Below are 57,671 nucleotides of genomic sequence, written 5' to 3'. Positions count from 1 at the left end.
AATACCAAATGTAATAAGCAATCCTTTTAATACAGTTACTACACTATAATAAATAGATGCTGCATATGGAACGCTTCGACTCATAGAAGATAATAGACGGTATGGCCCTGCTTGAATACACATACCAACAAACGTAAATAATACAGCAAATAGAATGCCGTACAATAAACTAACAATATGAGAATAACCAATGTTGATTGTCATCGTTTTATAAAATTGAGAAATTGTCGTAGAAGAACTTGCAATAAAGCTTACGATACACAAGAAAATTCCATATACAATACCAATAACACTTGATGTTAGTAACTTCTCACGCCAAACAGTAGAAGGATTGCTTCTTTCTACAAAGAATCCAATTCCACCTAATATAAGTGCTGGAATAGTTAACAAGATGAACAATGGGAAATGAAGGATAAATGACATCGCATATTCCCCGCTCCCATTAACTTCAAGGCCTATTAAATGATACATTAAGATTAATGGTGCTATGCCAATGAAAGATTGATTAATAGTAGCCATATTCAGCACACCATTCATATTTGTAAGCATCGTTCTCACTAGGTCATTAATCGCTGCATCGACAACTAAGCTACCAATCCAACCGGCTATAAACATACATATGATTGCAAGCCCACCACCAAGTAAACCTTTTTTCAAAGTGCTTCCAGATGAACTTACATGTAATTGTAAACCTTCGTCTTGTAATCTTGTTTTCATTTCTTTTTTCATAATACCTAATAAAGAATCCCCGCATTTCTCACAATACGTAGCAATCCCTTTACTTTCCACTCCACAAGTTCGGCAATACTTTGAGTCTTTCGGCGCTAACGTAACTTCACTCTCTACACTACCTGTACTAGATCCATCGTGTGTACAATAATTCGCTACATCCGATTGTTCTAAACCACAAGTTTTACAATACATGTTCCTCACTCCTTACTTTGCTTCATACCACAAACTGGACAGAATGTAGCCTCTGTTGCAATTTGTTCACCACATGAAGTACATGATTCATTTTCAACATTTTTTGATTGAAGGAGTAACTCGTTTTCTTTCCCGCACTGTCCACAAAATTTATCATTTAATGATAATGGGCCTCCACAGCTACACTGCCCTTTCTGTCCTTGTTTCTGTAAATTAGCAATTTGCTTACGCGTGTTATAAATAGCAACATCCAGCTCTTGTACTGGTTCTATCATATTTTTCAACACATCTATTCGAACTTCATCATTGCGGAGTTGCATATATGCCGTTTGGCCCAGTTCAAGCAAAATTTCAGTTTTCGCTTGTAATTTCTCTTGCGTAATTTTCTTTAATTGCGCAACCTCCTGAGCTACTTGCAACTTCATCTTTCCTTGCTCAATCCCCTCTTGCAATTTGTTCATACCGTTACCAAACTTCGCTTGTAAATCTGACAATTTTTTCCCTCCTATAAAGAATATAGTAATATACGAAATTAACTTTTTATATATTACCATGATTTTCAAGTTATGTAATCCAAATTTTGTAATCAAAATTTCATTTTTTCTGTTTTGAGCATTTTTTGTTTATAATGGTAGAGGAAAGAAATATGTGTACGGAGGAATATTATGCTGCAACACTCAATTACGAAAGATGAAATTATGATGATTGCGAATGAGTTCGTTCAAGGACTAGATCCACAGCAAACAGCTGATCAGGAACATGTCGCTACAGCTCGGCACCTATATCGTAGTGGTGTTGTCTACAACGTTGACTTTGATGGTTATACGCTATCAGGAACTGTAGATGCTGAAGGCAGCGTATATAGTGTCCATATCCCGATTCGTAACGTGGCTGAAAGCTATTGCGATTGCTTCGCACCAACGCAATGTGAGCATATGCTCGCTGTTTTACTATCTGCAGCGTCTAGTTTCGGGCAAGTAGGAGATGTATTAAATTTATTTAAAAATAATACGAAACCTTCTCTTCCTCCTATTCGAACTGCAAGACAAGTATTGCAATCATCAGCTTTTGAAGACACGGATTATAAAAGTTGGCAATCCTATTTTGATAATGAATATGAATCATTTAAAAAAGAACAAGCTCGGCTTACTTATAAACAAATGTATTTTCTTATGAGTATTTTTACGGACTTCTATACGAAACTTGAGCGGAAGGCTCCGCGTATCGTTGTGATACATGAATTGTTCAGGTTACATGCAGCGCTTTATTGCTTTCAAAAATTATTAGAAGAAATTCAGGACTTCGAAGCAAATAAAACGTATTCTTATCATCAGCCTGTTAACGTCGTTCGCCTATTTGTAGATAAGGTAGAATCCATCGTTCGGGACTTACAATCAGAAGCGATTCCTTCAGAGTCCGAAGCAATTTTGCAAGAAACAGCTCGTCTCGTTCACGAAGTATTCTTCTCCACCGATGCCTATACGCAAGAGAGGTTCTTTATTTATCGCCACATATGGAGTGAACTGTTACACAATAAAGAGCAACTACATGAAGAAGAAAAACGAATCGATACGAAAATCAATCCACTTTCCAAAGCGTTAGCATCTTCTCATCTACTGTTTTTAAATGATGAAGACCTATTAGCGATGGACTTACTAAAGAAACAACCTGCTTCTGTTGTAAGTCTGTACTTCTATTGGTTAGAAGAGTTGTTAAATGCAATGAAATGGGATCGTGCGAAAAACTGGCTTTCCTTTACGTATAAACAAGTGAAGAAAACGATACATGAGCACGAAAATACAATTTTCATAAAAGATATCGTTCGCTTATTCGTCATCATGTATGAAACGTATGCAACTCATACAAATGAACAAGCTGGATTCGAAATGATTTTGCAAGAGCTATTACCATATAGTTTCGCAAACTATGAACAATACGTACTCGCGAAAAAGCAGTATCGAACATGGGCAGAACTTCAGCTCTTACATGGATTTGAAGCAATTGAACTTTTGAAAGAGCCACTGAAAGATATTGAAAAGGAAGCACCAGAAGCGGCACTTCCTCTTTATCACCTTGCTGCCGTAGAGGCCATTGAAGAGCGAAATCGCAAATCATATAGACGTGCAGTTCGTTACTTAAAGAAATTACGTACATTGTATAAACGATTAAAGCGTACCGATGAATTTGATGCCTTCATTATTCACATCGCAAACTTACATTCACGTTTGCGTGCACTACAAGAGGAATTACGGAAAGGAAAATTAATCGATGATCAATCAAACTGAAGTAACAATTAGGCTCCAGCATGTTAGTCAAGGTTGGTTCCTTTGGGGAGAAGATGATAGCGGTACTCCATTATCCGTAACCAGTTGGAAACGAAATGCATTTACATGGCACTCCACTTCCTTCTACGGCACGTTTCTAAAAGAAGCAACCTTTGAAGGAAAACAAGGTGTTATGCTGACAAACGCACAAGCATTTGAATACATCGCTAATAAACCGATGAACTCCTTTTCCCATGTTCAAATGAACGGCCCTATTACAGCACTTACGGAAGATGCAAACGAATTATGGGATGCCTTCATCAGCGGTAGCTTCGTTCCTGATATGGAGCGTTGGCCTAAACAACCATCTTGGAAAGTTCAAAATACTCCAATCGAAGATGACACATTGGCATCTCTTTTCTCGGCTGCAGTAAATGAAAGCATATTACAAGATAACCGTTCAAATGACGGATGGGAAGATGCAAAGAGACTTTATGAACATTACGACTTTACGAAAAGACAATTGGATGCAGCACTACATGAAGAAGATTGGCTTCGAAAAATTGGTTACATTGAAGATGACCTTCCCTTTACAATCGGACTACGGCTACAAGAGCCGCAAGAAGAATTTGAAATGTGGAAGCTTGAAACAATTGTTACACCAAAGCGTGGTGCTCATCGCATATATGTATATGAAAACATCGATTCCTTACCAAAACGCTGGCACGATTATGAAGAACGTATTCTGGAAACACAAGAAGGTTTCAGTAGGCTCGTGCCATGGTTAAAAGAAGGAGATACATTCCGAAGCGAGCTCTTTGAAACAGAAGCGTGGAACTTCTTAACAGAAGCAAGTAACGAATTACTCGCTGCAGGTATTACGATTTTACTACCATCATGGTGGCAAAATTTAAAAGCGACAAAACCAAAATTACGTGTGCAACTGAAGCAAAATGCGACGCAAACGCAATCTTTCTTCGGTATGAATACGCTCGTTAATTTTGACTGGCGCATTTCAACGAACGGCATTGATTTATCAGAAAGCGAATTTTTCGAACTCGTTGAACAAAACAAACGATTATTCAATATAAATGGTCAATGGATGAGACTGGACCCAGCCTTTATTGAAGAAGTACGAAAGCTCATGAACCGTGCCGATAAATATGGACTCGAAATGAAAGATGTCCTTCAGCAACATTTATCCAACACGGCTGAAACAGAAATTGTAGAAGAAGATAGTCCATTTACCGATATTGAAATTGAACTAGATGGATATTATGAAGAGCTATTCCAAAAACTATTGCACATTGGAGATATTCCAAAAGTAGATGTCCCTTCTTCACTACATGCTACACTCCGCCCGTATCAACAACATGGCATTGAGTGGTTATTATATTTAAGAAAACTTGGATTCGGCGCACTGTTAGCTGACGACATGGGACTTGGGAAAAGCATTCAAACGATCACTTACTTACTATATATAAAAGAGAACAATCTCCAAACAGGACCTGCCTTAATCGTGGCACCAACATCTGTTCTTGGAAATTGGCAAAAAGAATTTGAACGTTTCGCACCAAATTTACGTGTTCAGTTACATTATGGAAGTAATAGGGCGAAAGGCGAATCATTTAAAGATTTCCTTCAATCAGCAGATGTTGTATTAACATCTTATGCATTAGCTCAGCTTGATGAGGAAGAACTTAGTACGTTATGCTGGGATGCTGTTATTTTGGATGAAGCACAAAATATTAAAAACCCACATACGAAACAATCAAAAGCAGTACGAAACTTGCAAGCAAATCACAAAATTGCTTTAACCGGTACACCGATGGAAAACCGCCTTGCCGAGCTTTGGTCTATTTTCGATTTCATTAATCATGGATATCTTGGCAGCTTAGGACAATTCCAGCGCCGCTTCGTCTCACCAATTGAAAAGGACCGTGACGAAGGAAAAATCCAACAAGTTCAACGATTTATCTCGCCGTTTTTACTGCGTCGTACGAAAAAAGATCAAACAGTCGCATTAAACTTACCAGATAAACAAGAACAAAAAGCTTACTGTCCACTTACTGGAGAACAGGCTTCCTTATATGAACAACTTGTTCAAGATACGTTGCAAAATGTAGAAGGATTAAGCGGGATTGAAAGACGCGGATTTATATTACTCATGCTGAACAAACTTAAACAAATTTGTAATCACCCTGCTCTTTATTTAAAAGAAACAGAACCAAAAGATGTCATCGAACGTTCCATGAAAACGAGCACGTTAATGGAACTCATTGAAAATATAAAAGATCAAAATGAAAGTTGTTTAATCTTCACGCAATACATCGGTATGGGGAACATGCTAAAAAGTGTATTAGAAGAACATTTCGGTCAGCGCGTCCTTTTCTTAAATGGTAGTGTACCGAAGAAAGAACGTGACAAAATGATCGAGCAGTTCCAAAACGGAACGTATGACATTTTCATCTTATCGTTAAAAGCAGGTGGAACTGGCTTAAACTTAACCGCTGCCAACCATGTCATTCACTACGACCGTTGGTGGAATCCAGCTGTAGAAAACCAAGCAACAGACCGCGCATATCGTATTGGTCAAAAACGCTTCGTTCATGTTCATAAACTTATTACAACGGGGACACTCGAAGAAAAAATTGATGAAATGTTAGAAAGAAAACAATCACTAAACAACGCCGTCATTACAAGCGATAGTTGGATGACCGAACTATCTACAGACGAGCTAAAAGAATTACTTGGTGTATAAAGTGAAACTTTAATCAGTGAGGGTTTTCTTCATCCCACACTGATTATCAGCCCTCACCAATCGGACTTTTATGGGCAGCCCGCCCCCCACCTAACTTCTTTGCTCTCGCTGAATTTTGAGGTGGGGGTCTTACTGCCCATTAAAGCGGGATAAACAAAAGGAGCTAATCTCAAAAGATTAGCTCCTTTTTCTATTCCAAAACCAATTACTTATTATAATCCCTGTTAATCCGCCGCACGTATCCAGTAATGAATCTTGCCACATCGGTGTACGATCTCCCGTAAACCATTGATGAATTTCATCAAATGTTGCATATCCCGCAACGAAAAGAAGAGCGTATAGGAAACACCTTTTTCTCGAATAACCCGATCGATGAAAAGCATAATATATCAATGACCCGAGCATAAAGAACACCATAAAATGAGCACCTTTACGAAGGAAAAACTCAATAAATCCGCCTACACCTTTATTTGCAATGCTAACAGGTGTACCACCGCCATAATCGATAGATACCCACGAGAAATGCTCTTTTACAAACTCCACATTTACATATTGTTCAATATCTGAGCGCATATCCTGCTTTTTATACGGTTGTGCTGAGGAATAGAAAATCAACCCCATCCATAGTAAAACAGGAATCCAAAATAACCATTTACGATTCATTCTTCCGAAACCCCTCTCTTAGTCTTTTAAGAGTACCAAAAAAAAGAATAAATTTCACGCCAAAACATGACATTTGAACCCTATTTATATAGTGAAAGGGGGTGATAAACATGGCAGTCGAAACAATCGTAATGGACTTAACTTTACGTCTTGTCCTAAACAATGGATTAGATAAGAACGGAAAAACAGTTTTCAAGAACAAACAATTTAAGCGCGTTAAAACAAACGCAAACTTAGAACAAGTACAAAACGTAGCACGTGCTCTTGCTTCCTTACAAGCATCACCACTTCACGCTATACAACTTGTTAGCACATCAGATCTTTCTAACCTATAAGGTAGAACTGTAATCAGTGGGGCATCCCCCGCTGATTATACGATAAATAAAAAGGAGGAAACAACGTATGCAAGTACTAGAATTAATTTTCGCGAAAGAAGATGGAAAAACAGTTGTCTTTTCTATCGAGAAACCAATCACACCCGTTGATGCACAAGTCGTAAATCAAGTAATGGATACGATCCTTGCCTCATCTGTATTTTCATCAATCAATGATAATACCCGAAAAAAAGGAGCACGTCTCGTAGAAAGGAATGTATCTGAAGTTTCCATTACCCTATAAACAAAAAGACGAATCTGCATCATTTTGCAGATTCGTCTTTTTTCTTCGGCATTTCAATCGGAATAAAGATTTTAGAAAAGCCGACACATACATATTTATAGTGTTCTCCACCTATATCGAACTCAGTCTTATATGTTGAGAAGAATATATAATCATCTCGCTTCGTATAATGATCGATTAATAGTCCAACTTGTGGCTCAACATATTTTTTCGCCAACTTCTTACCAGCCGATGCTAAATCGCCAAGGAGACCCTCTTCATTCTCTTTTTGAACTTCGTCTAGCTTCTTACTTACATCATTACGTTTCATAAACTGCTTCGCTGCCCAGTCCGTATATTCACCTTTACTCGGATTACTATTTGCTAAATATACTAGAAGAACAACAACTAGAGCCATAATAATATACCTTTTCTTCATACTATATCACCGCCTACTCTTTTCTATTTTCATATATATGTACAAGCGATGCAAATTAGAAAGACTAACATCTATTGATTGTAAACGAATAATCAAAATTTACAATATGAAACGGAATATTAACAATTATTTTACTTAATTCGTATATAATAATATCGATAATATTATTTTAAAGGGGAGGACTCGAAGTTATGAACAATGAAAATGATATCTTTATTTCCAATGCAACAATGATGTTAGAGCCTTACAAGCACCCTTATTACCAAACAAAAATAATAGAAAGTAGTGGGAATCATCTTTACTCCTGTCAAACTGCTCTCCAGCTCATCAAACAATCTTGTCTAACCAATGTTCACTCTACTTATCAAGGCAGGCGTAAAGCAGTTCAGACAAACTTTCATTTCAAACAAAATGTCCCAATTCCAATTAATCATCGAGAATATATTTGTACTTTCCCGACAGAATCTCCTTCTTCTCCAAACTGTATATGGCTGTTTTATAATCATATAGAGGACATAGAGTTTTTCAAACAGGGCAAAAAAGCTACCATTCATTTTTCAAATGGCACTACTACAACCATACATATCAGTCCTCATAAGCTAAAACAACAATTATTAAAAGCTGGATACGTATTAGCACGTATGAACATGCAAGATTCACTACAATTCAAAAACCTCTTATTACATTTACTACCTTAACAAAAATAAATAGAATGGAAAGCAATATACTTTGCCTTCCATTCTTATAATACTATTTATCCTCTTAAGCTATTTCGCATTTTATCAAGTGCTTGCCGATACACCCATCTCACTTGATAATAAGTCATTTCCATCTCACTAGCGATCTCCCCCATCGTCTTCCCTACAAAAAAGCGTTCAAAAATAATGTACTTCTCCTTCTCATCTAACACACTCATAAAATCTTTCGCTTTCATTTCAATATCTTCAAAATGAAAGATATCCTCATACTCTCCTACATATACGCACTTTTTTTGCACTGCAAACTCTTTCTTCAATCTTTCTAATATATAACCACGCACTGTTATAACTGCATATGCAGGAAAGCTTCCTTTCTCCGCATCATACCTTTCATATGCATACCAAAGACCAATTAAACCACATTGATAATACTCTTCATGATCTTGATAAATACCTAACTTCTTTATTTGATTCACAATCATACCTTCATACAAAACAACTGCCTCTTTAAAAGTTGCTGGTTTCACACAGTACCCACTTCTAAAAGGTATACCTCTTTGTTATTCCGCCGGTACCTCCACAATATAAAAATAAAGAAGTGATTTCACTGTGAGTAATTTCAAATACGTCCGCCGAAATTTGAAATTACACTAAACCGTATTTGAAATTCTGCTGGTGGTATTTGAAGTAGGAGTAAAAATAAAAAAGAGTGACTCCCTTGAAGAGTCACCCTTTAAAAATCATATTATACAGGCAAACCAGGTAAGAACTTTGCAATCAATACAACAATCGCAGCTAGGAATCCCGCTTTAATAATGAATAAAACAATAATTGGGATAGCTGCTTTCACTTTACTTAATCCCGCTGTAACTTGTAATCCTAACCAAATTAAAACTAAATTCCATAAATAGAACAATTCAACTGTATTACCAATTCCATATGCAAGTGAACCCTGATCGAATAGTGGTCCTAAACTTGTATACGCAGTTGGTCCAGCACCTAAAATTAAAGCTATAACACCATTAATAAGTCCACCAATAATAACAATAATATCCGCGTATACAATAATCATTACTATTTTTTTATAAGAAGTATCATTCCCATAGAACATCATAAACACCTTATAAATAGCTGCAATAACAAGTGTTGCAATCATAACGCCTACTGTTCCCCATATCGTACCAGAAATTACATCTGATACAAGCGAACCCTGCTTTGCAAATTCGCCTCCTAATTTCTTTTGCATTTCAATCATCTCAGGTGATGTATACGTAATATACGAATTTAAGCCACCTACAAGCCCTTGTAATAGCGCTACTATGAAGAACATGCCCCAAACTTTCTCAGTCGTCTTCATTCTCTCAAACTGTAAACCAGGAGAAGTAATCATTCCAAACAATGATGGCTTTTCTCCGCCAACTTTTTGTGTATTCAAATTCGCTTCCATTATAACGCCTCCTTCTATGTATATAACCCGTTCTAACGGGCGGTTCACTTCCTCACATGTAGGCTACGAACCGCCCACTAGAACGGTAATATGTAGTAGAGAGCCTCCTCTCTACTACACTACTAACTTACTCATAACGTAATGCTTCAATTGGATCTAATTTCGCAGCTTTATTCGCTGGAATTAATCCGAAAATAATACCAAGTGTCATAGAGAACAGTACGCCTCCGACGACAACTTCCCATGAAACGAGTGGTGGCCATTTCGCAAATGTGGAAACGATATAGGCCCCGCCATATCCAAGACCAATTCCAATTAAACCACCTAGAAGTGTTAACATAACTGCTTCAATTAAAAACTGTAATAAAATTTTACTACGCGTTGCTCCAAGTGCTTTACGTATTCCAATTTCGCGCGTACGTTCTGTTACAGATACGAGCATAATATTCATAACACCAATACCACCAACGACTAATGAAATACCCGCGATACCACCGATAATCATCGTCATGATGTTAGTTACTTTAGAAACATTTTCTTGGAATTCTTTTAAGTTCACCAGTTCATATTTACCTGGAATTTCACTTGGCTTACGACTATTTAATACATCAACAGCTTGTTTCCCAGCCTTTTCTAAATCATCTACATTTTTAGCTTGAATTGCGATATTTTGAATATCATCTGTTCCGAATAAAATAGGCCATAACGTAAGGGGGATTAATCCTTCTTCCATTTCAAATCCCATAAACTCATTATCAGATGTATACACACCAACAATTTGCATTGGCTGCCCCTTCATCTCAATAATTTGTCCAACTGGGTTTACGTCCTTAAATAACGTTTCTTCTGTTTTTGTACTAATCATCATAACGTTATTTGCATGAGTAATATCTGATTCACTTAAAGTACGTCCCTTTACGACCTTTACTTTATTAACTGCAAAATATTCATTATCAAGACCAATAACATTCAGATTTGCTTTTTTATCATTTACATCAAGTATCTCCATCCCTTGATTTGTTGTAATAACGTGGGATACATCCTTTACTTGTTTTACTTCCATAATATCTTCTTCTGTTAATTTCGGTATTTCATGCCCACCCATATTAAACTCATCATTAATATCTGCTTTAAATTGAATTGGCATCAGGTTATTACCACCAGAACCTGCGAATTTCGACTTCAGCATCGCTTCCCCGCCTTGCCCAATTGCAACGACAGTAATAATAGAACCTACCCCGATAATAATACCGAGCATCGTAAGAGCTGAACGCAGTTTATGAGCTAAAATAGAAGATAGGGCAATTTTTATACTATCTAGTAAACTCATACCGCACACCTTCTATCTTCTGTAATTTTCCCATCTCGCAATACAATACGGCGGGAAGAATACGCTGCTACTTCCTCTTCATGTGTAACCATAACAATCGTTGTACCTTCTGCATTAAGCTTCGTGAAAATATCCATAACTTGCTCACCAGACTTCGTATCAAGCGCACCAGTCGGCTCATCGGCCATAATGAACGTTGGATTATTGGCAATAGCTCTTGCAATTGCTACACGCTGCTTCTGTCCACCTGATAACTCATTCGGTAAATGATGCACGCGATCCGCTAATCCAACTTTACCTAACGCCTCTAAAGCACGCTTACGACGCTCTGCCTTCTTCACGCCGCCATATACGAGCGGAAGCTCAACATTTTCCACTGCTGAAAGGCGCGGCAGCAAATTAAAGTGCTGAAACACAAAACCAATATATTCATTACGAATTAATGCAAGCTTTGACTCATCTGCTGTTAAGATATTCACATCATTCAGCATATATTCGCCTTCTGTTGGACGATCTAAACAACCGATAATATTCATAAGCGTTGATTTACCAGAACCAGACGGTCCCATAATCGAAACGAATTCACCGCCCTGAATCGTTAAACTAATACCGTGCAAAATCGGCACTGCCAATTTTCCTTGATAATACGTTTTAGCAATATGATTTAACGTAATCATTTCTCTTTCACTTCCATTCCGTCATACACATCGTCGGAAGGATTTTTAACCACCTTTTGCCCCACTGTTACGCCTTCTACAACCTCTGTCCAGTCTCCATCAGTAGAACCTTTTTTCACATTTTGTTTACGAAGCTTTCCTTTATCCTCAACATAAACAAATGCATCATCGTCTTTTTCTACAATACTCTTAGTCGGAACAGCAATCATCTTCTTATTCTCTAAATTTACTTGCAGAGAAACGTGATAACCTGGAGATAAACCATCTTGACTATCAAGGCTTGCCTTATATGTATATTGGGACATATTTTGAGTCGCTTCACCCATACCACCAGCTTGCGCCATCTCTGCACTCGTTGGGAATTCACTTACCTCTGTAATCTTACCTGTCCACTTTTTCTTATTATTTGCTTTCGCAGTTACAGTAAATGTTTGATCCTTTTGAATTTGTGACTTTTGAAGCTCAGTTAACGTCCCTTGAATTTGGAACGGATCTTTAGAAGCTACTTGTAAAAATGCTTTCCCTTGACCACCTAACGCTTGAGATGAACTTTGCGCCGCATCCTTATCTAACTTTTGAACGACACCAGCAAAATTACTATAAATCGTAAGTTCTTTCTGCTTTTTACTTAACTCTTCTTTTTGTAACTTCCCTTTTTCTTTCTCAAGATCAGTTGTCTTTTGCGCTATCTCCAGCTCACTTACTTGCTCTTCCATCGGATCTGTTACTTCTTTCCCAGCTCCGCTATCTTTCGCTTTCTTAATTTCTTTCTTCAGCGAATCAATCTTCTTCTTCCCTTGATCATAACGCATATCAGCCATCTTCTGATCAAGCTCAGCTTGCTTCATTTGCAAATTAATCTCTTCATTATCATAAGAGAATAACTTCGCGCCTTTCTCTACCTCTTGTCCTTCTTTTACTTCAATATCTTTCACTTTTCCTTTAGTTGGATCCGCATAGAAACTTTCAATATTCCCAGGCTTCACCTGACCAGAAATCAGCTTCGTATTATTAAGCTTTCGCTCCGTTACCTTCTCAAAGCTTACAGCATCAGCCGTTGTTGCTGCGCCTTTCTTCTTACCTTGCATTACAAAAATATTAACTGCTGCTACAATAACAATTAGTGCAATAACCCCAATAATAATCCACTTCTTCTTCTTGTTTGGAGTACGAACCGTATTTGGTACCATATTCTCTCTCCTTTTATAACTTAATAGTTTAATATAAAAATTGTATAAAACTTTCTGAAAACAAATTACATATTATTACATTCTTTTTACAAAGTTTTACACATCCATTTATATTGTAACAAAAATTCCAATGATTAGAAATATGACATATTATCTTTTAAGATAGATTTAAGGAAAGATTATATTCATATAAAAAAAGCTATCCAAAATAATAATTGGATAGCTTTTCGAACAAAATATTAAGCTGCTTTAGGAGCTTTGCTCTCATGTCCACGTTGAACGATGAACAAGAAGACTGTCGATAAAATTGCACCTGTTAATAGTAAAATGAAACAACCATCCCAGCCAGAACGATCAACAATAACACCGATTGCTGCGTTTGCTACAAGACTTCCGCCTACATAACCGAACAGACCACACATACCAACCGTTGTACCTACTGCAAATTTCGGTACTAATTCCATCGCACTTAAACCGATTAAGAACTGTGGTACATAAATTAAACAACCGATAATAGAAACAGCAATACTTACAACAAGTACGCTAGTTGCTTGCCAATATACAAACGTACCAATAACAACTCCGACCATACTAATGATACATAATGGCATACGTTTTCCTTTAAATAGTTTATCACTTAAAAAACCAACGATTAATGAACTTGGAATTGCCATACCTTCAAAGATTGCGTACGCCGCGTGTGCTTCATTTTTTGAGAACCCTTTAACTGTCGTTAAATAAAGTGGAACCCAGTTAATAACACCGAAACGAATTAAATAAACAAATGCATTCGCAATACATAAGAACCATACAAATTTATTTTTCACTACATACTTCATTAAAATTTCTTTTGGTGACATCTTGTTAGCATTATCTGCTTTTTCAAGATTTTCATAGTCATTACGATACTCATCAATTGGAGGAAGACCTTCTGATTCTGGCGTATCCTTCGCATTAATCCAAACAAGAACTGCAATTACCATTGCGATAATCGCTGGGAAAATAAACACGCCGCCTTGCCAGTGGTTTTCACCGAAAATACCTACACCAATTCCGACAAGTGGTGGTACAAGCATTCCGCCAACGTTATGTGAAATATTCCAAAGACCTGTTTTCGTACCACGTTCTTTCTTCGAGAACCATTTCGTCATAACGATACTACAAGGGGGTGCTCCCATACCTTGTACAATACCATTTAGAACAAGTAATGTAACAATCATTCCAAATGACGATGCAAAACCGAAACAAATATTTACAAGCCCTGATAAGAATAAACCGACTGCGATAAAGCGCTGGGCGAAAGCTTTATCTGATAAATTCCCCATAAAGAACTTACTAAATCCATAAACAATTGCCATTACTGAACCTAGTAGACCAATTTCAGCCGTACTAAAGCCATATTCTTGTACTAAATACGTACTTGATAACGTAAAGTTACTACGAACTAAATAATAAGCAGCATATCCAACTGAAATCCCGATTAACACACGAATACGTAGTAATCGATATACACGATCGATCATATCCGCTGGCAATCTTTCAATTGCAGGTGCTGGCTTGAGCCATTTAAACATATTCTTTCGTCTCCTTTTCTCACTTCTGAGAGAGACGTTGTCTATTCCATATCTCGATTATTCCGCTATTTGATATATTTTGGTTCGTTCTTCTAACCGGCTGTCCTTCTATTTCTTTCTCATTCTTCGCAAACATTGTTGGTACGCCAAACGAAACTTTTTCTAAAATGTGACCCGCTTCTTCCGATAAACAATAATCAATAAATAAATCCGCAATAATACCATTCGGTGCACGCTTTAGTTTCGAAATCGCATTAACAGATAACCCTGTTTGCTCAGGTACGATACTTACAACTGGAAAGCCTTGTTTTTGAAGCATTCTCTGATCTCCCATGAAATTGATGCCTATCATATACTCACCGCTCGCAACAAGCTCTACTGGTATGTAACCATTCACCGTTACTTCACCAACTTGTCCTGCGAGTTTCTTAACATATTCCTTCGCTTCCTCTTCACCTACAGTATCAATAAGTGATTGAAAAAACGTATATGCTGTTCCTGACACATTTGGATCTGGCATCACAATCTTTCCCTTATACACTGGATTTAATAAATCTTGCCACCTTGATGGATAAGGAAGTCCGAGCGGTGCTATTTCTTCATTCCACCGCTCTTTATTGATCGCAATTGCTAGCTTCTCCACTTCATAACCGTACCAATAACCGTCTTTATCTGTAACAGTTTTTGGAATACGGTTCGCGTGCTGACTCGTAACAGGAATAGATAGATTTTTTTGTTTCATCATTTGATGTGCATCTACCGTACCGCCAATAATAATATCCGCTTTCGGATTTCCAGCTTCCTCTTCTACCCTTCGAAGAAGCTCCTCTGTCGAAAGACGAATAAACTCATACGTACAGCCGCGTGGTTTACAAAATGACGAAAGCAAAGCTTCACCAACTTCCTCACGAGCTGCCACATACGCAACAAGATGACGATCATCCAAAAGAGGGAGACCACTTTTATTATATTTAATAGAGGTTGTATCTCGAGAGCAACTAGACATCGCTCCTCCAATTACTAGCAAAAAGAAGAAAAAGGCTATCTTTCTCATGACACATTCTCCTTTACAAATACATTTGCGAGGGAGCTTTTCATATACATGACATTCCCATTATTATCACCGAGATATTGCACAACAAAATACGATGGATATACAGAAATAGTAAGAACGTCTTCTCGCTCATTCTTTATACGCTTCCCTGTTTTATAAGCGGTAATATAAGCAATCGGTTCATTCTGTGATTGTAATAATTTCTGTATTTCTCCGTAATCTGTAATTTGCTTTGCGTACCGAATCGAATCAAGTATGTGCGTAAGATTCATCGTACGTTCTACATCACCTTGACGTACTATGACATCCTGTGCTAACGCAAAAAAGTCATGAATACGTTCTGGCGTGTAATACAGGCTTAACAAATACGTTTGAAATGCTGAGATCATTGGATCCGTACCATTCTTTCCGTACATATCAGCCCCGTACTGGAACAAGTCACCTACTGCAAAAGTACGTTTCTGTCCATTCAAGTACGTTACTTCTCCAGTAAATACTTGTTCTTGACTCTTAGCTTCTCTCGGTTCTATTTGAATTCGGTCAAAGAATGAAACAATCGTATGCAAACGAACTTCATCCGTTATAACAATTTCTCCCCACTTTTCATGCCTAACCTTCATTTCGGTAGGCAGGGATTCATTCACTCTTTGTAAAACAGTTTGTTTGTCATTCACTATTGTGATTCGATTGTATATTTGCTTCTCCATTACATAAAACAACATAAGAGAAAAGATTATACAAAGAACAAACATAAGAATTTGAAATGATAGCCTTTTCATTTCTGCCTACCTCCAAGATAAAAAAACGTTGTTTCGAAAATACCGCATAATTGTTTCATAAATGTATCATTTAACCGCTTTCAAGTGTTTTATGTCTTCCATCCGTCTCGGGAGCAAGAATGTAATAAATATTGTAGTACCAACTGCTTCACTACTCTCAATCCGCATACTTCCGCCCTGCTTATTCATAATCTCCTGACAAATATACAAACCGTAACCATTTCCGTAACTAGAAGGAAGTACCTTCCCTTCTGGTGATTCATTCCACTCTGCAAGCACACCTTCATCTATACCAATGCCATCATCATGAACAAACACCTTTGCCTCACGTTCATTTACAATTACATTCATCCGAATTTGCGTAGCATCGCTATATTTTATCGCATTATCGAGCACGTTTAAGAATATCTGCTTCGTTTTATCAAAATCCGCAACAACGTGTACATCTGTTAACTCATTTATCACTTCAATCTCGAACTTCTGCAGGCGAGGTTTCACAATTGAAACTGCTTCTTCAGCTAATTCCTTTATATTCACAACTGTAGGTGACACTTCAAAAGTACTCGTCCCGTACTTTGAAGATTTAAGCAATTCCTCTACAAGTGATAATAAACGCTCACTTTCTACAGCTACATAACGCAGGCTATCCTGTACATCTTCCTTCGCCTTTAACTTCGGAATTAAATCTACATAGCCAATAATCGCCGTTAGCGGTGTTTTCAGCTCATGTGTAATACGGTCTAAGAAATCTTTCTGCTTCTCTTTCTCCTCCTTCAATTGCTTAATATGCAGTTCAATTCCATCAGCCATCGCATTAAAAGATGCTGAAAGCTGAGCAATTTCCACATATTCATTTAGCTCAATCTTACTTTTATAATCACCATTCGCAAGTCGGTGCGCCATTTGTCTTAACTGATCAATCGGCTTATGGAGAGACTTTGCCAAACGAATCGCAAAGAAAATACCCGCAGCTACTAAACAAAGAGACGTCATTAAGAACGTCCAACCGACATTTGTTAAAACTTCCTTCTCACCCGTTAACTCATTTATAAAACGAACACTTCCAATGACATCGTTTCCATAATATACCGGGCTTGAAAATAAAAGAATTGGAGCTGGGTCTCCCTCTTCAAAAACATACGATTTCTTCCCCTTCAAAGAACTCTCAATATCAATATTCCGGTGAAGAAGTGCTCCCTTTTGCGTATCCGCAACAACATCTCCATTCTTCCCAATCATCTGTACACGGACATCCATACGCTTCGCTAAATACGAAGCAATTAAAAGTGAATTCGGACCGAGCGTCTCGACCTCTGCTTCCTTCTCTAAATAATTCATCGTATAAATTTGTGCTTCTACACTTAACTTCTCCAAAGAATTGGCAGCATTATGATACATATTCTTTTCTAACGTAATATAAACAACTGCATACAAAAGAACAAAAATTGGGATTAACAGTCCAACTATTCCAAACACCATATTTCGTTTTAAAGACATACCATCACCACTTAACAATCCAGTTTATAGCCGACGCCATAAATTGTCTTAATATATTCCCCGCTATTCCCTAACTTCTTCCGCAGTCTTTGCACCATAATATCAACCGCTCTCGTATTTCCGATATACTCAAACCCCCATACCTTCTCAAGTAACTCATCTCGCATAAATACACGCTGCGGATTTGAAACAAACAACTGACATAAATTAAACTCTCGGTACGTCAACTGAATTTCTTGTCCACTAACATGCACCTTTCTTTCCTTAGGACAGATTGTTATCTCTCCCGCTCCGATTACTTCATGACTTACCGTTACCTCTTTCTTCTTCACACGCCGCGTCATATTCTTAACCCGAAGAATAAGCTCTGCATAATTAAATGGCTTCGTCACATAATCATCAGCACCAAGCTGCAACCCAAGCAATTTATCATTCATCTGACTCTTCGCAGTTAACATGAGTACTGGAATATCTCGATCCTTCTCACGGAACAAACGAAGCAACTCATAGCCATCTGTATCTGGAAGCATAACATCCAAAATCAAAACATCCGGCCCTTCATTCCATCTCTCTAAAGCTTCTCTTCCATCGGCCGCCGTAAGTACTTCATACCCTTCCATCTCAAGCTGCATCCGAATCAAATTACGAATACTCGATTCATCATCAACTACAAGTATTTTCATTATTTTCCTCCTTCCATTCCGTATTATAAGTACATTTTAGTATAGCAAAAATCCTATAAAAAAAGAGAGGGTATTGTCGAACAAATGTTGAACGACAGTACCCTCTCCCCTTTTATTATTTAGCTACAAAATAATCCGTTACATATTGTGCCCAAACTTCATGACCTTTAGCAGTTGGGAAACCGAATTCTGTCTAAAGAAGTTGGGTCATTACTTATTATTTATTACTTAGTTACTTCAAGATGCGCTCTTAATTTATTCGTTAAATCTTGTTTTGCTGCATCTGGAACATAGTAGTACCAAATGCCATCAGCAGCCTTGTGACCGTCACCTGGGATTTGGATATCCTCACTATTTTTCAAGCAATCTTTATAATTCTTTTGCATATCAAACATTTGATCTTGCGTTAAGTTAGTTTTCACATTCTTTTGAATTGCTGCTAATACATCTCCATAACCTGTTAAAGAAGAGAAGCTTGCACCTTTTTTGATAACACCTTGCATCACTTGACGCTGGCGCATCTGACGACCAAAGTCACCACGTGGATCTTGTTTACGCATACGTGTGAATGCTAGAGCTTGGTCACCTGTTAAATGAATATTTCCTTTCGCAAAATGATGTCCATCCTGCGTAAATTCTAAATCATTATTTACATCTACCCCACCAACAGCATCAACGATATCTTTAAAGCCTTCCATGTTCACTTCAATATAATAATTAATAGGAACATTCAAGAAGTTTTCTACTGTCGCTACAGACATATCTACTCCACCGAATGCATAAGCATGATTGATTTTATCGCTTTTACCTTTTCCAACAATTTCTGTATAAGTATCACGAGGAATACTTACTGTTTTCATAGAGTTATTTTTAGGATTTAATGTAATCACCATTAAAGAGTCTGAACGCCCTTTATCATCACCGCGCTCATCTGCTCCTAGTAATAAAATTGACACTGGTTCACTCTTACTAACTTTTTCTCCAACTTTATTGTTGTTTTGATCACGTTTTAAAGGTTGATGAACTTCCTTTAATGTATTAGATACAGAAGAATAGACATTATAAGCATAAATTCCTCCACCTATGATTAGTACTCCGAGAATACCGAGTACCCAAAATAAAATTTTCTTTTTCATACCTTTACCCTCTTTATTAAAATTTTAAAATAATATATCTATTTTTATACTCCTCACTATATTACATTATTCTTGATTAAAAATAAAAGATAAATTAAACAAAGCAATTAGTATTTGCCAACAAAACAAGGAAAACTCCATCAATTAAATGATGAAGTTTTTTATTAGCTTCTACATTCATATGAATGTAACTTCTTTATAAAATAATAAGATTCAATCTTTTTATTTCTAATTCTTTTAAAGTTCGGCCATCCTCTCGCATTAATATGGATTTCTTCTATAATTATAAAATCCCTTGTTTCATGCATACCAAACACGAGTGATTTAATATTCGGATAATTAACCCTATACATCGTACCCTTTTCACTACTTTTCTTTGATGTACCAAATATCTTTTGAAATATCTTTGCAACTAACAGCTACATAGTCATCGCTCCAAACAAAATTACCGGATTTAAAAATTGCAATCATCCTTGGATTATTTTGATATAAAAACATATCGCCATCTTTAAACTTTCCATTCTCATAATCATGTAAAACCTCGTATAGCTTCACATTCATCATCTCTTTTTCTCTATTTTGATAAAATCATTTTATATTCCTTTTACTAAAAAGTTGTGATTTTCTTATGAAATCGCTGCGAACTTTTGTAATTTTTTTAAATCTTGTCCTTATATGCTTAACAATTTAATTTATAAATTCTTACCTTTGCTTTATTCTTTCATCAAACTATAAATACCTGCAAATTTATATAAATTCCCTTCTTATTATTCCAATTTCTCCATAACTTATTTAATAAAAACTCTTACTCATATTCTAAAGTTTTCCTACTACTAAACTTATTTGTTAAACAAATCATATATTACTACTTGCAAATAAAATAGGTGGACACAAGGCTAAAAATTCAACCCGGTATCCACCCATCTGTATCAAAAACATTTTACGTTTACTATTCTTTTTTATCTCCAAGGGCGAACGTTATTTCTGTCTCACAAGCAATTTCACCATCTACAGTAGCAACTGCTTTTCCTTTTCCAATTGCTCCACGTACACGCGTCATTTCAACTTCTAAACGAAGTTGGTCACCTGGACGGACTTGTCGTTTAAAGCGGCAATTATCAATGCCTGCGAAGAATGCTAAGCGACCACGATTCTCTTCTTTCTTCAACATAGCAACAGCGCCAACTTGTGCTAACGCCTCTACAATTAAAACACCTGGCATTACAGGATAATCTGGAAAATGCCCATTAAAAAATTCTTCATTAGCTGTAACATTCTTTATCCCAATAGCACGCTTTCCTTCTTCTACTTCTAAAACTTTATCCACTAGTAGAAATGGATAGCGATGAGGAATTATTTCTTTAATTTGTTGAATATCTAGCATACACTTCTCTCCTTACACAAGATTGGTCATACCACCAGAAGTTATACTATCATTATCCCATTTTAAATCTCATTTGTCATTATAAAAAAGGATTTCAAAATTTCTCTTCTAAATAAAAAAATGTATACACTCTTTTCAATATGTATTATCACTGACACGGAGGTTGAAAAGAGTGTATACCCAAGCTAGGGAAAGGCAAATTATATCAAATATATTAAGCCTTAATGTCGTATTCAAGATTCATTATATATGACAAAAATAAGAAATTAAAACCTAATTTTCGACCTTTTTCGTATTAATTTCCTAATATTACTCATGATTTCTCTATTTTCCTTACATTCTCTTAAATGTGATATTTAGAAATATGAATTTTAATAAAAAATTATTAAAATAAAAGCAAAAACGCTTGTAATAGAATTTACATAACTATATCATAATAAAATGAATATGAGATTTTAACCTAATTATTCAAATACCTTTATTTTTAGAAAGGGATCAAAAAATGGCAAAAGGTATACATACTATAGAGTTAAATACTTCACCAGATCAAATTTGGAAATTTATTAGTGATATAAACAATTGGGCTCCACTAGTAACAGGCTATGTTAAACATAAAGTTATTGATGACAAACATTCGACTTGGCGTTTGCACGGTGATTTAGGATTTATTAAACGAGACGTTAGTCTAAATGTTGAAATTATTGAGTGGAAAATGCCTCATAAAATTAGCTTTACGATGGCTTCTCCAACAAAAAAATTAATTGGTAGCGGCTCTTTTCATGCTGAATCACTCTCTCCTTCTACTACGAAAATAACAAGTCAGTTAGAATTGCGAACAACTGGTAAAGGAGCCTTTGTTTTTAACGGTGCCATAAAACCATTTGTTCCTAAAGTGACAAAGCAACTTTCTAAAAAAGTGGCAGATAAATTAATGAAACAGTTATAAAAAAACATCTCAGAAATTTATTGTACAATAAATTTCCGAGATGTTTTTTATGAAAGTTAATTATTAACCATATCTTTTTTTAATAATTTCTCCATATAGCTTAATAATTCATTCTTTAACCCATCATGCTGTAATGCCATTTCAATTGTTGTTTGAATGAATCCAAGCTTCTCTCCAACGTCGTATCGCTTTCCTTCGAAATCATAAGCAAATACTCTTTGTATCTCATTTAAGCGCTGAATAGCATCCGTCAACTGAATCTCGCCACCTGCTCCTGTTTGTTGATTCTCTAAGAACGTAAAAATCTCAGGTGTTAATACATAGCGCCCCATAATTGCTAAGTTAGATGGTGCTGTTCCTTGATCTGGTTTCTCTACAAACCTGCTAACCTGATAACTACGACCTTTTTGTACTAGTGGATCAATAATACCATAGCGATGTGTCTCCGTTTCCGGAACAGTTTGAACACCGATTACCGATGATTGTGTTGCCGCATATTGATCCATTAATTGGCGTAAGCATGGCGTTTCAGCTTGTACAATATCATCACCAAGTAAAACAGCAAATGGCTCATTACCAATAAACTTACGAGCACACCATACAGCATGACCTAAACCTTTTGGTTCTTTTTGACGAATATAGTGGATATTAATTTTAGAAGACTCTTGCACCTTCTTAAGGATTTCATGTTTACCCTTTTCTAGTAAGTTCTGTTCCAACTCAAAAGAATGATCAAAGTGATCTTCGATAGCACGCTTTCCTTTTCCAGTTACAATAATAATATCTTCAATTCCGGATTAAAACGCTTCTTCTAAAATTTATTGCTTTAGTTGCTGGTAAAATTACTTTTTACTGTTTTCATTCCTACTCCATTCGTAGTTAATAACACGTATTTTTAATCATATTACTGCAAGTTATAATCTATATTTCAACTATTCTATGTTAAAAATTAAATATTCAAACAAAAAATCTCAATATGCATTCAACATTTTAAGTTCCTTAGTTTTTATCAGCTACTTAACCATTCAAAATAAGAGCTATCTTTATAAAAAGATAACTCTCCAACAAAGCCTGTTACTATTGTTTTTTTACTATTGATATTGACTGAACCTCTTTATGTGTTTCATCGGAACGTGCGGAAATATAATAACTTTTAGTTTCATAAAAATAATTTTTTTCATTATCATTGTTCATCATTTCGGTACCTAATACTTCATGTAATTTTGCAAATGACATTGAAATATCTTGAAACACAACTTCAACAACTTTATCTTGTGAAATAACAAATTGAATATTTCCATCTTTAATAATTTTTTTTCCAACTTGATTCGGCAATGTAATTAAAGGGCTAGGGTATTCTACTTTTAGTTCATCAATTCCTTTCCCTAAATATCCTGAAGCAATTGCAACATTTGCACCGTATACACGCTTCAATAAATCGGTTAAATTTGTTAATTTTATATCTTCAGCCATTTCAGTTCCTAATTTAAATGGTTTCATATACTTTTTATTGATCCATCCACTTTCACCATTTAATAGCTTAACTTCTAGCCATTCTTCATTTTTTTCTACGCTCTTATCCTTATTATCTACACTAAAAATCTCACCAAAATTTGCTATACCTATTTTATCACTATTTATCTTCGCTTCTTTACGAATACTAATCCCATTACTCATTACAATGTACTTCTGTATCTTTTCTTTTTCGCTTATCTTATTTTCAGATACAGTCTTACTTGAAACAATTTTTTCTGCAGTTGTTTCTGCCTTATTAGAAACTAACAACATATCCTTATAATAAATGCCTGCAGTAATTCCTGCTACTATCATTGTTAAAACAATAGCAGGTATAACAAATTTTTTTCTCTTTGCTTTGACTTTACGGTAAGGCTTCCTTTTAATACTTGTAGAATTTGCTTGTAATAATCCGTGTTGACAATTCGATAACTCTTCTTCTTTTTGTTTTTCTCGTTCTTCTGCTGTCATTTGATTATATCTTTTTAGAAATCCTTCGTAATGCCCAACTACTTCATGTACATCCCCATACTCTTTAAATTGACCATAATGTAGCCAAAGAGCTTTTGTACAGAAGTTTTTCACTTGAGAAAGTGAATGACTAATAAAAAAGATAGTCTTCCCTTGTTCCTTAAATTCATTCATTTTATCTAAACATTTTTTAGTAAACGTTTGATCTCCAACAGATAAAGCCTCATCAATTACCAAAATATCGGGATTAATATGAACTGAGATCGCAAATCCAATTCTAGACTTCATCCCACTTGAATAAGTCTTCACTGGTTGCTGCATAAATTTTCCTATATCAGCAAACTCAATAACTTTTGGTGTAATCTCTTTAATTTGTTCTTTCGTAAGCCCCATCATTAAGCCTTTTAGCTCAATATTCTCAAGCCCCGTTAACTGTCCATTTAATCCTGAAGATATTGCAATTAATGTTGCTGATCCTTTAATAGTGACTTTCCCTTTATTAGGGATTGTCACCCCAGCAATTAAATTAGATAGGGTACTTTTCCCCGAACCGTTTAGCCCAACAATACCAACTATCTCCCCTTCTGGTACTTCAAAGGATACATTATTTAAAGCGTAATGGTATTCACCATCTTTACTTTTAAAAAATAAATCTTTTAGCTTATCAGAGGGTTTTTTATACATTTTATACCTTTTTGTTACATGTTCGAATTTCACTTTATAATTCATTGAATCATTCACCTTTTATAAGTAGTCAACAAACTGCTTGCGGAACCTTATATGAAACATTGATCCAATCACAAACAAAATAATTGCGATTCCCCAGAAATATAATGTATATAATGACCATATAAAACTAATATCACCATGTAATAATGAAAGTCTATAACCTTCTATCACATAATAAAATGGGTTTGCTTTCATTAAAAACGCAAAAGCACCACTCATATGTTCACTTGGTTTCCACAATACTGGTGTTAAATAAAATAACATTCTTGTAATTGATTGAATAAACAAATGTATATCTCTTGATATGGTAGAGATTGTAGAAGTAATAAAAGCTAACGCAATTAAGAAACAAAAAGTACAAAATATGCAATATATCAAACCAATTATACTAAGAAAACTTAATCCTTTAATACATACTATAATAATTAATAGCACACCTAGCAAAATCATGTGTGTATATAATTGCGATAATATAACATATGTTGGAATAACACTCAGCGGAAAATTCATTTTAGATACTGCATTAAGCTTAGCGTAAATAGAATTAGAGCCCTGAATGATTGAACTGTTAATAAAGAACCATGGAATAATACCACATATCATCCAAACAAAGAAAGGAACCCCTTCTACAGGTGCCCCGCCCCTTATGCCTAGACCAAATACTAACCAATAAACTAAAATTTGTGTTAATGGATTTAAAAATACCCATATAACTCCTAACGTACTTGCTGCATATTGTTGCTTGAGTTCATACAAAGAAAGCCTTCCCATCAAATAGATGCTATCTAATTGTTCACGAATAACACTTTTTATTGCTTTCATACAACAACCTCATTTTCCTTTAACAATTTATATATATTCCCAAAGTTAATAATCTCCATATTACTATCAGGATTTTCTACTATAAAGTTACGAGTATCAAAAAGAAGTGGTTGTCTCATTTTGGAAGCTAATTTATTATAGTCCATACTACTAAACTCACTATGATCAGCTAATACAAGAAGTAAATCCGCTGCCTCCAAGGCCTCTTCTGCTGGTAGTGTTTTAAAGAAATTTGTTTGAATGTATGGGTCATGAATTGTAACTTCGTATCCTTGTTCATGAAGCAAGTTTATAACTTCTAGCGCCGGACTCTCCCTCATATCATCTGTATTTCCCTTATAAGTTACACCAAATACGGCAACTTTTGGTTTTTCAATTCCTTTAAGTAATTTCCTAACATTCTCCATAACATATGAAGGCATAGAAGTATTTGTATCTCGGGACATTCGAATAATATTTGTCAGTTCTGGTGCTTTTGCTACAATAAAATATGGATCAATAGCTAAACAATGTCCTCCTACTCCAGGGCCTGGTCGATGTAAATTTACACGTGGATGCTTATTCGCCATTTCAATAACATCTAATACATTTATCTCTAAATTATTACATACCTTAGCCAACTCATTTGACAATGCAATATTAACATCACGGAATGTATTTTCCATTAACTTAGACATCTCTGCTGTTTTTGCATCTGTCTCTACTATTTCTCCTTTTACAAATATACCGTATACTTGAGCAGCTCTCCTAGCACAAGCTGGGGTTACTCCGCCTACAATTCTATTATTATAAACAATTTCATGCATAATTTTCCCTGGTAACACACGCTCTGGACAATGTACTAAAAAGATATCTTTGCCTACTTCAAATCCAGCTTCTTCAACCAAAGGTTTTACATAATCATCCATACTACGCGGGGCAATTGTTGACTCCACAATTAATATATTCCCTTTTTTAATGTAAGGAATAATTTTTTTTACTGCCGTTAAAACTCCCGTCAAATCACATGATTTATGTTCATCTTTTTGATTAGGCGTTGGGACAGCAACAATAAAAACATCTGCTACTTCCGGTGTAGAGGAGGCGCGCAACATCTCTGTATTTACCGCCTCTTTTACAACCTTCTCGAGTTCTGGCTCTTCAATATGAACTTCTCCTCGATTTAATTTATCTACAACATCTGAATTAATATCAACCCCCACTACTTCAACGCCATGTTTCGCAAACATGGCGGAAGTAGGGAGCCCAATATACCCTAATCCTATTACACAAATCTTCACAAATTATCGACTCCCACTAACAAAATTCACAAGTCTATCACAGTTACGTCCATCATCATATTTAATATATTTCTTCTTATTAATTCTCTTGAGTTTTCTCTGTTTAACCAGATATGATTCCACGGCATAAATTACATCATCTTCTGAATAAGATACATATCCTGGTAATAATTTCTCAATATTTTCTTGAGAGATTGGTGTGTTATTTTGAAACAAGTAATTAATGATTGGTTTCTCTAAATATACAAAGTCAAAGGAAATACTTGAATAATCTGTAAGCATCATAGAACTTCTCTCAATTAATTGTCTTACATTCACCTTATTGAAGTCATGGATTTCAACATTTGGTGAGGATTTTAACTTCTCTACTATACCTGAGTTGTCTTTTTCTAAAAGTTGGCATGTTCTTGGATGTAAACATACATCTAGTATGATATTGTTTCTTTCCAGGACCTCTATAAATTTATTATTATTCAATAAAGATTGGATGGTCTTGAAATACTTACTTTCCATTAATTGATCTAAACTTTGTATATTTTTACGCCAAGTAAATGTCATCATAATACGTTTTTCTTTTTCTTTATTTTTTAACGTATCAAATCTAGGAAGCCCATAATTCAAAATTTCCTCATTATTGTAACCAAAATGATTCTTAATAATTTGTTCCTCTAAATTACTACTTGTCAAGATATAGTCTGCTAAGTCTTTATTAGAATGATATACATTCTCCACTCGTCCAGGAAGAATAATACCATGTTGAATAAATACACGTTTGGCTTTCCTTAAATGCTTAATATTTGATGGTAACAATATATTTACATTATCACTACTAAATATATACTTAGCATTCATTGAATAGATAATATGCTTTAGACTATAGAATGGGATAACATGCCCAAGTTTTTTAACTTTATCATAGTCAGGAGATTTTTTATCAATTAAATAATATACATCCTTATTAGGGTATTTTTCTCTACAATGTTTAAAGAACCAATATCCAGTGTCATTTGCAGAATTACCCAGTTTTTCTCCAACTAACCAAATTTCTTTTTTATGAAGCAATAAATTTGAAATATCCTCTGTTATTACTCCTAATAGCAATTTTAATTTCTTAGACTTACTAATATAATTATTATTTTTAATTTGCTTTATCGAATATTGTTTTTTCCTTATATTAGACGCCAATTTCCTTTTTAAGTACTCCCACTTACTATTAAACTTCTTGTAATTTAAAGCCAGCTTACTCCTAGTTTTCACAATAGGAATAATTTCAAATCTATTCTTTTCATTTTCTACAAAATGATTATTTGCCTTATAAATAAAATTATTATTCATTCCTCCAAGTGCGACGCTTTTTAATTCCCCTAGAAATTCAGTCTCAATAAAGAAGTCATATCCACCTGGTTCGATACTTTCATCAAATTTAATTATAACTTCATAACCACTATGACCGTATTTAAAACGTGCTGAAGAAAATTTATTGTTATATGAATAAGTTGGTGTAAAGCGATATTCCTTCTTACTCTCTCTATGCTTCATTAGAATAGTGTGTTTAATATCTTTTTTATTTGTGATTGAAATATTTTTAAGATATGCTAATCCTTTTAAAACCAATTCATTATCGACAAATTTAATATCAATTAATCGATTCACTAACTTAGTAGACTTAAAGAGATGTGTAATATCAATTAAAATTTCTTTCTTTTTATACATAAAGGAAAAATATACATTATTGTTACGTTTTAGGGTCTTAAAAGGAAATTGATCTATATAGTCATACATCATAACTTTATTAAGTAATTGTGATAAAGTTATTAACTCCCCATACTTTTCACTTATCAGAAGCGATAATTTAACATAATTTATTATAGAAAAAATTTTTATTCTTTCTTGATCAAAGTTCTTGCTAAATAAAGTATTCTTTACTATCTTTAGTGCTTGAATTTGTTCATTTTCAGGATAATCTAGAATATTAGCAATATGTTGATTCGCTTCCAACATTCTATAGTATTGAATATCATCATGAAATCTCCCTAACCTAGCAATAGAAAAACGATTCTTATCGATAATCGAATCGACAGTTGTTAAAGCTATTTGTAGATCTAGTAGGTTTTTTATTGTCTTCTGTTGTGTAGTAGATTCATTATCAGCTTCACGCCTACCACGGTAATAATATACAAAATCCTCAATTAAAATAGTTTTTCTAGAATCAAAAAAGCTTTCAATAGCAAATAGGAAATCTTCTCCATACCTAATGTGTTTATTAAATTTAGTTCTTTGGATTAACTCTGCTCTATAAAATTTAGCACATGAACTTGGGAATAAATATAAAATTGGATTATGCTTAATATGTGTTTCTTTATACCCTTCAATACTATTTTCATATTTATACCTCTCGGCAAATCTTGGATTCACTTTGGAAGATTCAAAGAATGAATCACCTACAAAGGACATCATTTTACCCACCACTAAATCTGCTTTTTGTTCTTCAGCATATGAGTACATTTTCTCACAAGCATCCTTTGCTAAATAATCATCTCCATCTAAAAATGTAATATATTTTGCCTCAGCTAAACTAATACCTATATTTCTTGGTTCTGATGGACTCCCCGTATTCTCTAAAAAATACCACTTGATATTTTTATATTTATTTGCCAAATCTCTAATGATATTTTGTGTGTTGTCTGTTGATCCATCATCAACTACCACAACCTGTACATTTTCAAGTGTCTGTTTTAGTACGGATTGAATAGCTTGTCCAATATAATTTTCAACATTATAACTAGCGATAACAACCGCAGCATTATATTTATACTCTCTTTCTTGGTATAAACATTGAATTTCTTTTACAAGCCTTTGAATATACTTCTCATTTTTTTTTGCAGGATTTAAAACCTTGATTAAAGACATGTCAGAATAATTTTCTTCTTTAATACTAATTACTTTAGCATTATGAATATTTTCTTTTAAATATTTGTAATACCCCTTTAGTTTCTCATTCCACGCTCTAATTTCATTGATATTTTTAAATTCCTTAAATTCTCCATCCTTTAAATATCGTTCTGATAGATACATTTCATGAATAATTACCTTATTAGTAAAATGACTATTTAAAAGCTTTACAAATTTATCACAATATTTTTGCCAAATACTAAACTCAACATTTGAAATCACACTAGAAGCCGGTTGTATTTTCGAATATAAATTGCTGTCCCTTAATAACCAACTATCCACAATCATGGTATCTTTATATTTCAGTAAGTTATATCGCTCATCTAATAAGTCAATAACAATATAATCGTTTTTTCTGCCTAACTGTTCTATATCCTCTATAATCTTCTTATTAAGTTCATTGGCTAGAATAACCTGTTTGTTATATACTGCTGGTTGTATTTTTTTAGAATCAATGTTTAACGATGGAGACATTATATCTATAATAGAACCTAGTGTATAATCAATATCAACATATAACTTTTCATTTGATACCATACTTAATATTGTTCCTGTTTCATAACCAAGAGAAATAATATTCATTCTGCTCACCTTCCAACCGTTTCTAATCTGTAATTTTCCCTATTTGTCTTTCTAACTCTAAGTAATATTTATCATTAAAGTGATATGGGAAGCATCCCCATAAATGTTTTGAGTCGCAGTAGAAATAGTTCTCTTCCCTCGGCTTAATTACATTTATCCCCTCAAAATTTTCTTTGAAATATTGATAATAATGGGCTAATAGCTTATTGAATTTACCAATATAATCCTGATTTTCAAATAAATACATCTGATTATCTTTTAAATAGGAATTTACCATTTGTACTTCATTTAAAATAATTTGCTCTGGACGGAAGTATTTTTTTAATTCCTCAATAAAATTGAAACAATTTTCTTCCCAAATCTTTGTTACCTCCGCTTCAAATCTATCTAATATAGTCACATTAAGTTCCTTTTGTAAATTCGATTCTCTATATTCCCAACTTCTTGTAAAATATGTATTTTGATACCTTAAAATATCAAAACGTTCTTCCATAAAGTCTATTACCAAATAATCTGTCTTCTTAGCAATATCTTTTAAATTTTTTATAAAAGTTTTGTCTAGGTCCCTATGTAATGCTTTTCTTCTAAAAGCACTAACCAAAGATATTTGGTCCTCGTTATATGATATTGGTTTTGCTGTTACACTAGCCAAACTACTCCGAGCATAGTAATCTATTATTTCATATTTCAGGTGACCATTATGCTCTTCATATACTCTAAAAATATCCCTGGAATCACAGCTACCAAATATCAATATTTTATTTTTTAAACTTTCATTTCTATATTCCGGTTTTTTTATAGCAAATTCATTCCATAAAGCCTCATACAGACATTCATAATAACTGGCACTTAATAAATGTGGTCTTAATAAATACTTATGATTAGCATCCGCATAGTTCTGATCTATTTTTATAATATTAATCCCTTCAAAATTCTTTTTAAAAAATTCATACTTCCCCTTTAAAACCCCGTTAATTTTTTTAATCTCTTCCGAATTAGAAAACTCTAATAATTCCCCATCCTTTATATATTTTTCCGCCAAATACAGTTCATGAAGAATAACCTTTTCATTAGAAATTAACTTTTTTAATCTATCTATTAGTAATAAGCATGCGCTATACCACGCTTCATTAAGTTCGTTTTGATAAACTTCATTATCCTTTAAAAGATTCATTAATAAACTACCTTGAACATCATAATTTAGAGTAATAAAACTACTATCTTTTTTTACTGAACTATACGTTTCATCCAAAAAGTCTATAATAATATATTCACTCTCTTTCGCCTTCTCAGATAAACGTTTTAAATAATCCTTTTTTAATTGTTCTAAGGTATAATGATTTAAATTTATTGTATCTTGTCGCTCTAATCCTTTAATGGGTTTAGACATTAAACTCATTATATTTGTTTTACATATGCTATCAATTAAAGATATACCTGGTTTTTTATATAGATCGAACAACAACCTGCTTCCTGTTCCAATAGTGATGACTTTCATATTTTTTTTTCCTCTAATCTAGATATTTTTTTTAATATTGCCTCGCAATGCAAGGTTTTATCCCTCACTAAAAATTTGTTCTCTTTACTTTGAAAATTGTAAAACAATCTGCTTCCTTTAAAGCAATACAATATACTTTGAAGAATTGCATCTAAATCCGTTACCACAGGACCAAATAAATCTTCTTTATGGTTAATTGGTCCTTCGTTATAATGTCTAGAATAAAATTCATCATAATCAAATTGAAAAAAAATAACAGGCTTATTCATATAAGCAAAATCAAATGAAACTGTAGAATAATCTGTAATTAGTAAACGATGTCGCTTTAATAGACTTTGTACTGTTTCTTCACCCTGTTTTAGGACCTTGATTCGTTCATGAAATACAGGCGTTTCTGCGCCTAATTTTTGAGTCTGGTAATGAGGAAAGAAAGTCAATGTCATGTCTTTCTCTTCTAACATCCGATGAAGCTCTTTGCTTTTTAAAAATGACATATATGTCTGCCAGTACTTAGATTCCATTAATTGGTCTTTCGTTTTAATCCAACTTCTCCAAGTTGGCATAAGTAAAATTTCATTCCCTTTACTTTCATCCTTTAAGGCATCCCAACGTGCAAGCCCTGTTACGATTACCTCATCTTCCTCATATCCAAATTCTTTGACGATATGCTCCTTTTCAAACTGTGAGGACACAACAAATAGAGAATAGCCCATTCGATTTTTATTTAACACATGATTTACGCGACTTACACCTATAACCCCATGTTGAATAAAAATCTTCTTATTTTGCTGCCATTCGGGATAGTACTTTAAAATGTGTTTATAGTCATCTGTATACATATTGGCTGTTTCTGAATAACTGTTAATTGTTTTATTACAAATCAACAAATAGAATGTATGTTTAAAACTTCCGTATTGAATTACATTACCTAATCCTTCAATATTTTTATAATCATTACTTTTCTTATTAATAATATAAAAAACTGGAACATCCGGGTGTTTCTTTCGAATATACGTAAATAAGTGATAGGAATTATCTTGTGCTGTATCTTCTCTTTCACCAATTAACCATATATTCTTTCTACGAAAATATGATCCAAATAATTTATAGAATATAATTGCAAGTAATGCTTTATAATTTTTTCTTTTAAATAACCCTAAATCATAACGAATTGCTCGCTTAACTTCACTATATGTATTCATCATTCTCTTCACATAGTTAGACTTACAAATTTGAATTGTAGCTTCACTATTTTTATATAGTACCTTAATATCCAATGAATTTTCATTTTGATACTTTGTATTATTGCGTAACTGTGCTAACAGAACTCTTAACGGTTCTTCAATAACAGTTTTCCCTATGCTGAGGCGTATTGATATTTTCCATTCTCCCTCTTCTAACAAATCTCTTACATTGACTTCTATTGTTTCAAATCCCGCATCATTATAGTCAATGGTATTGTTAGAAAATAAGTATGATATATCCGTACGTAAGGAGTTTTTTAGTTGAATTGTTTTAGTGGTTCCATCTTTATAAAATACTAATTCTTTTTTTATTTTCTTAGTTGATACATTTTCAACGAATGCATATCCACTAATTGTAAGAATCTCTTTACGAAGTTTTATTCCTTCTATTTTATGAACTACAGTTAAATTATTAACTTGTAATAATTCTTTATATCGAGGGAAAAATTGATAATAAAAATAGTAATATTTTCCATTCTCATGTACATGTTCTTTTGAAATTAATTCATTCTGAAAGATATTTAATAATTTCTCTAAACCTTTATAATCATTTTCTTTTATCATTTCAGTTATTAATTTGTCCCGCACATTAAAATCTTCTACATGCTTAAAGCTAATTAAGCTTGATAGAAACTCATTTCCTAGTTGAATGACTTCTAAAAGCTTTTCATTTGAAAAATCTTTTCCCTTTAAAACAATAGAATCCACAAAGAATTTCCACTGTCTTGCCTCTATAGTATGGATTAATGCAAGCCTTTTTCTCTCTATATACATGGCTGTTAATTTCATTTGTAATATAACTAACTGATTAAAAAACATAATCGTTGCATTTTTAGATAGGTTATTATTATCGTTATCTACTATCCTATAATAAAGCAAGGGTATCTCGCGTACGATTACCCTTTCTGCAACCAACAAACATTGTTGGGTAAATAGCAAGTCTTCCCCTACCCAAAGATCTTCATCAAAATGAATATTATTAAGGACACACATTTCTCTTTTAAATATCTTATTGCTCGTGGATGGAGTGAGATGTAATTCTAAGTTCTCCGCAATATTTCTAATCAATGGGAATTCCTTATTAAATAATTTTTTCATATATGAAAGTGGCCAATTTTTATATTCATTAAAACAAATAATATTGGCAATAACCATATCTGCATTATTTTCGCTCGCAACCTCATACATTTTCTCGTATCCAGCTAAATGCACATAATCATCTGCATCTAAAAATGTAACGTATTCCCCGTTTGCTTTTTGTAATCCAGCATTACGAGCGGCACTCACACCAGCATTCTGTTGTCTATAAACTTTCAAATTATTATGTTGCTTTTCATACTGCTCCAATACTTTCATACTATTATCGGTTGAGCCATCATCAACAACAATAATTTCAATCCCCTTTAATGTCTGTTCAACAACAGATTGTAAACACTGAGCTAAATATTGCTCTTTGTTATAATTTGTAATTACTACACTTAGCTTTACTTTCTTCAAGAAACCCTCATTCCCATCTTTTAGTTCATATGGTAACGTAGAAATCAAAAATATTTTTCCCTATATTATTCCAAATCCTTATATATTTTTATAAAGAGTTCTTTTTCATTTTCCCAATTATAATTATTACGGGCAATGAAGCTATTTTCTCTCATTTTCTCTCTCTCTTCTGGATGTTCTAGTATGTAGTTTACTCCTTCAGCAATGGAAGCCGGATTATGAGAATCTATACAAATCCCAACATATTCATTTTCCACCACACGTTGTATCTCTGGAAAACTACAAGCAACAACTGGAACCCCGCTCATCATATATTCAAATAGTTTATTAGATGAAGCTGAATAATGGTTAAAACAAACGTTATTTAAAACTTGAAAACCTAAATAAGCGTTCTTCGTATAGTGTAATAATTCATTCACAGGTACTTTCGGAATGAATTTTACTTTATTTTCTAAACCTAAATCCAATACCATCTTCTGTAACTCAGGTTTAATACGTCCATCACCAATAAATACAAGTGTGCCCTTTTTAAACATTGGAACTGCTTGTACTAGCTTTTCTAGACCTCTACCCACTTGAATTCCGCCTTGATATAATAAGATAGGCTCTTCCTGTGAAATCTCTAACACTTCATGCAAATTAATCGAATTACTGTCCTCTGGTTGTGTTACAAAAGGATAATTATGAATGACCTTAGGGTAGAAGCCATATAAATCTTCCGCATATTTTGCACGAGTATGATTTTCCATAATCATCACATCTGTATATTTCAGGAAGAATTTCTCCATAATCCCATAAATTTTACTATTGTATCCAGTGCGGCTAGTCTGTACCTCATGTGAATCATAGATTAATTTCTTCTTTCTAAATACTTTCGCACAAAGCCATCCTTGTGGTAGTGTATTTAAATCATTGGAATGATAGAAATCATATTCTTTTTTCAGACCAACCTTAACCATTTGAATCAATATATAAGAGCGTACAATTAATGTCCGTAGCTTTCTCATAGAAAATAATGCACCAAATAACAATATCAAACATGTTATCATTGGGAATTTCCACAAACAAATTGCTGCAATTACTCCAAATAAAAACATTGTAACTATATTTTTCGTTATTAATTGCTTTACTCGTTTTGCTGCACCCAAGCCTTTTTGTAAAAGAGATAGTCGATTATTTACACGTGTTACTGTAAATCCTTCTTTTCGCATCTCCCATTTAGGTAAATCATTTTGTTTCCAATCATGAATACAAATCAAGTCTACTTCATAATCCTCTTCAGCTAAAGCCGTGCATTCTCTTAATACACGAGCGTCATTTGTGAAGTGGTTCCATACGAACATACATACTTTCTTCTGTGGCATCATTTTCCTCCATTAAACTTGTTAATACTTTAATATTATTTTTCCACCTCAAATATTGGAAAGCAAATTCATGCCCATTGTTTCCCATTTTTCTACGCAATATCTCATTTTCAGCTAGTTTGATAATGTGTTCTCCTAATTCTTTAACTGTTCGATCATTTGAAATCAAACCACATTGAGCTTCATTAATAACTTTCTCGGCATATCCAGACACATCTCCAATAATAGGCTTTTTCATACACATATAATCAATAACCTTTCCTGGCAAAACGGTTTGAAATACTTTTTCATCTACTAAACTAACATATGCAATATGTGCCTTTGCAACTTCTTTTAGGGTTTTATTACGACTTTTCGCTTTAATAATTTCTATATTAGAAAGTTTTTTTTCTTTAATAACCTCAGCCACCTGATAACTTTTAAACCCATAACCAATTATTTTAAATTTAATATTTTCCTTTTCTCGTAAATATTCAGCCACCTCGATCAACTTTAATACATCTTGAGCTAACCCGATATTTCCTGTATAAATTACTTCAACTGTTTTAGTACTCGAATCAGTTATAGCTTGTTTAGTTTCTATCATATGTAATTCTTCTTCTGTTAAAGAGTTTGGCATAAATGATACTTTTTCACGTCTAACCCCTTTTAACTCCAGGTATGGAATAAACCCTGCACTATTTACAATAATTTGATCAGCTACACGATATAACATCTTTTCTAAAGCATATGCTATCGATAATACAAACCGATTTGCAAAAACTCCAACTCCTAACAATGATTCCGGCCATAAATCTCGTACATCTAATAATAATTCAGCTTTCAACTTTTTTTTAGCAAAAAAGCCTGCTATACCAATAAAAATAGGTGGAGTTGAAACGAATACATAATCATATTTTTTATCCATACGGAATATAGCCATAATAAAAAGCATTGTGATTTCTAAATACAAAAATAATCTTCTTAGCATATTATTTGTGTATTTTTTCACTCTTGGTTTTACTCTTATAACATCTTCACTATTTATCGATTCTTCATCCCAAAATTCCTTCTTCTTATATAAATTCTCATTTGGATATCTTGGATCAGTAGTCAAGATTGTAACATCGTATCCTCTTTCACTTAATTCTAAATAAATATTCTTTATTCTATTTGCCGCACTTCCAATTTCCGGATAAAAATTTTGTGCTATTACTAACACCTTCTTCATTTATCTATGTCCCTTCTTCCTCCCATATCAAATAATACCCCATTCTATTTCACCTAATTACTTACTATTTTTTAACAAAGTTCGCTTTAAATTTACAAAGTTCGCTTTAAATTTACAAATACAAGGATATCACTAAATCTGACAAAATTGAACCTTTCTAATTAATAATTTACCTTTTTACATCCTATATAAATACAACACAATATATAAATATAAACAAAATACGTTGCATTCTTGATATTTACTATTAAGTGCCCCAATACAAATAAACCTTGAGCAATAGATAATAAATCCAACTGTTCAAGGTTTACAGTATTCCAAATAATATTAATTCAATATTTATCGTAAAGCGCGACGTGGTAATTTATCGATATTCTCTAACATAATGCCTGTACCAACCGCAACGCAGTGCATTGGATTTTCAGCAATTAATACTGGTACTTTTAGTTCTTCTGCTAGAAGCATGTCGATACCGTGTAGTAAAGCTCCACCGCCTGTTAGAATTACACCGCGGTCGATGATGTCCGCTGATAATTCTGGTGGTGTACGTTCTAGTACGCCTTTTGCAGCTTGTACAATAACTGCTGCATTTTCTTTTAATGCTTCTGTAATTTCTTCAGAGCATACTGTAATTGTGCGTGGTAAACCTGTTACCATGTCACGTCCGCGAATTTCAAGCTCTTCGCTACGTGCACCTGGGAATACTGTACCAACTTTAATTTTAATATCTTCTGAAGTACGTTCTCCGATTAATAGCTTATACTTACGTTTAATGTAGTTTAAGATCTCCATATCAAACTTATCGCCAGCCATTTTGATAGAGGAAGAGGTAACAATATCACCCATAGATAGTACAGCGATATCTGTTGTACCTCCACCAATATCAACAACCATGTTACCGCTTGGTTGGAAGATTTCCATACCAGCACCAACTGCGGCTACTTTTGGTTCTTCTTCTAAGAATACTGTTTTACCGCCTGAACGTTCAGCAGCCTCACGAATTGCTTTTTGTTCTACTGATGTGATATTTGTTGGACAACAAATTAAAATGCGAGGTTTTGAAAAGAAGCTCTTTACGTCCAATTTGTTAATGAAATACTTTAACATTGCTTCTGTAATTTCGAAATCTGCGATTACACCATCTTTAAGTGGACGAATTGCTACAATATTACCAGGCGTACGCCCCACCATACTTCTTGCTTCTTCACCTACTGCTAATACTTTCCCTGTGTTGCGATCAATAGCAACAACAGATGGCTCATTTAATACAATACCTTTACCTTTAACATGGATTAATACGTTAGCCGTACCTAGGTCAATTCCGATATCTCGCGCAAACATTCCCGTTTTTTCCTCCTCGATATTCAAAATCAGGTTACACCCGAATTCTTTTACACCTAATTTCTGATTTTATCATAAATTTAACAGAAACGTAATATTCACAAAAAGAATTCTTCTGAAAAATATTACCGAATTGAAACGGGATGTTTACGATCGCATATTTATTGACGTACCGGCTTTTCTACATCTTCTTTTCTATACTTTTGCTTTGTTGCTTCTCCGCCTCTTAAATGACGAATAGACTTATGATAATCAAGAATTTCTTTCACTTCATTTGCGAGCTCTGGATTAATCTCTGGTAGACGTTCCGTTAAATCTTTATGGACTGTACTCTTTGATACCCCAAATTCCTTTGCAATGACACGCACTGTCTTTCTTGTCTCCACGATATACTTACCAATCTTGATAGTTCTCTCTTTGATGTAATCGTGCACACCACTCGCCTCCCTAATTTGGATGTGAGAAGGGTGAAATGAGCCTCGCTGCATACGACTAAGAAGTAAGTGTGAGTGCTGTTTGTAAGCGTTAAACATTCTTGGATTTATAATGAAATGATTCACGATTTCTCACCTCAAACACTCTCTTTGCTTTGGTTTATACCATTGTATTGCCCGCACTACTGATATATGCTACATGTTCACTATTTTTACGGACTAAGTACAAAAATATTTTAACTTCAGAAAAAATACAGGTTAAAACAAAAAAGCCTATTAGAATTTGAATACAATTCTAATAGGCTTGAACTTTACTTACTTGAAATCTCATATTTACCTGAAACTATTTTCTCAAAAATATCCATTTTAGTATCCGCTGAAATAAACCAACGTTTAATCTCTAGCGGTTTACTGTTCTCTGTAGCATACCCTGCCGAACTAGTAAAAGCTAATACTACTCCCAATTCATTTAATGCTTCTACCGAAGCATTATTATATTTTCCAAATGGATAAGAGAAATAGTTTGTTTGCAACAATTTATTACTTTGCAAAATATCTTTCTTAACATCATCTTTGGCTGCTTTAATTAATGCTGGTTTATTATCTATTACTTTATTAAGATCGTGTGTATGACTCCCAAATTCAAATACATCTTTCATTTTTTCTAACTCAATTTTACTCAACGTTTGAATATTCTTAGAATCAAACTTTTGAACTTTTTCAGTCAGTTTAGATGATACCGCAAATGAAACGGCATGCATTTTATATTTTTTTAGAATTGGGTATGCATAAACATAATTTGATTTTGAAGAATTATCAAATGTAATTAGTACACTTTTTTCAGGAAGTGACTTCTTATCTTTTATAAAGCCCTCAAATTCCTTTAGCGTTAACGCATGATACTTATTGTCTGCTAAATATTTAATTTGTTTTTCAAATTCACTTACAGATAAAATATTTTTCTTATCCTTAAATTCTGGATTACTCTTCTTATCTTTATCTTTAGCTAAATAGTAATACTGTAAAACAGGTACCTTCTTCTGGTTACTTTCAGCATTCATTTTATTATAAATGAAAAATCCAATCCCCGCGATTAATGCCACTACAACCGCTATTACAATAAATAATTTTTTCGAACTTTTGCTTCCTCTAGCTTTCAATTTAAAACTTCCCCCTCAACCACAACAAAAAAACACAGTATTTTAGAGTCCTACTGCATTCAAATATCGTTTTCTTATGTAAAAAATCACAATTAGTATTATACGGTCTAACCTTAAAAATTCCAATAGTTGTACAAAAAGAAAAAGACACTCTTTCTTAGAGTGTCATTCTTCCCGTTCAAACTCTTCTTCTAATAACTGATGGTGGGGAACCTCTTTTTTACCAGCAATGTAATAATATAAAGTAAATAAAACAAACAATAAAATAATAGCAGTCGACAGAACAAACAAAAATGACACAGTATCCCCTCCCTTTTGTAATATATATTCGAGAATCTCGTCATTTTTCCTTGTTATTGCAATTTTTTCTCGAAATTGAGTATTTTTATATGAAAATAAAAAAATCAGCTCTCTAGTGAGAACTGATTTTTTCACTTTCTTATTCTTGTGAAGAAGAACTGTTAGATGATTCTGTAGAACCATTTGTTGATTTTTCTTCTTTCTTCGGTTCTTCTTTTTTGTCACTAGTCGAACCGCTTGTTGATTTCTCTTCTTTTTGAGACTTGTCTTCTGTTTTATTTTCTGGTTTCGTGCTCGTTGACTTTTCTTCTTTTTGAGATTTGTCTTCAGCTTTTTTACCAGAAGCGTTCGTTGCCTTTGCAGCACCTGCATCAGCTTTAACTTCTGCTACTGACTTATTTAAGTAGCGCTCAGGGTTCACAGCCACATTGTCTTTACGTACTTCAAAGTGAACGTGAGAACCTGCTTCTTTATTCATTGCACTTAGACCGGATTTTCCTAATACTTCACCTTGTACAACTCGTGCACCTTTTTCTACTTTTACACTGCCTAAGCTTTGATAAGAAGCTGCTACACCATTTCCGCTATCAACTGTTACAACATAACCAAGAAGTGAATCTTTTTCAGCTTTCGTTACTGTACCACTTAAAGCAGCTGTAACATTGAATTCTTTTCCATTCTTCGCAGCAATGTCAATTCCTTTGTTCGGGGAATATGTGTTGTTATAAAAGACAAGTGCTTTTTCTTGTTCCGCCTCAGTTGCTGCATCTTCATAGAATTTCTTCTGTACGACTACTTCCACACTCGCGGCAGCTGGCATTTTCACTACTTCTGAAGATTTCGTTACTGGTACTGCTGGATCTTCCGATTGTGTATACGGTGTTGCTTGATCTTGGTTCGGAGTCTTCTTCGGATTAGCTCCTTGGAACCATAACGCAACCATTAAGATTACCGCTGCACAAGCAATGTATAGTGCCGGAAACACCCATCTTTTTTGAAATAAATGTACTACCTTTTGCGACTTTTTATTATTTCTTCCTCGCATTCCATCATCACCTCAGCAATCATTTTGAACAATATTCACGCATCCTATACAACCTATAACTAATTACTTTTCGACAAAATATGTAAAAATATGTATAGGAATTGTAAAATTTCCGAGGAAATGATTGAAAAAAGAAAAAACTGAGCATTTCAGCTCAGTTTTTAGTCCATTTGTTTCTTTCTATACACGAAGAGTGTAATAGCAAGTACCGCAACTAACCAAATTATTATGTTCAATAAATTACTAGTAATTGCACTAAACCCCTCCCCTTTTATAATACTGCTAACTGCCAAACCGATATGACGAGTTGGTAAATAATTGATTATTTTTGTAACGACTTCATTCTTCACAAACATTCCAATTAAATCACCGAAAAGAAATATCATTAATATTGGCAATCCAATTGTTGATGTTTGTGGTACATTTTGAGCTAATAATCCAATACAAGTACCAATAAGGTTAAATATTAGCATCCCGAGAACAAAGATAAGTAATAATAATGCAAAATTACCTTCTAATTTACCTAAAATAAGTAGATTAATAAAACAGATTGCAACTGTAATCAGACCTGTTAATGAACTTTTACCAATTAATACTTCAATTGATGATGCTGGTGATAGCATAAGAACACGAAGAGTATTTTTTTCCTTTTCTTCAGCAATGAGCATTGCCTGTACAAAACCTCCGACCATAACTAACGTCATCGCAGTTAATGAATTCGCTCCAATTTCTCTCATATTATCGGAGCGACTAAATAATACCGAAAAGACAAGTGGCATTAACAACATAATTAAAGTTTGTGAATTCGTTTTAAAATCTTGTAACTCTTTTCGAAAAATAGCTGAAAATCGTCTCATTGAAAATGTCATTATAATCCCCTCCCAGTAACTTCAATAAAGATATCACCTAACGTTGGCTCATAAGAATGAATGGATAATAGTTCTCCTCTTTTCATCCACTCTGAAATGCGTTTTGCACCTAATTCATCTTTTTGTACCGTTTCTTTCTTCTTATCCTTTAAAACGACTTGTATTTGATCTTTCGCGTATTGTAAGCGAAGGTTCTCCGGTGTATCAAGCGCTACAATTTCTCCGCCACACAGAAAGGCAATGCGGTTACAAAGCGTTTCTGCTTCGTCCATGTTGTGCGTCGTTAAGAAAATTGTCGTTCCTTCTTTATTTAAGTCTTTTAAGATTTTATGAATGTTTTGTACGTTAACTGGGTCGAGTGCCGATGTTGGTTCGTCTAAGAAGAGGATATCTGGTTTATGAAGGATTGCTCTTGCTAGTGTGACGCGTTGCTTCATTCCTTTTGATAGTCTCTTTACCAATGTTTTTTTATCATCTAATAGATTCACTTGCGCTAGTACTTCATCGATTCGTTCTTTTTTACAATCGTATAAGTCACAAAATAATAGTAAATTATCATAAATGCTAAGCCTCTCATATAAACCGCTGTTGTCTGTTAAAATACCAATTCGTTTGTAATCGATGCTGCTTGGCCCTGTAATATCTTTTCCTAGTACTCTTACCGTTCCAACACTATGAAGTAGTTGAGAAGTTAAAATCTTTACTGTAGTTGTTTTTCCGGATCCACTCGGTCCGAGGAATCCAAAAATTTCTCCTTGCTTCACTTCAATATTTACATTTCGAAGTGCTGTTTTTTCGTTGAAACTTTTCATTACATCTTTCATTTCAATTGCTAATGTCATCTCGTCATCCCCTTTATTTTTTCTTTTATAGATGAAAGTCGCTTTAGCGCTTTTCGTTTGTTTGTTTCGCTTTTCTTGACTCAATCATATGAAAAACAAAGAGTAGGCGCAGTAAAATAACGGTAAAAGGAGTATTTTTACCGGTGAATGAATCGTTTTTTGAGCTTATTAGAGCAATTTTTATAGCCCAATCACACCTTTTAATTCATCCATTCGTCCTTTTGAAAGCGGGATTGAACTTTTTCTTTCGTCGTCTAAAATTAAACTAAAACTATTACGAGTCCACGTAATCACTTCTCGTACTCTTTGTAAATTCACAAGGTACGAGCGATGACATCTAAAGAACCCGAACCCTGTTAATCTCGCTTCTAGTTCAGTTAATGTTAATGCACATACGAAATCACCTTCGCGCACATGAATATGTGTCACTCCGTTTTGCGTTTCAATAAAATGAATTTCCATCGGATCAAGTAAAATGATTTTATCGTTTACTTTCGCTGGAATTCTTTCAAGTTTCATTTGCGGAATCATTTGAACAACCTTTTCTTCATCCAACTCTGCAATTTCTTCTTGTTCAATTTCTACTTTTTTCACACCATCATTGTTTAATATGTATACATCTTCTGTTAATGAAAGAGCGTCTGATAAGAAAGAAGATGTGATAAAAATTGCCTTTCCTTGCTCTTTCATTTTCATAATTGCTTTCCTGATAATAATCGTACTCTCTGTATCTACATTTTGCTCCGGCTCTTCCAAAATAACTAAGTCTGGATTATGAATCATAACTCGCCCAATATGAAGGCGACGTTTCTCTGAAAATGATAACTTTTCTATTTTAACGTTTAATTTATCTAAGAGGCCGACATATTGTACAACTTCCTCCGTGCTCATATTTGATTCATAAAGTCCTATTAAAAATTTAAAGTATTCCTTTACCTTCAAACGTTCGTATGCTTCATCTTTCAAAAAACAAAAACCGATGCGGGAATACATTTTCTTTCCAATTGCTTCCCCTTCAAACAGTACATTGCCAGTTGAAGCTTCTTCTTCACCAATAATAATGCGGTGTAACACTTTAGCTGTATGATTATTGCATTGCAAAACAATACATTGTCCCTTCTCTACCTCTAGCTCAATTGTCGGTAACTGGTTCGTCTTTCCTAACTGTTTCAACTCCAGTAGCGCCATTTCGTCTCCCCCAAATACTTTTTATCCTATTATACCAAACAATTAATGGAAAATTATGATATTTCATACAGCATTTTAATAAAACTATGAAAACATAAAAAGAGTGGAAACGAGGTAACACACCCCCTATATCTTCTCACCACTGAACATTGAGGATTTGTCAAATATACTTATCGTACTTTAAGATATATTTACGATTCGACAAAAATAACTTATCTACCAGCAAAAGAAAAAAACCGTCCCAATATACATCCCGGGACGGTCTATTCTGCACCTATTTCTTCACCATCAATTTTCCTTCATAATCATTCATCGTCTTTATTTCAACGCCTTTGTAGTAATGAGCGACGATATCTGTATATTTCTTGCCTTCCGCTGCCATACCGTTCGCTCCGTATTGGCTCATGCCGACGCCGTGGCCGAAGCCTTTCGTTGTAACAACGATTTTATCTCCCTCTTGTTTCCAAGTGAAGTCAGAAGAGCGTAAGTCTAACTTTTCACGAACTTCTTTCCCTGTTAATGTTTTCCCTTGAAATGCTACGTCTTTTACTCGCTTTCCTTCCGTAAGATCTTTAATATTTCCAACCTTCCCGTCTGCTAGCACTTTCACACCGAGACGTTTTTGAAAGTCAGCTACCGTAAAGGTTTGCTCGCTCGTAAATTTCGGAGAAGCTTGATCCCACGGACTATCTACGCTCTTTAAGTACGGATAATCATTTCCCCAGTAATCAGCCGCATTTTCTGTCCGGCCATTACTCGTTGAGAAGAAGGATGCTGAAATTGGTTTTCCATCATACGTTAAAACTTGTCCTGCGGTTTTCGAAACAGCTTCTTCGATTTTCTTCAAATTATTTTCGTAGTTATTGCCCCATTGTTTCTTCAATTCTTCTTTACTTTTGTACACTTGATCTTTCACCGTATCTGTCACGTCCGCATTGTTTTTCTTACCTCCGCTTAGCATACGCTGGACTACAAATGTTCTCGCTGCTAATGCCTGCGCCTTTAGCGCCTCTATTTCAAAACTGGCATTCATCTCAGAAGCTACTACACCGGTCACATACTCCTCCATAGGTAATGTCTCTACCTTTTTCTGTTTCTCGCGATATACAGCTACTTGAACCGCTGTATCCACTTTCCCTGGAGCTGGTATACTTTCTATCGCTGGAGGAGTTTTAGAAGCTGCTTCTTCCCCTACTTTTGCTTTCGCAAACGGAATAACAAGAGCAGCAGGTACAATGATAACGAGCGCTATGAGAAGCGCTACTGTAATAAAAAGTGGCTTTGAAAATTTCATCTTATTTCCCCCAATATAAAAAAGCTTTACTCCCTTCATTCTTATGGAACAACTCTTTCTTTTAGAACATACTTAAGGGGACCTATATAAAGTGAAAATTTAATCAGTGGGGGTTTTCTTCATCCCCCACTGATTATTAGCCCTCACCAATCGGACTTTTATGGGCAGCCCCGCCCCCACCTAAATTCTTTGCTTTCGCTGAATTTTGAGGTGGGGATCTTACTGCCCATTAAAGTGGGGTAAAATGAAAATTTTCTAAATTTTTTCACTGGTACATGCATAAGTATAGAATTTCTTGACTATAACAGTAATAACCCCAAAAAATAGCCTCTACGTCAAAAGACGTAGAGACTATTTCAATTAAGCGTGAAGATCAGAAACTTCTTGTTCTTTCACTTCTTCTACTTTTTCGTTTACACGTTCAATAGTTGCACCTAATGCAGCTAATTTCTTATGGAAATCTACATAACCACGGTCAAGATGCTTTAACTCAGTTACACGAGTGTAACCTTCTGATACTAAACCAGCTAAGATTAATGCAGCAGCAGCACGTAAGTCAGTTGCGCCTACTTCAGCACCTTGTAAGCTGTTTGGACCGTTCATAATAACAGAACGACCTTCGATTTTAATATCAGCATTCATACGACGGAATTCTTCAACGTGCATAAAGCGGTTTTCGAATACCGTTTCTGTAATCATACTTGTTCCCTCAGCTTGTAGTAATAATGCCATCATTTGTGATTGCATGTCTGTTGGGAAACCTGGATGAGGCATAGTTTTAATATCAACCGCTTTTAACTTATCTGGGCCGATAACACGTACACCTTCGTTTTCCTCAATAATTTTAACACCCATTTCTTCCATCTTCGCTGTAATTGAGCGTAAATGTTCAGGTACAGCATTTTCAATTAAGATGTCTCCACCAGTAATTGCTGCTGCAACCATGAATGTTCCCGCTTCAATACGGTCAGGAATAATAGAGTGGTTCGCACCATATAATTTATCAACGCCTTCGATACGAATCGTTCCAGTTCCAGCTCCGCGTACTTTCGCTCCCATCGCATTTAAGAAGTTAGCTAAGTCAACGATTTCTGGTTCTTTCGCTGCGTTTTCAAGGATTGTTGTCCCTTTTGCTAATGTAGCTGCAGACATAATGTTTTCTGTCGCGCCCACGCTTGGGAAGTCTAAATAAATTTTAGCACCTTTTAGTTCTCCCTCAACGTATGCCTCAACAAAACCGTTACCAACCTGTACTTTCGCTCCCATTGCTTCGAAGCCTTTTAAATGTTGGTCAATTGGACGTGAACCAATTGCACATCCACCAGGAAGTGCAATACGAGCACGACCATTACGCGCAAGTAATGGTCCCATTACTTGAACAGATGCACGCATTTTACGTACATATTCAAATGGCGCTTCAATGTTTAGCTCTTTAGAAGCATCGATTGTTACTTGGTTATTTTCAAATACGACTTCAGCATTTAAATGACGTAATACCTCATTAATTGTGTATACATCAGACAAAACTGGTACTTCAGATAGTACATTCTTTCCATCACTCGCTAATAGGGCTGCAGCGATTATAGGTAATACAGCATTTTTTGCGCCCTCAACACGCACTGTGCCGTTTAACCGCTTTCCGCCACGGACGATGATCTTTTCCAAATTATTCCCCTCCGTGTCCTTTTTTCAGTATCTATTCACTCAATACTCAGAAGTTATGATCGGTGTGCCAACCACAATTGTATCTTTGTTGTCTGTAGAACGCATTGCTATTTGCACATTTATTTTCTCTCTATTTGTTGAAAGAGCGTCATCCCACTTTTTATTGTATGCGGAGACTGACACAAATGCTCTTTCTTCTATCTGTTCGATCGCTCTTGCTGAAAGATCTTTCAAAACCTGATTGGTTTTATTTTGCAAAACACCTTCAATCTTATCATTCAGTACACCTTGAACACAAGTGTAAATTATAGGTTTTTCACTAAAAATTTTATTTGTTTTCTGAATGTACTTCGGGTCCCATTTCGCCCCACTCACTTCAAAAATAATGAAAGTGTTTTCTTTAGTATTTTCCTTACTCCAAGTTACTACTACTCGTTCTTCATGAGAAGGGAACTTTTTATAAGATGTAGCTTTATATCCCTCTGGAGATTGCTCTAATTCCCATTTTTGAATATTTGCCTTGTCCTTCACATCGTTTAACAACTTTTGAAACGTATGTATATTAGAAATTGTTTTTGTTTCTCGCGCTAACCATGACCATTTCTCTACTTTAGCATCATTTTTCTCTAAGGATGCAATCATGCTCTCCATTTTCTGTTCATCACTGATCGGTTTCATCTCTCTATATCCAACCAAAAATAAAACAACACTAAGTGCAATAATAAGAATGGCTTTAAGCTTCAATTTCATCCCCTCCTATCCCCATTGTTAACGGAGATATGAGGTTCTATACACTTACTTTACTAAATACGTTAAACTCTTTGAATAGCCTAAATAGTCAAGGAAAAAGTTACTTACAGATGTCCCAATTGCAATTGTAATTAGGATGAGTAATACTCTCGTCTGCATTACCTTTCCAGGCTTCATTAAACGCTCAATATGGATACCTTGTAAGGCCCACCACGTAATGGTAATAAACAATAAATGCGAAACAATGGCAATCAGTGCTTGTTGCCCTAAAAGATGTGCCAAAAAATCGACCCCTTTTTACCTAGCTACTACCTATGGAATACTATAAAAACGATACCATAATAAGTAGGAGCCACACTTTTTCAAATACAAATAAGCATCTTACATTTCACATCATAATTTTCTCTAAAAAAACGTATACCTATATGCATTTTCATTTGTAGTTCACACAAAATAAAAAGCGCAGAGTAAGGACTCCACACCTTTTATTTTCACTATTGTACCACGTTCCCTAAGAAGAAGAAATCTTTCATTAATGGAAAATATTCATAAAAGAAATTGTATCCAATCATCGGCATAATCCCTAGTATTACAATAGAAATTGCACAAAGACTCATTACAACCTTTATATTAAATGGCAAATGAATCTTCTCTTCTGCTTCTCCCGTTCTGAAAAACATTTGCTGTAAAATACGGAAATAATATACGAATGAAATGACTGTCGTTCCCATCATAATAGAAGCTAGTACGTAATGAGCTGGCTCTACATGAAGTGCACCTAAAAAGATGTTAATTTTCCCGATGAAACCAGCTGTTCCTGGTATCCCGGCCAACGATAAAATAAAAATCGTCATTACGATCGCCGTAAATGGCGACCTTTTATATAATCCAGTGAAAATGGTGATATTTTCTTTGTCGCTTTGTAAGATTAAGCCGTGGATAATCGCAAATGCGCCTATATTCATCAGCATATACGCAAGCATGTAAAACCACATGCTATCCATCGTAAATGGTGATAATGCGACAAGTGGAACGAGTAAATACCCCGCATGTGCGATTCCCGAATAGGCGAATAAGCGTTTTACGTTATATTGCTTTAATGCGACTACGTTTCCGATAATCATCGTAATACTCGCCAATGCAGCAATGTATATGCTCATACGTCCGTATAAAGATTGCACGTCTCCTTGCACCGATACACTTGCAAAAACCATGAGGAACAGACGAATAATGAGTAGGAACCCTGCAATTTTAGAAATCGTCCCTAGAAAAGCGGTAACAGGTGTAGCCGCCCCCTCATACACATCTGGCGCCCACATATGAAACGGTACTGTTGCAATTTTAAACGAGAGTCCAACGAGTAATAGTAGAAATGCGAGAGCTAACAATAACTGAATACCACCTGCAAGCTCTCCTGCGAATACTTTTTGCATATCCACGATGTTGGTTGACCCTGTAATACCGTACAAATAACTCATTCCAAAGAGTGTAATGGCCGTTCCGATTCCTCCATTAATCACATATTTCATGGCCGCCTCATTTGATGCACGGTTCTTTTTTCGTATTCCTACTAAAATGTAGGAAGAAAGTGAAAGCAATTCTAAGCCGACGAAAAGTGTAATGAAATCAACGCTAGAAGCCATAAACATAGCCCCAAGAAGCGCCATTAAAAATAAGTAATAATATTCTCCCTTATCTTCAATGGGATTCTTCTTGTCATCGCTCATTGCGGTGCATAAGATGAGGGCGGCTCCGCCTAATAACAACGTTTTAAACCCTTTTGAAAACCCATCTAACACAAACGATCCGTTTAAAATATCTCCCGTTGGTTCACCGTATAGCGTAATTAATGAGACGATTGCTAATATGACGGCTGCAATTGCGCTAAGCGCTACATTTCTATGGTTCAGCTTAAAAAACAAATCACATATGGAAAGAAGGATGGCAGCTCCGAGAATAATGAATTCTGGCACCATGAGATGCCATGATAAGCTAAGTAACGTATTCATATCCATCCTACTTCACCCCCAATGTTTTCAATGTATTTTGAAGCGGATCCCCTAGTATTTCTGGCATTACTCCAATTGCAATAATGCAGAAGATAAGCAGCAAAATCGGGACATACTCCCATCCGTGTATATCAGCTTTCGCTTCCCACTCTTTCTTACCGAATGTTACTTGCAGTGTTGCTCTTAATACATATACAGCGGTTAAAATGATGCCAAGTACACCGACTGCAGCAATGAATGGCTCCCCTTGGAATAAACCGAGAAAGGCGAGAAACTCGCTAACAAATCCAGACATTCCTGGCAATCCAAGCGATGCCATTCCTCCCGATAAGAAGAATCCGCTAAGTACTGGTACACTTTTTGCGAGTCCGCCAAGCGCTGTAATATCCGACGTTCCAAAACGCTGTTCTATAACGCCGAGTAGGAAGAAGAGTAAGGCTGCGATTAGACCGTGAGACACAACTTGGAATAGTGCTCCTTGTGTACCCGGTGCATTTAACGCCGCAAGCCCCATTAATACAATGCCCATATGCGAAATACTAGAGTAAGCGAGTACCTTCCGAAAGTCCGTTTGGATGAGCGCTAAGAAGGCTCCGTACAATAAATTAATGACCCCTAAAATCGCAATGAGCGTTGCAAATTCGCGAAAGTATTCCGGGAATAATCCCTGTCCGAAGCGAATCATACCGTATGCTCCAATCTTCAGTAAAACACCCGCATGAAGCATAACTACAGCCGGATGCGCTTCAATATGTACATTGACCATCCAGCGATGTAACGGGAAAACGGGTAGTTTAATCGCAAAAGCGATCATTATGCTAAGAAACAAGCCGAATTGTAAGCTACTTGAGACAGCCATTCCTCCGCCAGCACCTACACTCGTTAATATTTCTTTCAGCTCTGTCATATTCGTTGTACCTGTTTTCGCAAATAAAACTGAGAAAACGATGAGCAAAATAGCGGAGCCAATACCGTTATATATTAAATAACTATAAGCTGCCTTTTCACTCGACAATTTCCCCCACTTCCCAATTAATAAAAACATCGGCGGCAATGTAATTTCAAAGAAGATAAAGAACAACATTAAATTTTGAGCAGCGAAGACGCCGAGCATCCCTATTTCTAACATGAGTAATAGCATATAAAATGCTTTCAAATTCCTTTTAATCGTAAATGCCGCAATTGCTGCAAGCATCGCTAGCAGGGCCGTCAGCACCATCATAACGAGTGATAAACCATCAATACCAAGCTCGTAATAAATGGAAAACCACCTTTTATCGACCGCTGCAAAATCCCCAAATTTAATCCATTTCACTTTTTCATCAAATAGCGACAAACTCTTTCCAGAAGCGTATGTACAAGCGAGGACAATAGCGATTCCGAATGGAAGCGCCGTTCCAAATAAACCGAGCGCTCGCACTGTACGCGATTCTTTTTTCGGCGTTAATGCAAGTAAGAGAATTCCTAAAAGCGGGGAAAAAATGAAGAACGTTAATAACAAATCATTCATCGTAAATCCCCTCCCGTATAGAGCAAAATAATGACGAGTACTGCAAGTGAAACAGCTGTTACAGTCCCGTACACTTGTACATTTCCGTTTTGGAGTCTAGACCCGATTCCACTTAACCCTTTAACTAAACTCCCTATTAAAACGGCAATTCCTTCGACTACATACACCTCAAATAAGCGAAGCACATGAGCGATTCCTTTCGTAACAGGAAGCACCGTCATATTGTATAGTTCATCCACATAATATTTTTCTTTCAAAAGATTATAAAAAGGTGCTTCTTCGCTCCCAGCCCAATCTCTAGAAATAGATTTCTTGCCATATATGAAATATGCGAGAGCAATTCCTGCAAATGAAACGAGCGTCGCAACAATCATAATCCAAAACGGTCCGTGTGCTTCTCGCGCTTTAAATGCTACATCTTTCGTAAGCCAATCCCCGAGAAATGTCCCAAACCACGGTGTATTAATATAACCTGCCACTACTGCAAGAACCCCGAGAACGATCATCGGATACGTCATAATGCGGGGCGATTCATGCACATCTTCCTCCGTCTTCGCTTCCCCAGTAAAGACAAGGAAGTATAGCCGGAACATGTAGAATGCTGTTAGGAAGGCTGCAATTACTGCTAAGGTGAATAAAACATAATTGCCGTTCATCCAAGTCGCCGCTAAAATTTCATCTTTACTAAAGAAGCCGGAAAGGAGTGGCACACCACTAATTGCAAGAGTACCGATTAAAAATAAGGCACCCGTTACTTTCATCTTCTTCTGTAAGCCGCCCATTTTATTAATGTTTTGCGTATGCACTGCATGAATGACACTTCCTGCTGCCAAAAATAGTAGCGCTTTAAAAAAGGCATGTGTCGTTAAATGGAAAACACCTGCTACATAACCAGCAGACCCTAGCGCAAGCATCATGTACCCGAGTTGGCTAACTGTAGAATAAGCGAGCACTCTCTTTATATCCGTTTGTACAAGACCGATGGAAGCCGCAAAGATTGCAGTAAAGGCGCCAACGATTGCCACCGTCTGCATCGCCACCGCACTTGCTGAAAATAGCGGAAACATCGTCGCCACTAAATATACGCCAGCTGCGACCATTGTCGCCGCATGAATAAGTGCCGAAACAGGCGTCGGACCTTCCATTGCATCTGGTAACCACGTATGAAGCGGGAACTGACCTGATTTCCCCATTGCACCAATAAAAATTAATATCGCTGTTATTGTAATCATCGTAGGGGTAAGATCCCCAGTATGAATCGCTCTAAAAATTGCATCATATTCAAAACTACCTGCATGCCAGAAAAGTAAGATCATCCCAATAAATAAACCGACATCGCCAATACGAGTCATAATAAAAGCTTTTTTCGCAGCGGCCTTCGCTTCTTCTTTAAAGAAATAAAAACCGATGAGTAAAAATGAACCGAGGCCTACTAACTCCCAAAATATATACAGCTGTAATAAATTCGGTGATATAACGAGCCCAAGCATCGCAAATGTAAAGAGCCCTAAATAGGCGTAAAAGGTTGGTAATCTTTCCTCACCTTTCATATAACCTTTCGAATACACATGTACAAGTAAACTCACAAGCGTAACGATAAACAACATTAAAGCCCCTAATGCAGTCACTTCAAAGCCGAATGATATATCAATATCTCCAGCTCTAAGCCAGACCCACTTATGTTTCACTGGTACTGTCGAAAACCGTTCTATTAATACAAGTACCGCAAATATAAAGGAGAGAAAGACGAAGAAAATACTAAGTACACTGCTTCCTTCTCTAATTTTCTTCCCGAATATAATTAATAACAAAAACGAAACAAGCGGGAAAAGCGGTATGAGCCATGCATAATCGATCATTGTTTCCTTCCCCCTTTTCGGTCACAATGTTATCCTTTGAGCGTATCCATTTCATCTACATGAACTGTCGTACGATTACGATACAAAGCAATTAAAATGGCGAGTCCTACCGCCGCCTCCGCTGCTGCTACGGCCATCGTAAACAGAGAGAAAATTTGCCCTGTTAAATTTGGGAACAAACCTAATTTACTAAACGCTACTAAATTTAAATTAGCTGCGTTCAGCATTAATTCAATACAAACTAATACAATCACTGTATTGCGCTTCGTTAAAGCTCCAAACAAACCGATGCAAAACAAAATAATCGCAAGCGTTAAATACGCAGAAGCAGGCACGCTACTCATTGGAATCCTCCTCTTTCTCATCCTTCTTCGCAAGAATAATTGCACCGACAAGTGCTACAAGTAAAATAACTGAGGTTAACTCAAATGGAATAATATATTTTGAATAGAGAAGCGTACCGATTTGAAGTGTGTTTTTTTCATGGAGAGGTAAACTTCCTTGTGCGCTTTCATTTGCGAAATCAATATTGTTAACAGCGAAATACATAACTGCCCCAAATGCTACAACCGCAAAGAAGATAATCCATTTTCGAAGAGTAAGACGCGATTCATTTTCCGCGTTATGTTTCGTTAACATAATGCCAAAAATCATAATAATTGTGATCGCACCCGAGTAAAGTAAAATTTGTGCAACTCCGATAAATTCAGCTGATAAAAGAAAGTACAAACCCGCAATGCTGAGAAATGTCAGAACGAGAGCTAACATCATATGCATGACTTTCGTTAAGTTCAACATAAGAACGCCGCCAATAATTGCAGATAAGGATAGTATAAAGAATGCTATAAACTCGCCATTCATGCTTTATTCTCCTTCCTGACGTTTTCGTCGTTTTCGTCAAGCCACTGCAAATTTTTAAATAAGTCATCTCGTGAGTATTCCGCGAGTTCAAAGTTATTTGTCATAACAATCGCTTCTGTCGGACAAACTTCTGTACATAAATCACAAAGAATACAAATTTCAAAATTAATATCGTACGTATCGATAATTTTCCCTTTTTTCGTAGGGTCGGGATGTTTTTTCCCCGTTAATTGAATACAGTCTGTCGGACAAATGTTGGAGCACTGATTACAAACAATACACTTTTCCGGATAGAACTTTTGAATCCCTCGAAACCGGTCTGGCAATGGCAACGGTTGGTTCGGATAATCATAAGTTACCTTCTTCTTGCTCAAATTGCTTAATGTATATTTTAATCCTTTAAATAGTCCTTTCATCTCTTACTGGCACCCCCTTCATAGATTAGAAGAATAACTCCTTAATCAATGCCGTTAAGAAAATATTTGCAAGTGCAATTGGCAATAATACTTTCCAGCCAAACTCCATTAACTGGTCACCTCTTATACGTGGAAACGTCACGCGGAACCAAATTAATAGAAAGACTACACTGCTAAACTTTAAAGCAAACCATACGGCACCTGGAATAAATCCAAGAAACATTACTGGATTCCATCCGCCTAAAAAGAGCACAGTAATTAAAGATGCCATCCCGAAGAAATATACGTACTCTGAAAGCATGAAAAACGCCCAGCGAAACCCTGAGTATTCCGTATGGTATCCAGAAACAAGCTCCGACTCGGCTTCTGGTAAATCAAACGGCGTCCTATTTAACTCTGCTACCGCTGCGATTAAAAACACGACGAAACCGATTGGCTGCACGAAAATGTACCAAACATTCTCCTGTGCCGCTACGATTTCATTTAAATTTAGGCTGCCCGCTAACAAAACAATCCCAATCACACTCATTACGAGCGGAATTTCATAAGAAATCATTTGCGCCGCCGCGCGCATCCCTCCTAAAAGGGAATATTTATTATTTGATGCCCATCCTCCGGTCACAACCCCAATCGTCGTAATGCCAGAAACAGCAATGTAATACAGTAGACCTACGCCAATATCCGCAAACTGAAATTTATCAGTAAACGGGATGACTGCAAGCACCATAAATGCTGGTGCGAATGCAATGACAGGTGCTAATATAAACAACGGTTTATCTGCCGCCTTCGGAATACTATCTTCTTTCAATAATAGTTTTAAAACATCGGCTACCGTTTGCAGTAAACCGAACCGGCCCCCGACTTGGTTTGGCCCAATCCGCCCTTGCATAAAACCCATCACTTTCCGCTCTGCCAAAATACCATATGTAACGAAGCCAAGGACCGCAAATAGTAGAAGCACCGCTAACCCGAAAAAAATGAAGAAATTCGTCCAGCTTGAAGGTGATTGTAAGAGCGTTTCAATCATCAGCCATCAACCTCCCCAAGTACAATATCAACTCCGCCTAAAATCGTAATTAAATTGGCGATGTTTTCACCTTCCAATAACTTCGGTAAAATTTGCAAATTGTAAAAAGACGGCCTGCGAAACTTCAAGCGGTACGGCTCTTTCTTTCCGTCACTAGCAATATAGCAACCAATCTCTCCGCGCGGCGACTCTATACGAACGAAGGCTTCCCCTTTAGGCGCCTTAATAATTTTCGGCACTTTCGCAAGTACTGCTCCCTCTTTCGGGAACTGCTGGACAGCTTGCTCAACAATTTTTAACGACTCCTCAATTTCTTTCATGCGGCAAACGTAGCGATCCCAAGCATCCCCCACGCTTCCAACAGGAATATCGAAATCAAAACGGTCGTAAATCGAATACGGCTCATCTTTGCGAAGATCCCAGTTTACTCCTGTGCATCGTAAATTCGCTCCGCTTAAAGAATACGAAATCGCATCTTCCTCGCTATATATACCAACACCTTTTACACGATTTAAGAAAATCTCATTCCCACTAACGAGATCATGGTAACCTGCCAATTGCTCTCTCATATACGGAACAAACTCTTCCACTTTTTCAATCCAACCGTCCGGCGCATCCCACTTTACACCGCCGACTCTCATATAGTTAAAGGTAAGCCGGGCACCGCATAATTCGTTTAATAAATTTATGATCATCTCTCGCTCACGAAACGCGTACAAAAATGGGCTGACTGCTCCTATATCAAGAAGATTTGTCCCCCACCAAACGAGATGGCTCGCAATCCTTCCAAGCTCCATTGCAAGCACTCGCAAGTATTCGGCCCGCTCCGGAATTTCAAGCCCCATCATCGTCTCTACAGCGTGGCAAATGACGTAATTATTCGTCATGGCCGATAAATAGTCCATTCGATCTGTATAAGGGATAATTTGCGTATACTGTAAGCTCTCTGCAATCTTTTCAGTCCCGCGATGCAAATATCCAATAACCGGTGTAGCTTCTTTAATAATTTCCCCGTCAATCTTAATAACCAGTCTGAACACACCATGCGTACTCGGATGCTGAGGACCTACATTCAAAAGCATTTCTTCCGTACGGATCATTTAGCTACACCTCCACATCATACGGTTCATAATCTTTCCTAAGCGGATGCCCTATCCAATCATCAGGCATTAAAATACGTGATAAATTTGGATGCCCCTTAAATACAATACCAAGCAAATCATAAGCTTCCCGCTCTGGCCAATCCGCTCCTTTCCAAAGTGCTGTCACCGATTCTACTTGCGGCTCTTCCCTATCCAGCTTCACCTTTACCGCTACTGACTGTTTCTTTCCATATGAAAATAAATGAACATACACTTCCATATGTGTCACAAAATCCGTCGCATGTAGCTCTGACATATAATCAAATGCAAGTCCCTCATGGAATCGCAGTAACTCCATTACTTCATAATATTTGGAGGTCTCGACCACAAGAGTTGGCACATCTTTTGAAAGTTTATTAATGTAGCAATCTACTAATGTATCTTCTCCTACTTTCCCCTTAATAACTTCAACATACTGGTTTAAATACGGTTGATTCACGGATGGTTCTTCCGGCTTCGGCTCCTCTTCCTTCTTACCTTCAGCGCTCTTTGTCTTCGCTCTTGCAGCCGCAGCCGCTTTTGCTTTCGCTGCTGCAATTGCCTTCGCCTTTTCATCTCCTGAATCCCCATCACCTTGCGAGGCTTTCTGCTTTGCTAGCGCCGCTGCTTTTGCCTTTGCTGCCGCCACGGCTTTCGCTTTGGCCTTCTCTTCTTCCGTTACCTCTTCTGTCCCTTCCCTTTTTTGCTTCGCTAACGCCGCTGCTTTTGCTTTCGCTGCAGCTGCTGCCTTCGCCTTCGCTTTGGCCTTTTCC

General features: G+C 35.6%; 52 protein-coding genes and 1 pseudogene (1 of these 53 running past the window's edge). 6 read left to right on the top strand and 47 right to left on the bottom strand.

Translation table 11 applies throughout. The features are described from left to right. Both ACZ76X_RS25980 and ACZ76X_RS25975 read right to left on the bottom strand, forming a co-directional pair. Positions 1 to 924, bottom strand: the 5' portion of a protein-coding gene (locus ACZ76X_RS25980) for a hypothetical protein (protein ID WP_479852131.1). It extends 630 nt beyond the left edge of the window; only the first 924 of its 1,554 coding nucleotides appear in the window; it begins with the start codon at positions 922 to 924; its stop codon lies beyond the left edge, outside the window. 5 nt (positions 925 to 929) lie between these two features. Continuing rightward, the gene (locus ACZ76X_RS25975; protein WP_479852130.1) at positions 930 to 1,418 is read right to left on the bottom strand and encodes a zinc ribbon domain-containing protein; all 489 of its coding nucleotides are present in this window, start codon (positions 1,416 to 1,418) and stop codon (positions 930 to 932) included. A 171-nt stretch (positions 1,419 to 1,589) separates the two neighbouring features. Here ACZ76X_RS25975 and ACZ76X_RS25970 point away from each other — a divergent pair, with 171 nt between their 5' ends. After that, positions 1,590 to 3,209, top strand: coding sequence for an SWIM zinc finger family protein (locus ACZ76X_RS25970; protein ID WP_479852129.1), 1,620 nt, complete (start codon positions 1,590 to 1,592; stop codon positions 3,207 to 3,209). Next, positions 3,193 to 5,949, top strand: coding sequence for a DEAD/DEAH box helicase (locus ACZ76X_RS25965; RefSeq protein WP_479852128.1), 2,757 nt, complete (start codon positions 3,193 to 3,195; stop codon positions 5,947 to 5,949). The genes ACZ76X_RS25970 and ACZ76X_RS25965 overlap by 17 nt, the downstream gene beginning before the upstream one ends. A 177-nt stretch (positions 5,950 to 6,126) precedes the next feature. Here ACZ76X_RS25965 and ACZ76X_RS25960 read toward each other — a convergent pair whose 3' ends face one another. Further along, entirely contained in the window at positions 6,127 to 6,612 is a 486-nt protein-coding gene (locus tag ACZ76X_RS25960; protein ID WP_306186481.1) for a VanZ family protein, read from the bottom strand. Between the two features lie 110 nt (positions 6,613 to 6,722). On the opposite strand from ACZ76X_RS25960, the gene ACZ76X_RS25955 reads away from it, so the two are divergent. Both ACZ76X_RS25955 and ACZ76X_RS25950 read left to right on the top strand, forming a co-directional pair. Next, positions 6,723 to 6,947 (top strand): DUF1659 domain-containing protein, encoded by a 225-nt coding sequence (locus ACZ76X_RS25955; protein WP_306186480.1) that lies wholly within the window; start codon positions 6,723 to 6,725, stop codon positions 6,945 to 6,947. 67 nt (positions 6,948 to 7,014) lie between these two features. Then, a complete protein-coding gene (locus ACZ76X_RS25950; RefSeq protein ID WP_306186479.1) occupies positions 7,015 to 7,230 on the top strand; it encodes a DUF2922 domain-containing protein in 216 nt (71 codons plus the stop codon). Positions 7,231 to 7,249: 19 nt separating this feature from the next. Here ACZ76X_RS25950 and ACZ76X_RS25945 read toward each other — a convergent pair whose 3' ends face one another. Further along, complete coding sequence (locus ACZ76X_RS25945) at positions 7,250 to 7,648, bottom strand: DUF4359 domain-containing protein (protein WP_000747726.1); 399 nt, start codon at positions 7,646 to 7,648, stop codon at positions 7,250 to 7,252. 191 nt (positions 7,649 to 7,839) lie between these two features. On the opposite strand from ACZ76X_RS25945, the gene ACZ76X_RS25940 reads away from it, so the two are divergent. Next, positions 7,840 to 8,346 (top strand): competence protein ComK, encoded by a 507-nt coding sequence (locus tag ACZ76X_RS25940; RefSeq protein ID WP_479852127.1) that lies wholly within the window; start codon positions 7,840 to 7,842, stop codon positions 8,344 to 8,346. A 56-nt stretch (positions 8,347 to 8,402) separates the two neighbouring features. Here ACZ76X_RS25940 and ACZ76X_RS25935 read toward each other — a convergent pair whose 3' ends face one another. From ACZ76X_RS25935 to fabZ, 13 genes are all read right to left on the bottom strand, one after another. Beyond that, positions 8,403 to 8,873, bottom strand: a complete 471-nt coding sequence (locus ACZ76X_RS25935; protein ID WP_479852126.1) for a sigma-70 family RNA polymerase sigma factor — start codon at positions 8,871 to 8,873, stop codon at positions 8,403 to 8,405. A 218-nt stretch (positions 8,874 to 9,091) separates the two neighbouring features. Then, positions 9,092 to 9,793 carry a YknW family membrane protein gene (gene yknW / locus ACZ76X_RS25930; protein ID WP_479852125.1) on the bottom strand — a complete coding sequence of 234 codons (702 nt, stop codon included), beginning with the start codon at positions 9,791 to 9,793 and terminating at the stop codon, positions 9,092 to 9,094. 127 nt (positions 9,794 to 9,920) lie between these two features. Continuing rightward, a complete protein-coding gene (locus tag ACZ76X_RS25925) occupies positions 9,921 to 11,123 on the bottom strand; it encodes an ABC transporter permease (RefSeq protein ID WP_074567496.1) in 1,203 nt (400 codons plus the stop codon). After that, positions 11,120 to 11,800 (bottom strand): ABC transporter ATP-binding protein, encoded by a 681-nt coding sequence (locus ACZ76X_RS25920; protein WP_063221853.1) that lies wholly within the window; start codon positions 11,798 to 11,800, stop codon positions 11,120 to 11,122. The genes ACZ76X_RS25925 and ACZ76X_RS25920 overlap by 4 nt, the downstream gene beginning before the upstream one ends. Then, complete coding sequence (locus ACZ76X_RS25915; protein ID WP_479852124.1) at positions 11,797 to 12,990, bottom strand: efflux RND transporter periplasmic adaptor subunit; 1,194 nt, start codon at positions 12,988 to 12,990, stop codon at positions 11,797 to 11,799. The genes ACZ76X_RS25920 and ACZ76X_RS25915 overlap by 4 nt, the downstream gene beginning before the upstream one ends. A gap of 239 nt (positions 12,991 to 13,229) precedes the next feature. Continuing rightward, complete coding sequence (gene pgtP / locus ACZ76X_RS25910; RefSeq protein ID WP_479852123.1) at positions 13,230 to 14,564, bottom strand: phosphoglycerate transporter protein PgtP; 1,335 nt, start codon at positions 14,562 to 14,564, stop codon at positions 13,230 to 13,232. A 19-nt stretch (positions 14,565 to 14,583) separates the two neighbouring features. Next, on the bottom strand, positions 14,584 to 15,618 hold the full coding sequence (locus tag ACZ76X_RS25905; protein WP_479852122.1) for an ABC transporter substrate-binding protein: 1,035 nt from the start codon (positions 15,616 to 15,618) through the stop codon (positions 14,584 to 14,586). After that, the gene (locus ACZ76X_RS25900) at positions 15,615 to 16,397 is read right to left on the bottom strand and encodes a DUF3919 family protein (RefSeq protein WP_479852121.1); all 783 of its coding nucleotides are present in this window, start codon (positions 16,395 to 16,397) and stop codon (positions 15,615 to 15,617) included. Before ACZ76X_RS25900 ends, ACZ76X_RS25905 begins: the two co-directional genes overlap by 4 nt. Positions 16,398 to 16,463: 66 nt before the next feature. Next, positions 16,464 to 17,894 carry an ATP-binding protein gene (locus tag ACZ76X_RS25895; RefSeq protein WP_479852120.1) on the bottom strand — a complete coding sequence of 477 codons (1,431 nt, stop codon included), beginning with the start codon at positions 17,892 to 17,894 and terminating at the stop codon, positions 16,464 to 16,466. 11 nt (positions 17,895 to 17,905) lie between these two features. Next, complete coding sequence (locus ACZ76X_RS25890) at positions 17,906 to 18,577, bottom strand: response regulator transcription factor (protein ID WP_000699577.1); 672 nt, start codon at positions 18,575 to 18,577, stop codon at positions 17,906 to 17,908. Between the two features lie 224 nt (positions 18,578 to 18,801). Then, positions 18,802 to 19,713: a polyisoprenyl-teichoic acid--peptidoglycan teichoic acid transferase TagU gene (gene tagU / locus ACZ76X_RS25885; RefSeq protein WP_070807204.1), complete on the bottom strand. Its 912-nt coding sequence runs from the start codon at positions 19,711 to 19,713 to the stop codon at positions 18,802 to 18,804. A gap of 366 nt (positions 19,714 to 20,079) precedes the next feature. Then, positions 20,080 to 20,277: a hypothetical protein gene (locus tag ACZ76X_RS25880; protein ID WP_070807205.1), complete on the bottom strand. Its 198-nt coding sequence runs from the start codon at positions 20,275 to 20,277 to the stop codon at positions 20,080 to 20,082. A gap of 385 nt (positions 20,278 to 20,662) precedes the next feature. After that, on the bottom strand, positions 20,663 to 21,097 hold the full coding sequence (gene fabZ / locus ACZ76X_RS25875; protein ID WP_070807206.1) for a 3-hydroxyacyl-ACP dehydratase FabZ: 435 nt from the start codon (positions 21,095 to 21,097) through the stop codon (positions 20,663 to 20,665). A 502-nt stretch (positions 21,098 to 21,599) separates the two neighbouring features. Here fabZ and ACZ76X_RS25870 point away from each other — a divergent pair. Beyond that, positions 21,600 to 22,043, top strand: coding sequence for an SRPBCC family protein (locus tag ACZ76X_RS25870; protein WP_479852119.1), 444 nt, complete (start codon positions 21,600 to 21,602; stop codon positions 22,041 to 22,043). A 56-nt stretch (positions 22,044 to 22,099) separates the two neighbouring features. Here the strand turns inward: ACZ76X_RS25870 and ACZ76X_RS25865 are convergent. The 30 genes and pseudogenes from ACZ76X_RS25865 to ACZ76X_RS25720 all read right to left on the bottom strand — a co-directional run. Beyond that, positions 22,100 to 22,840: pseudogene (locus ACZ76X_RS25865) on the bottom strand (UTP--glucose-1-phosphate uridylyltransferase); the annotation flags it as partial. Positions 22,841 to 23,120: 280 nt separating this feature from the next. Further along, positions 23,121 to 24,758, bottom strand: coding sequence for a teichoic acids export ABC transporter ATP-binding subunit TagH (gene tagH / locus ACZ76X_RS25860; RefSeq protein ID WP_479852118.1), 1,638 nt, complete (start codon positions 24,756 to 24,758; stop codon positions 23,121 to 23,123). A gap of 15 nt (positions 24,759 to 24,773) precedes the next feature. Further along, positions 24,774 to 25,580, bottom strand: coding sequence for an ABC transporter permease (locus tag ACZ76X_RS25855; RefSeq protein WP_479852117.1), 807 nt, complete (start codon positions 25,578 to 25,580; stop codon positions 24,774 to 24,776). Further along, positions 25,577 to 26,860: a nucleotide sugar dehydrogenase gene (locus ACZ76X_RS25850; protein WP_479852116.1), complete on the bottom strand. Its 1,284-nt coding sequence runs from the start codon at positions 26,858 to 26,860 to the stop codon at positions 25,577 to 25,579. Before ACZ76X_RS25850 ends, ACZ76X_RS25855 begins: the two co-directional genes overlap by 4 nt. 3 nt (positions 26,861 to 26,863) lie before the next feature. After that, positions 26,864 to 30,394, bottom strand: coding sequence for a bifunctional glycosyltransferase/CDP-glycerol:glycerophosphate glycerophosphotransferase (locus tag ACZ76X_RS25845; RefSeq protein ID WP_479852115.1), 3,531 nt, complete (start codon positions 30,392 to 30,394; stop codon positions 26,864 to 26,866). 22 nt (positions 30,395 to 30,416) lie between these two features. After that, positions 30,417 to 31,892, bottom strand: coding sequence for a DUF6270 domain-containing protein (locus ACZ76X_RS25840; RefSeq protein ID WP_479852114.1), 1,476 nt, complete (start codon positions 31,890 to 31,892; stop codon positions 30,417 to 30,419). Then, positions 31,889 to 34,633 (bottom strand): bifunctional glycosyltransferase/CDP-glycerol:glycerophosphate glycerophosphotransferase, encoded by a 2,745-nt coding sequence (locus ACZ76X_RS25835; RefSeq protein WP_479852113.1) that lies wholly within the window; start codon positions 34,631 to 34,633, stop codon positions 31,889 to 31,891. The genes ACZ76X_RS25840 and ACZ76X_RS25835 overlap by 4 nt, the downstream gene beginning before the upstream one ends. A 65-nt stretch (positions 34,634 to 34,698) precedes the next feature. Then, on the bottom strand, positions 34,699 to 35,997 hold the full coding sequence (locus ACZ76X_RS25830; protein WP_479852112.1) for a glycosyltransferase: 1,299 nt from the start codon (positions 35,995 to 35,997) through the stop codon (positions 34,699 to 34,701). Continuing rightward, positions 35,948 to 37,207 (bottom strand): glycosyltransferase family 4 protein, encoded by a 1,260-nt coding sequence (locus ACZ76X_RS25825; RefSeq protein WP_479852111.1) that lies wholly within the window; start codon positions 37,205 to 37,207, stop codon positions 35,948 to 35,950. Before ACZ76X_RS25825 ends, ACZ76X_RS25830 begins: the two co-directional genes overlap by 50 nt. A gap of 339 nt (positions 37,208 to 37,546) precedes the next feature. After that, positions 37,547 to 38,548 carry a rod shape-determining protein gene (gene mreB / locus ACZ76X_RS25820; protein ID WP_000457986.1) on the bottom strand — a complete coding sequence of 334 codons (1,002 nt, stop codon included), beginning with the start codon at positions 38,546 to 38,548 and terminating at the stop codon, positions 37,547 to 37,549. A gap of 161 nt (positions 38,549 to 38,709) precedes the next feature. Further along, positions 38,710 to 38,982, bottom strand: a complete 273-nt coding sequence (gene spoIIID, locus ACZ76X_RS25815; RefSeq protein WP_000544012.1) for a sporulation transcriptional regulator SpoIIID — start codon at positions 38,980 to 38,982, stop codon at positions 38,710 to 38,712. 311 nt (positions 38,983 to 39,293) lie between these two features. Further along, the gene (locus tag ACZ76X_RS25810) at positions 39,294 to 40,142 is read right to left on the bottom strand and encodes a polysaccharide deacetylase family protein (RefSeq protein WP_479852110.1); all 849 of its coding nucleotides are present in this window, start codon (positions 40,140 to 40,142) and stop codon (positions 39,294 to 39,296) included. Positions 40,143 to 40,307: 165 nt separating this feature from the next. Beyond that, positions 40,308 to 40,442 carry a hypothetical protein gene (locus ACZ76X_RS25805; RefSeq protein ID WP_000008901.1) on the bottom strand — a complete coding sequence of 45 codons (135 nt, stop codon included), beginning with the start codon at positions 40,440 to 40,442 and terminating at the stop codon, positions 40,308 to 40,310. 139 nt (positions 40,443 to 40,581) lie between these two features. After that, a complete protein-coding gene (gene spoIIQ / locus ACZ76X_RS25800; protein ID WP_479852109.1) occupies positions 40,582 to 41,487 on the bottom strand; it encodes a stage II sporulation protein SpoIIQ in 906 nt (301 codons plus the stop codon). 161 nt (positions 41,488 to 41,648) lie between these two features. After that, entirely contained in the window at positions 41,649 to 42,356 is a 708-nt protein-coding gene (locus ACZ76X_RS25795) for an ABC transporter permease (RefSeq protein WP_479852108.1), read from the bottom strand. Beyond that, positions 42,356 to 43,198, bottom strand: a complete 843-nt coding sequence (locus ACZ76X_RS25790) for an ABC transporter ATP-binding protein (RefSeq protein WP_479852107.1) — start codon at positions 43,196 to 43,198, stop codon at positions 42,356 to 42,358. Before ACZ76X_RS25790 ends, ACZ76X_RS25795 begins: the two co-directional genes overlap by 1 nt. Positions 43,199 to 43,378: 180 nt before the next feature. Continuing rightward, a complete protein-coding gene (locus tag ACZ76X_RS25785; RefSeq protein ID WP_479852106.1) occupies positions 43,379 to 44,386 on the bottom strand; it encodes a LytTR family transcriptional regulator DNA-binding domain-containing protein in 1,008 nt (335 codons plus the stop codon). Between the two features lie 274 nt (positions 44,387 to 44,660). Next, entirely contained in the window at positions 44,661 to 45,680 is a 1,020-nt protein-coding gene (gene spoIID / locus ACZ76X_RS25780; protein WP_098669998.1) for a stage II sporulation protein D, read from the bottom strand. A 360-nt stretch (positions 45,681 to 46,040) separates the two neighbouring features. Next, positions 46,041 to 47,345 carry a UDP-N-acetylglucosamine 1-carboxyvinyltransferase gene (gene murA / locus ACZ76X_RS25775; protein ID WP_098669999.1) on the bottom strand — a complete coding sequence of 435 codons (1,305 nt, stop codon included), beginning with the start codon at positions 47,343 to 47,345 and terminating at the stop codon, positions 46,041 to 46,043. A gap of 39 nt (positions 47,346 to 47,384) precedes the next feature. After that, complete coding sequence (locus ACZ76X_RS25770) at positions 47,385 to 48,089, bottom strand: YwmB family TATA-box binding protein (protein WP_479852105.1); 705 nt, start codon at positions 48,087 to 48,089, stop codon at positions 47,385 to 47,387. A gap of 51 nt (positions 48,090 to 48,140) precedes the next feature. Continuing rightward, complete coding sequence (locus tag ACZ76X_RS25765) at positions 48,141 to 48,377, bottom strand: DUF1146 family protein (RefSeq protein WP_000940742.1); 237 nt, start codon at positions 48,375 to 48,377, stop codon at positions 48,141 to 48,143. 212 nt (positions 48,378 to 48,589) lie between these two features. Then, entirely contained in the window at positions 48,590 to 50,104 is a 1,515-nt protein-coding gene (gene nuoN / locus ACZ76X_RS25760; RefSeq protein ID WP_479852153.1) for an NADH-quinone oxidoreductase subunit NuoN, read from the bottom strand. A gap of 7 nt (positions 50,105 to 50,111) precedes the next feature. Then, positions 50,112 to 51,614 carry an NADH-quinone oxidoreductase subunit M gene (locus tag ACZ76X_RS25755; protein ID WP_479852104.1) on the bottom strand — a complete coding sequence of 501 codons (1,503 nt, stop codon included), beginning with the start codon at positions 51,612 to 51,614 and terminating at the stop codon, positions 50,112 to 50,114. Next, entirely contained in the window at positions 51,611 to 53,473 is a 1,863-nt protein-coding gene (gene nuoL / locus ACZ76X_RS25750; protein ID WP_479852103.1) for an NADH-quinone oxidoreductase subunit L, read from the bottom strand. The genes ACZ76X_RS25755 and nuoL overlap by 4 nt, the downstream gene beginning before the upstream one ends. Before the next feature lie 29 nt (positions 53,474 to 53,502). Beyond that, a complete protein-coding gene (gene nuoK, locus ACZ76X_RS25745; protein WP_000100078.1) occupies positions 53,503 to 53,817 on the bottom strand; it encodes an NADH-quinone oxidoreductase subunit NuoK in 315 nt (104 codons plus the stop codon). Continuing rightward, a complete protein-coding gene (locus ACZ76X_RS25740; RefSeq protein ID WP_001012801.1) occupies positions 53,810 to 54,334 on the bottom strand; it encodes an NADH-quinone oxidoreductase subunit J in 525 nt (174 codons plus the stop codon). The genes nuoK and ACZ76X_RS25740 overlap by 8 nt, the downstream gene beginning before the upstream one ends. Then, positions 54,331 to 54,750: an NADH-quinone oxidoreductase subunit NuoI gene (gene nuoI / locus ACZ76X_RS25735; RefSeq protein WP_000677191.1), complete on the bottom strand. Its 420-nt coding sequence runs from the start codon at positions 54,748 to 54,750 to the stop codon at positions 54,331 to 54,333. The genes ACZ76X_RS25740 and nuoI overlap by 4 nt, the downstream gene beginning before the upstream one ends. 25 nt (positions 54,751 to 54,775) lie before the next feature. After that, a complete protein-coding gene (gene nuoH, locus ACZ76X_RS25730) occupies positions 54,776 to 55,777 on the bottom strand; it encodes an NADH-quinone oxidoreductase subunit NuoH (protein WP_000573430.1) in 1,002 nt (333 codons plus the stop codon). Beyond that, the gene (gene nuoD / locus ACZ76X_RS25725; protein ID WP_479852102.1) at positions 55,777 to 56,877 is read right to left on the bottom strand and encodes an NADH-quinone oxidoreductase subunit NuoD; all 1,101 of its coding nucleotides are present in this window, start codon (positions 56,875 to 56,877) and stop codon (positions 55,777 to 55,779) included. Before nuoD ends, nuoH begins: the two co-directional genes overlap by 1 nt. Positions 56,878 to 56,881: 4 nt before the next feature. After that, positions 56,882 to 57,671: NADH-quinone oxidoreductase subunit C (locus ACZ76X_RS25720; protein WP_479852101.1), on the bottom strand; the 790-nt coding region annotated here is incomplete at its 5' end.

Source organism: Bacillus sp. BC05(2025), assembly GCF_056725905.1.
Note: the sequence above shows the minus strand (reverse complement) of the source record. Positions and strands in the feature narration are given on the sequence as shown.

Bases quoted from the DNA above. Each gene is read 5' to 3' on its own strand.
- ACZ76X_RS25970 (WP_479852129.1), top strand. From the start codon at position 1,590: ATGCTGCAACACTCAATTACGAAAGATGAAATTATGATGATTGCGAAT.
- ACZ76X_RS25965 (WP_479852128.1), top strand. From the start codon at position 3,193: ATGATCAATCAAACTGAAGTAACAATTAGGCTCCAGCATGTTAGTCAA.
- ACZ76X_RS25960 (WP_306186481.1), bottom strand. From the start codon at position 6,612: ATGAATCGTAAATGGTTATTTTGGATTCCTGTTTTACTATGGATGGGG.
- ACZ76X_RS25955 (WP_306186480.1), top strand. From the start codon at position 6,723: ATGGCAGTCGAAACAATCGTAATGGACTTAACTTTACGTCTTGTCCTA.
- ACZ76X_RS25950 (WP_306186479.1), top strand. From the start codon at position 7,015: ATGCAAGTACTAGAATTAATTTTCGCGAAAGAAGATGGAAAAACAGTT.
- ACZ76X_RS25945 (WP_000747726.1), bottom strand. From the start codon at position 7,648: ATGAAGAAAAGGTATATTATTATGGCTCTAGTTGTTGTTCTTCTAGTA.
- ACZ76X_RS25940 (WP_479852127.1), top strand. From the start codon at position 7,840: ATGAACAATGAAAATGATATCTTTATTTCCAATGCAACAATGATGTTA.
- yknW (WP_479852125.1), bottom strand. From the start codon at position 9,793: ATGGAAGCGAATTTGAATACACAAAAAGTTGGCGGAGAAAAGCCATCA.
- ACZ76X_RS25925 (WP_074567496.1), bottom strand. From the start codon at position 11,123: ATGAGTTTACTAGATAGTATAAAAATTGCCCTATCTTCTATTTTAGCT.
- ACZ76X_RS25920 (WP_063221853.1), bottom strand. From the start codon at position 11,800: ATGATTACGTTAAATCATATTGCTAAAACGTATTATCAAGGAAAATTG.
- ACZ76X_RS25915 (WP_479852124.1), bottom strand. From the start codon at position 12,990: ATGGTACCAAATACGGTTCGTACTCCAAACAAGAAGAAGAAGTGGATT.
- pgtP (WP_479852123.1), bottom strand. From the start codon at position 14,564: ATGTTTAAATGGCTCAAGCCAGCACCTGCAATTGAAAGATTGCCAGCG.
- ACZ76X_RS25905 (WP_479852122.1), bottom strand. From the start codon at position 15,618: ATGAGAAAGATAGCCTTTTTCTTCTTTTTGCTAGTAATTGGAGGAGCG.
- ACZ76X_RS25900 (WP_479852121.1), bottom strand. From the start codon at position 16,397: ATGAAAAGGCTATCATTTCAAATTCTTATGTTTGTTCTTTGTATAATC.
- ACZ76X_RS25895 (WP_479852120.1), bottom strand. From the start codon at position 17,894: ATGTCTTTAAAACGAAATATGGTGTTTGGAATAGTTGGACTGTTAATC.
- ACZ76X_RS25890 (WP_000699577.1), bottom strand. From the start codon at position 18,577: ATGAAAATACTTGTAGTTGATGATGAATCGAGTATTCGTAATTTGATT.
- tagU (WP_070807204.1), bottom strand. From the start codon at position 19,713: ATGAAAAAGAAAATTTTATTTTGGGTACTCGGTATTCTCGGAGTACTA.
- ACZ76X_RS25880 (WP_070807205.1), bottom strand. From the start codon at position 20,277: ATGATGAATGTGAAGCTATACGAGGTTTTACATGATTATGAGAATGGA.
- fabZ (WP_070807206.1), bottom strand. From the start codon at position 21,097: ATGCTAGATATTCAACAAATTAAAGAAATAATTCCTCATCGCTATCCA.
- ACZ76X_RS25870 (WP_479852119.1), top strand. From the start codon at position 21,600: ATGGCAAAAGGTATACATACTATAGAGTTAAATACTTCACCAGATCAA.
- tagH (WP_479852118.1), bottom strand. From the start codon at position 24,758: ATGAATTATAAAGTGAAATTCGAACATGTAACAAAAAGGTATAAAATG.
- ACZ76X_RS25855 (WP_479852117.1), bottom strand. From the start codon at position 25,580: ATGAAAGCAATAAAAAGTGTTATTCGTGAACAATTAGATAGCATCTAT.
- ACZ76X_RS25845 (WP_479852115.1), bottom strand. From the start codon at position 30,394: ATGAATATTATTTCTCTTGGTTATGAAACAGGAACAATATTAAGTATG.
- ACZ76X_RS25840 (WP_479852114.1), bottom strand. From the start codon at position 31,892: ATGAAAGTCATCACTATTGGAACAGGAAGCAGGTTGTTGTTCGATCTA.
- ACZ76X_RS25830 (WP_479852112.1), bottom strand. From the start codon at position 35,997: ATGCCACAGAAGAAAGTATGTATGTTCGTATGGAACCACTTCACAAAT.
- ACZ76X_RS25825 (WP_479852111.1), bottom strand. From the start codon at position 37,207: ATGAAGAAGGTGTTAGTAATAGCACAAAATTTTTATCCGGAAATTGGA.
- mreB (WP_000457986.1), bottom strand. From the start codon at position 38,548: ATGTTTGCGCGAGATATCGGAATTGACCTAGGTACGGCTAACGTATTA.
- spoIIQ (WP_479852109.1), bottom strand. From the start codon at position 41,487: ATGCGAGGAAGAAATAATAAAAAGTCGCAAAAGGTAGTACATTTATTT.
- ACZ76X_RS25795 (WP_479852108.1), bottom strand. From the start codon at position 42,356: ATGACATTTTCAATGAGACGATTTTCAGCTATTTTTCGAAAAGAGTTA.
- ACZ76X_RS25790 (WP_479852107.1), bottom strand. From the start codon at position 43,198: ATGACATTAGCAATTGAAATGAAAGATGTAATGAAAAGTTTCAACGAA.
- ACZ76X_RS25785 (WP_479852106.1), bottom strand. From the start codon at position 44,386: ATGGCGCTACTGGAGTTGAAACAGTTAGGAAAGACGAACCAGTTACCG.
- spoIID (WP_098669998.1), bottom strand. From the start codon at position 45,680: ATGAAATTTTCAAAGCCACTTTTTATTACAGTAGCGCTTCTCATAGCG.
- nuoN (WP_479852153.1), bottom strand. From the start codon at position 50,104: ATGAATACGTTACTTAGCTTATCATGGCATCTCATGGTGCCAGAATTC.
- ACZ76X_RS25755 (WP_479852104.1), bottom strand. From the start codon at position 51,614: ATGAATGATTTGTTATTAACGTTCTTCATTTTTTCCCCGCTTTTAGGA.
- nuoL (WP_479852103.1), bottom strand. From the start codon at position 53,473: ATGATCGATTATGCATGGCTCATACCGCTTTTCCCGCTTGTTTCGTTT.
- nuoK (WP_000100078.1), bottom strand. From the start codon at position 53,817: ATGAGTAGCGTGCCTGCTTCTGCGTATTTAACGCTTGCGATTATTTTG.
- ACZ76X_RS25740 (WP_001012801.1), bottom strand. From the start codon at position 54,334: ATGAATGGCGAGTTTATAGCATTCTTTATACTATCCTTATCTGCAATT.
- nuoI (WP_000677191.1), bottom strand. From the start codon at position 54,750: ATGAAAGGACTATTTAAAGGATTAAAATATACATTAAGCAATTTGAGC.
- nuoH (WP_000573430.1), bottom strand. From the start codon at position 55,777: ATGATTGAAACGCTCTTACAATCACCTTCAAGCTGGACGAATTTCTTC.
- nuoD (WP_479852102.1), bottom strand. From the start codon at position 56,877: ATGATCCGTACGGAAGAAATGCTTTTGAATGTAGGTCCTCAGCATCCG.